Source organism: Alsobacter ponti (genome assembly GCF_024294805.1).
GTDB classification, from domain to species: domain Bacteria; phylum Pseudomonadota; class Alphaproteobacteria; order Rhizobiales; family Beijerinckiaceae; genus Alsobacter; species Alsobacter ponti.
In genome coordinates this window covers 56,288-103,943 of record NZ_JANCLU010000019.1, presented here as the reverse complement: position 1 = coordinate 103,943, position 47,656 = coordinate 56,288, and the positions used below count along the sequence as shown (strand labels likewise).

Here is a 47,656-nt window from a genome sequence, read left to right as displayed (position 1 = left end):
CAACGCCATGCTCCGAGACCAGAAGGACTACCGATCCGCTTGACCGAAAAATACAGTTGCCGGATCCGGTTCCGCTTCGCTGCACCGGTCCGGGGAAGTGCGGGCCGGAGGCCCGCAACCCCAAAAGCGAGCCCCGCCTCAGCCCCGACGCGTCCAGTTGGCGTAGCGGTCGTGGCCGGCGGCGATGGGGAGGCGGATGCGCTGGCCGGTGTCGGAGGAAGCGTAGAGCGCCGTGATCAGCTCCAGCGAGCGGCGCGCGTCGGCCAGGGTGACGGGGAAGTCGGTCCCCGCGTCCAGCGCGGCGTGGTAGCGCAGCATCTGTCCGGCGAAGCGGCGCGGCACGGGCTCGAACGACGCGAACGCCTCCTCGATGCGCGCCTTGGCTTCGTCGTTGGCCGGAATGAAGGTCCACGGCTCGTCGCCCGGCGAATAGGGCGCGTGAGAGCTCTCCATCGTCACGTTCTCGAAGGCGATGTGGAGCCGGCTCATCTCGCGCGAGGAGCCGAGCGTGACCGCCAGCGACGCCAGCGCGCCGTTGGTCATGCGCAGGGCGGCGACGGCGCAGTCCTCGACCTCGATCGTGTTGACGCGGGTGATGGCGTCGGCGGCGACCGACTCGATGTCGCCGATCAGGCCGCACAGCATGTCGTGGATGTGGATGGCGTGGGTGAGCAGCGCGCCGCCGAGCTCCGTGGCGACCTTGCCGCGCCAGGGCACCGAGTAATAGGCCGCCCCACGCGTCCAGAACGTCTCGGCCGTGGCGACGTAGGGCCGCCCGGCGATGCCGCTGTCGACCAGCAGCTTGGCCTTCTGGAAGCCGTTGCCGAAGCGGTACTGGAAGATCGGCATGACGCGCCCGCGCGACTGGCGCTCGACCGCCGCCACTTCGTCGATCTGCGCCAGCGAACCGACCAGCGGCTTCTCGCAGATGACGTGCTTGCCAGCCTTCAGCGAGGCGACGATCTGCTCGAAATGCAGTCCGGGCGGGGTGCAGACGTCGACGATGTCGATGTCTTGCATGGCCAGCACCTCGTCGAAGGAGGTCGTGCGGCGCGCGATGCCGTAGGCGTCGCCGATCTCTGCGAGCCGCGCCTCGTTGAGGTCGCAGATGGCGGCGACGCGAAACAGCTCCGGCTGCTTCGAATAGGCCTCTTCGATGTGCGACTTGCCGATGCCGAGCCCGACGATGGCGACGTTCTTGACGGACATGTGGGCCTCCTCAGCGGGCGGGGGTCAGCGGGCCGGCCTTCTCGGCCATCGCCTGGGCGGTGAGCGCCAGCTCCATCGCCTTGAAGCAGCGCGCCTGCGGCATCGCCGTCTCGGTGCGGTTCAGGATGTCGTTGGCGAGCTGGCGTCCGTAGGGAAGGTCCACCTGCGAGCAGTCGATGTGCTCGATGCCGTTGCGATCGACCACGAAAAGGTGGTCGCCGCCCGGACGGCCGGCGATGTCGACATATTTGCGCAGCTCGACATAGCCCTCGGTGCCCAGAATGGTCAGGCGGCCGTCGCCCCACACGGGCAGCCCGTCCGGCGTGTACCAGTCGACGCGGATGTAGCCGGTCATGTCGCCGGTGCGCAGGTGGACGTCGCCGAAGTCCTGCAGGCCGGGCTTGTCGGGGTTGGCGAGGTTGCCGACCGTCGCCGACAGGATCTGCGCGTCGGCCGCCCCGGTGAAGAACAGGAACTGCTCGAACTGGTGGGAGGCGATGTCGGTGAGGACGCCGCCATAGCGCTTGCGGTCGAAGAACCACTCGGGCCGCTGCGGCTTGCGGATGCGGTGCGGGCCGAGCCCGACCGTCTGCACGACGCGGCCGATGCGGCCGGAATGGACCAGCTCGCCGGCCTTCACGGTGGAGCGCTGCTCCAGATGCTCCGAGTAGCAGATCGAATAGATCCGCTTCGTCTCGGCCTGCACCTTGCGCACCTCGGCGAGCTGCTCCAGCGACACCATGCCGGGCTTGTCGGACATGAAGTCCTTGCCGTGGCGCATCACCTCGATGCCGAGCGGGGCGCGCTCGTCGAGGATGGAGGCGCTGACCACGAGCTGGATCGACTTGTCCTCCAGGATGCGGCGCTTGTCGGCGATGCGCGGCACGCCCGGGAAGCGCTCCGAGAACTGCGCCGCAAGTTCGTCCTCCGGCGCGTGGAAGCCGACGAACTCGGCCCCGGCGTCCAGCATGCACTTCGTCTGGCCGTTGATGTGATCGTGATTGATGCCGATGACGGCGAAGCGAAGCGCGCTCATGGGGTTCTTCCGGAAGTTGGCGTCGGCGGGAAAGGGAACGGCGGGCGTTGTGCGCCCGCCGTTTGTCATGCTCGGGCCGGGATCAGCCGCGCGACAGGATGTCGTCGGCCTCGGCGACCAGCTTCTTGGCGCCCTCGGCGATCTTGACCTTGCCGAAGGCGATCTCCTCGGAGACACGCCGCAGCACGGACTCGATCTCGCCCGCGCCCTTCGGCGGCGGCGGCGGCAGCGCGCCGACATGCTTGGACATCAGCGAGATGTAGTCGACCGTCTCCTTGCCCAGCGCGTCGAGCTCCGGCAGCAGGGCGGCGCGGATCTTGGCCGAGGCCGGGACGCCGCGCTCCAGGCCGATGGCGGCCGCGCCCTCGGGGCTGGCGACGAAGAAGTTGACGATCTTCACCGCTTCCTCGGGGTTCTTGGACTGCGCCGAGACGCTCCACAGCATCGAGGGCTTGAGGTACTGGCCGGGCTTGCCGCCCGCGCCGGCATTCGGCAGCGGGGCGATGCCGACCTTCTCCTTGTTGAGCGCCTGGAAGCCGACGAGCTGGTTGGAGTGTGCGAAGTCGATGGCCGACTTGCCGAGCGTCACCGGGCTGGTGTCGATGGAGTTCTTGTAGAGAGCCTGGACGTCCGGCGGCACGCAGGCCTTGGCCTGGCGCATCTTGTCCCACATGTCGAACCACGCGCCGGCATCCTCGGCGGTGAAGGCGAGCTTGCCGTCGGCGGTGTAGAGCGCCTTGCCGCGCTGGCGGCAGAACGCCTCGAACTCGGGCTCGTAGCCGCTCGCGTCGGAGACGCCGAAGAAGCCGGGGCGGTTGGCCTTCTTGGTGATCTCGGCCGCCATCTCGGCGAATTGCGCCCAGGTCGTCTCCGTTGTCGGCGCCTTGAAGCCCAGCTGGTCCAGCACGGAGCGGTTCACCAGCGTGACCATCGAGTTCATGCCGAGGTTGACGCCGAACAGCTTGTTGTCGACGCGGCCGGCGTCGGTCGCCTCCTTGCCGAAGTCTTCGATCTGCAGGACCTTGCCCATGTAGGGATCGAAGTTCAGCAGCGCGCCGCGGCGGGCGTACTCGAAGATGTAGCGGTAGTCCATCTGGATCAGGTCGGGCGCGTTGCGGCCGGAGACCTGCGTGGCGAGCTTGGTCCAGTAGTCGTTCCAGCCCAGCGTCTCGCCTTCGATGGAGACGTTCTTGTTCTTGTCGGTGTAGAGCTTGTTGGCGGCGAAGGTGCGGTCGGCGCGCTCCTTGGAGCCCCACCAGTACATGCGCAGCTTCGTCTCGGCCTGCGCGAAGGCGGACGGCGCGCCCATGGCGCCCAGCGCGGCCAGGCCCGCGCCGGCTTTCAGCAGTGAACGGCGGTCGATCGTGATATCCATGGTTTCCTCCCTACCCGCCCTCGGCGGTGTTGGCTTCGGACGGCCAGGCCCGGGCCCGGCCGCATGCTAGCGGAAAGCGCCGGTCAGCACAGCGACCGGCCCTCCGGTAAGAAGAGATGGCACTGCGCCGGATCGAAGCTCGCCTCCACGGTCTCGCCCGGGAGGACGCGCTTCTGGCCCTGCATCTGCAGCGTCAGAGGCTGGCCGTCGGCGAGCTCGGCGTAGATCAGCGTCTCGCCGCCGAGCTGCTCGACCACCTGCACGCGCGCCGGGCCCAGCGTCAGCCCCGCGCCGCCCAGCTCCATATGCTCGGGCCGGATGCCGAAGGTGACGGCGCCGCGGTGCTGCTCGACGAGCTGGCGCGGCACGTCGATGGGCTTGCCGGCGACGTTGACGAGCGCCCTGCCCGGCCCCGCGTCGGCCAGCTCGGCCTTCAGCAGGTTCATCTTCGGGTTGCCGATGAAGCCGGCGACGAACTGGTTGGCGGGCTCGTTGTAGAGCGCCAGCGGCGTGCCGACCTGCTCGATGCGCCCGGCGCGCAGCACGACGATCTTGTCGGCCATGGTCATCGCCTCGACCTGGTCGTGGGTGACGTAGATCATCGTCGTGCCGAGGTCGCGGTGCAGCTTGGCGATCTCGACGCGCATCTGCACGCGCAGCTCGGCGTCGAGGTTGGACAGCGGCTCGTCGAACAGGAAGATGCGCGGGTTGCGCACGATGGCGCGGCCGATGGCGACGCGCTGGCGCTGGCCGCCGGAGAGCTGCTTGGGCTTGCGCTGCAGCAGGTGCTCGATCTGCAGGATCTGCGCCGCCCGCCGCACGCGCTGCTCGATCTCCGCCTTCGGGAAGCGCGCCGTCTCCAGCGCGAAGGCCATGTTCTTGAACACGTTCATGTGCGGGTAGAGCGCGTAGGACTGGAACACCATGGCGATGCCGCGGCTGGCGGCGGCCACGTCGTTCATCAGCTGCCCGTCGATCTTCATGTCGCCGGCGGTGATCTCCTCCAGCCCCGCGATCATCCGCAGCAGCGTGGACTTGCCACAGCCCGAAGGGCCGACGAAGACGGTGAACTCCCCCGGCTCCACGCGCAAATCGAGGTTGTGGATGATCTCCACGTCACCGAAGCGCTTCTTGATGTTCCTGAGTTCGACTGAGGCCAAGGCGACGCTCCCGTTGCTTCGCGGCGCTGCGCGATCAGCGCTTCATGCCCGTCGTGGCGATGCCATCGATCAGCAGGCGCTGGAAGAAGATGAACATGACGAAGATCGGCACCAGCCCCACCACCGACATGGCGAACAGGCCGCTCCAGTCCGACTGGCCGCTGGAGTCCACGAAGGTCCGCAGGCCGACCTGGAAGGTGTAGGACTCCATGTCGTTCAGGTAGATCAGCGGCGCGAAGAAGTCGTCCCACGTCCAGATGAACGAGAACACCGCCGCGGTCGCCAGCGCCGGCACGGCCAGCGGCAGCATGATCTTCCAGTAGATCCGCCACGGCCCGCAGCCGTCCATGATCGCCGCCTCGTCCAGCTCGCGCGGGATGCCGCGGAAGAACTGCACCATCAGGAAGATGAAGAAGGCGTCGGCGGCGAGGAACTTCGGCACGACCAGCGGCAGGAAGGTGTCGACCCAGCCCAGGTTGAGGAACAGCACGTATTGGGGGATCAGCGTCACGTGGTACGGCAGCATCAGCGTGCCGAGCATGATCGCGAACCAGAAATTGCGCCCCCGGAAGCGCAGCCGCGCGAAGGCGTAGGCGGCCAGCGAGCACGACATCACGTTGCCGATCACCGCCAGCACGGCGATCACCGCCGAGTTGGTGAAGAACTTGCCGAAGCTCACCTTCAGCCCGTACCAGCCGCGCGCGTAGGCGCTGAGGTTGGGATGGGCGGGGAAGATCGAGGCGGAGTTGAAGATCTCGCTGTCGGGCTTGAGCGAGCTCGCGATCATCCACAGCAGCGGATAGACCATCACCAGCGACACGCCGATCAGCACGGCGTGGGTGGCGAGAGAGCCGAACGCGCCGCGCCGCGGCGTGCCCGGCACGTGGGCGGCGGCGTCACTCTTCATAGTGCACCCAGTAGCGCGCGGAGATGAACGACACCGCCGTGAAGCAGGCGATGATGACGAGCAGGATCCAGGCCAGCGCCGAGGCGTACCCCATGCGGAAATAGCTGAATGCCTCCTGGAAGAGGTAGAGCGTGTAGAACAGCGTCGAGTTCACCGGCCCGCCCGTGCCCTCGGAGATGATGAAGGCCGGCGTGAACGCCTTGAACGCCTCGATGGTCTGAATGATGGCGTTGAAGAAGATGATCGGCGTCAGCAAAGGCAGCGTGATCTTCCAGAACTGCCGGCGCTTGCTGGCGCCGTCGAGGCTGGCGGCCTCGTAGAGGTCCTGCGGGATCTGCCGCAGCCCGGCGAGGAAGATGATCATCGGCGAGCCGAACTGCCAGATGCTGAGCACGACGAGCGTGTAGAGCGCGTAGTCGGGGTCGCCGATCCAGCTCACGCCGTCGATGCCGAAGGTCGACAGCACGTCGTTGAACAGGCCATCCTTGGCGAAGATCTTGCGCCACAGCACCGCAATGGCGACGCTGCCGCCGAGCAGCGACGGCAGGTAGAACAGCGCGCGATAGACGGTGAGCCCGCGCAGCCCCTTGTTGAGCACGATCGCCACCGACAGCGCGAAGATCAGCTTCAGCGGCACGGCGAGCAGCACGTAGGTGAAGGTCACCTTCATCGCCGCCAGGAACTTGGCGTCGTTGGTGAAGATGCGCGTATAGTTGGCGAGGCCGACGAAGCGCGGCTCGGTGATGAGGTCGAACCGCGTGAAGGAGAGATAGAGCGAGCCGAGCGCCGGCCCGACGGTCAGCACGAAGATGCCGATCAGCCACGGGGCGAGGAAGAGATAGGCCCCGGCGTCATGCCCAAGCACCTTGCGGGCGATGCGGCGAGAGGTCGCCGGCGCGCTTTCGCGCACGGCCAAGGTCACGGCGCGACCCCCTCGCAACAAGGCGTCGACGGATGGACGGGGATGGCGAGGCCGCGCGGCAAGGGCTCGCGGATCGCATGGATTGCGCCTGTCATGGTCGCCTGCTCCCTTCGCTTCCCCCTCGACGCCGCGGGACTTGCCGTGCGGCGGCTTGTAACTGTATGGTTATGTCGTACAAGTGCTCGTTCGCGGAGTCAACCTGAAGGCTGGGAGGCCGCCGGATGGCGGCGGGAACGGCGGCGGGGCACGAGAGGAAACGAGAGGCCGCGACGCCCCGGCGAAGCGGTCAGGATTGGGCAAGCGCCGGCCCCCGCGGCGATAGAGACGCCGCCCGCGAAGGCGGCCACAGGAGCACAGGCGTGTCCGAGACGTCAGCACCGGGGACCCCGAGGATGCGGCCGGTGATCCGCCGGGAGAAAGGGGTGCGCGATCCCGAGCGCACCAGCGCGGCCATTCTGCAGGCCGCCACGCGCGAGTTCATGGACAAGGGCTTCGGCGGCGCGCGCGTCGACGCCATCGCCAAGCGGGCGGGCGCCAACAAGCGCATGCTCTACCACTATTTCGGGGACAAGGAGGCGCTGTACCTGGCGGTGCTGGAAAGCGCCTACGTGGCGATCCGCGCCGCCGAGGCGCGGCTGCGGCTCACCGAGAAGAGCCCGCGCGAGGGCATGCGCGAGCTGGCGCTGTTCACCTGGCGCTACTTCATCGACCACCCCGAATTCCTGAGCCTGCTCGGCACGGAGAACCTCAACAAAGCCAAGTTCCTGAAGCGCTCGGCGCGCATCTTCAACCTGCACTCGCCTCTGGTCGCGATGATCAAGGACCTGCTGGAGAAGGGCGCGAAGGACGGCGTGTTCCGCCGCGACGCGGAGCCGGTGAAGGTCTACATCACGATCGCAAGCCTGGGCTTTTTCTATCTCTCGAACCGCTATACGCTCTCCACCGTGTTCGGCCGCGACCTCGCCGCGCCGGCCGAGCTGGACGCCTGGGGCGAACACGTGGTCGACGTGGTTCTCTCCTACCTGCGGCCCTGAGACCGCCCGAAAGGCGGGCCCTCGAGGCGGGGTCCCAATCGGGCGTCCAGGTCGGGCGTCAATGCCGGCGAAACGCCCTTTCCGGACGGCTCTTGTAACCGTCCGGTTATGACAACTGCGCGTTTTTTAATGCGCCCGCCGCGCCCGCAACCCCAAAGGGCGGACGCCGGTCCCCCCCGGGAATCCGGGCCGGGAGCCCGCACTTCGAGGGAACCATCTCCCCCTCCGCGCGTTGGGATTATTCTGTTTCCGACGACCGGCGCCGCGATGTTTCAGCTTTTCCAGATGGCGCTAGAGCGGCCAGGTAGGGACCGGGCTGTTCCGCGGGCGGCCGAAGGCGCGCGCCGTTGACGCCCGTCGTGTCGCCGGGCCCGCCCAGCTCCGCCACGCGCGTGTTCCAGGTGGTGCTCGCCGCCGCACTGCTGGTTCCCGCCGTGGTGTTCGTCGGCGCGGCCTACTCGAACCGGCTCGAAACCTTGCGCGCCGGGCAGGAGGCCACCGTGCGTACCGCCGCCGCCATGCACGAGCATGCGGCCAAGGTGCTCGACACGATCGACCTCGTGCTGTCGCGGGTCGACGACCGCATCCGCGACCAGAGCTGGGACCAGATCTCGGCCCCCGAGACCAGCGACTTCCTGCGCGCATTGAAGCGGCCGCTCGCCCAGGCGGTGTCGATCTGGATCGCCGACAAGGATGGCGTCGTGCGGGCCGGCAGCCAGGACTGGGACCGCAAGGTCAACATCGCCGACCGCGACTTCTTCCGGGCGCAGGTCGAACGCAACGCCGGCACCTATATCAGCCTGCCGTTCACCGGCCGCGCCACCCGCACGCCGTCCTTCGCCATGAGCCGCCGGCGCTCGACGCCGGACGGCCGTTTCGACGGCACCATCCACGTGGCGCTGAGCCCCGACTACTTCGCGCGCTTCTACGAGGAGATGGCGCCGGCCGGCGGCCACGCCGCCACACTGGTGCGGCGCGACGGCACGGTGCTGGTGCGCGACCCGCCGCTGCCTTCAGGAGAGATGGCCAAGGTCAGCGCCTTCACCGACGCGCCGGACCGGCAGGAAGGGCGCGTCGTGTCGATGATCGACGGCGTCGACCGCCTGTTCGCCACCCGCCGCGTGGCCCCCTACCCCGTCTTTGTCGTGTTCGCTCGCGACGTGTCCAGCGTGCTGGACGCGTGGTGGAACAATCTCAAGCTCTACGGCCTTGTGGCGCTGGCCGCCTCGCTGACGCTGGTCGGCGTCTCCAGCATGGCGCTGCGCCGCTTCGGCGCGGAACAGCTCGCGCTGCGGCGGCTGCAAGAGGAAACCAGCCAGCGCCTCGCCGCCGAGCAGCGCCTTCTGCAATCGCAGAAGATGGAGAGCATCGGCCAGCTCACCGGCGGCATCGCGCACGACTTCAACAACCTGCTCGCCGTCATCATCGGCAACCTCGAGCTGGCGCGAAAGCGCATGCAGCCCGACGCACGCGTCTCGCGGCTGCTGGAAACGGCCCTGCAGGGCGCGCAGCGCGGCGCGTCCTTGACCCAGCGCCTGCTGGCCTTCGCGCGCAAGCAGGACCTCGCGCCCGACGTGGTCGACGTCGCGCAGCTCGTGCGCAGCATGGGCGATCTCATGCGCCGCTCCATCGGCCACGCCGTCCAGATCGACGCCGCCTTTCCGCCGGGCCTGCCGCCCGTGCGGGTCGACCCCCACCAGCTCGAGCTGACGCTGCTCAACCTCGCGGTGAACGCGCGCGACGCCATGCCGGAGGGCGGCCGCATCGGCATCTCGGCGCGCGAGGAAACCGTCGGCGCGTCCAACGCGCTGGCGCTCGCGCCGGGCTCCTATGTCTGCATCCGCGTCACCGATACCGGCGTGGGCATGGACGAGGCGACGCTGGCGCTCGCGGCGGAGCCGTTCTTCACCACCAAGGGCGTTGGCAAGGGCACCGGGCTCGGCCTGTCGATGGCGCACGGCTTCGCGGTGCAGTCGGGCGGCGCGATGCGCCTGCTCAGCCTCGCCGGCCACGGCACGACCGTGGAACTCTGGCTGCCGCGCGCCCAGGCCGAGCCGCGCTCCGCCGAGCCGCAGGCGGAACAGCCCCATGGCGCCGCGCGGGGCTACCGCGTGCTGCTGGTGGAGGACGATCCGCTGGTCATGCTCAGCACGGCGGCCATGCTGGAGGACCTGGAGCACCACGTCACCCAGGCGGAATCGGGCGCGCGCGCGCTGGAACTGCTGGGCGGCGACGAACCCTTCGATCTCGTGGTGTCCGACTTCTCGATGCCCGGCATGAACGGCCTGCAGCTCGCCGAGCGCATCCGCGCCTCGTGGCCGGACCTGCCCATCCTCATCACCAGCGGCCAGTCGGAGATCGGCGGAGCGGGCCGCCTCGACCTGCCGCGCCTCGCCAAGCCCTACCGCCAGGAAGACCTCGCCCGCGCCATCGACCGCCTGCTCGGCCCCCGCGCCGTCGCCGCCGCGCAGTAGCGCGGGCAGTGAGCCATCTTATAGGGACGCGCTGACGCGCGGCATATTGCGCGGGGTCCCGGCTCCGGTTCCGCTGGCGCTCCACCGGTCCGGGAACGGGCGGGCCGGAGGCCCGCGAGTCACACGGGCGGACGCCAGTCCGCCCGTCCCCGGAGCCCCGCAGCGAAGCGGAGGGGAATCCGGGGGCCAGCGCATGGATGATGCCGCGAAGCGGCGCTCAATGGGAAACCGATAAGGACGCGCTGACGCGCGACAAATTGCGCTGGGCCCCGTATCCGGTTCCGCTCCGCTGCGCCGGTCCGGGGACGTGCGGAGCCTTATAGGCCAATAACTTGTGGAGACCTTCTCAACTCTATTCCAAAGTTCGCCGCCGTGGAGATAAGCCCGCGGGCTGCGCGCCCGCGGGCCGGTCGGCTTACCGGCGGGAGCCGAGGAAGACGCCGATGGCGAAGGCCGCGCCGATCGCCAGGAGCGGGTTGGCGCGCACATACTCGGACACCGTGCCCGTCGCCGTGTCGAGGTGCTGGCGCGCCCCGTCCACATAGTCGCCCATGTACTCGCCCACGTACTCGTTGGCGTGGTCGGCGTAGTAGGAGGCGGTGTCGCGCACGTCGTCCATGGCGCGGCCCACGGCGCGCTGCGCCTGGCCGGCCAGTTCGTCGATGCGCCCGCCGATCTCGGCGCCGGTGTCGCCCATGATGCTGCCGGCCGCCTGCCGCACGACGCCCGCGCCCTCTCGCGCGGCGCCCTCGATCCTGTTCTGGTCCATGGTCCACTCCCTCTGTTGGTTCGGAAGTGGAAACCCCGCGCGCGGCGTGACGTTCCACGCGCCGGAGCGGACCGTGACCTTCGCTACGCGGCGGCGCGCGAGGACGTCGCGCCGCCGATCAGCCCGAACAGGTCGCGCGGGTCGTCGGAGCGGGCGATGAGGTCCAGCTTGCGGCCGAGGCCGAGTTCACGCGCCGCGTCCTGCATCACGTGCAGCGCCGAGAAATCCTCCAGCGCGAAGCCGACCGAGTCGAAGATCGTCACCTGCGCGGGATCGCGCCGCCCTTCCGCCTCGCCGAGGATGACGCGCCACAATTCGGTGCAGGCGAAGCTCTCCGGCATCTGCTGGATCTCGCCCTCGATGCGCGACTGCGGCTCGAACTCGACGAACACCGGCCCGGCGCGCAGCACGTCGGCGTGCAGCTCCGTCTTGCCGGGGCAGTCGCCGCCCACCGCGTTGAGGTGCATGCCGGGCGCGATCATGTCCGGCGTCACCACCGTGGCGTTGGCCTTGTCGGCCGTCACCGTCGTCACGATGTCGGCCCCGCGCACGGCCTCGGCGACGCTGGAGCAGACCTCGAGGGTCATCCCCGGCACGTTTGCGAGGTTGCGCACGAGCTTGGCGGTGGCCTGCGGCTCGGTGTCGAACAGCCGCAGCCGATCGACGCCAAGAAGGTGGTGGAAGGCCAGCGCCTGGAACTCGCTCTGCGCGCCGTTGCCGATCAGCGCCATGGTGCGGCTGTCGGGCCGGGCGAGGAATCGCGCCGCCATGGCCGAGGTGGCGGCCGTGCGCAGCGCCGTGGTCAGCGTCAGCTCGCTGAGCAGCACCGGCTGGCCGGTCTCCATGTCGGCGAGCACGCCGAAGGCCATCACCGTCGGCAGCCCGTGGCGCGGGTTGCCGGGGTGGCCGTTGACGTACTTGAAGGAATAGGCGCGCGCGTCGGAGATCGGCATCAGCTCGATGACGCCCGTGTCGCTGTGATGCCCCACGCGGGCCTGCTTGGTGAACTCCGGCCAGCGGCGGAAATCCGCCTCGATGCGCCGCGCCATGCGGTCGAGACACGCGGCGACGCCGAGCCGCCGGACGATGGCGATCACGTCGGCGGTGCTGAGAAACATCGTGTCCCGGGGGTGGCGCATGTCGTCGTCCTCTCCTGCTGGCAATGGATGCTGGCGATGGGCGAAGCATGGCGGGGAACGGCGTCAGTGAAAATCGGCAGAAGTCTCGCGAATCCGGGCATTTTCTGTCATTCTGCAATGGAGAATTGCCGGATCGGCAACGGGAGCCGCCCATGGACGACACCGACGCCCGACTCATCGCGCTGCTGCGCCACAACGCCCGCGCCAGCGTCGCCGAGCTCGCCGCCACGCTCGGCGTGTCGCGCGGGACCGTCACCAACCGCATGCGCAAGCTGGAGAAGGACCACGTCATCCGCGGCTACCAGGCCCTCGTCGGCCCCGAGGCCGAGCCCAACGTGATCCGCGCCTGGATGAGCATCCAGATCGAGGGCAACCAGTCGCGCGCCGTGGTGCGTCGCCTGCTCGGCGAACCGGGCGTCGAGGCGCTGCACGACACCAACGGCCGCTGGGACCTGCTGGCCGAGCTGCGGGCCGCCTCGATGGCGGAGCTCTCGGCCGTGCTGGAGCGCATTCGGTTGATCAAGGGCATCCACGCCACCGAGACGAGCATCCACCTCTCCACCTTCCGCTGAACGCCGCGAAACAAACCGTCGCCTGGGGCCACGGTCGCGCTCGCGCGCGGCGTCGGGAGGGTCTAGGCTCGCGCCCGCGTCAACGGTTCCGGAGGCTCCCATGCGGCCCGCCGACCTCTCCCGCTTCGTGCAGGCCCAGGACCCCGTGATCGGCCGGGTGAACCAGGAATTGGCGGCCGGCCGCAAGCAGACCCACTGGATGTGGTTCATCTTCCCCCAGCTGCGCGGGCTCGGGGCGAGCGACTTCGCCCAGTTCTACGGCATCGCCGACCTCGCCGAGGCGCGCGCCTACCTCGCCCACGCGGTGCTGGGCGAGCGGCTGCGGCACTCCGTGCAACTCGTCCTCGCCCACGCCCCAAGCAGCGCCACCGACATCCTCGGTCGCCCCGACGACATGAAGCTGCGCTCCTGCCTCACCCTCTTCCGTGAGGCCGCCGAGGGCGAGGAGAAAGGGCTCTTCCAGCAAGGGCTCGAGACGTTCTACGGCGGCGCGGCGGACGGCCGCACGCTGGACCTCCTGGCCGCCGCGCGGGCCGCCGGGTAGGCGGCCCGGGCATTGCGGCAGGAGCCCCGCCGCTCTACATCCTGGCTTCCCAGGAGACCCGCCCATGACCGCGCTGTCCGTGCTCGACCTCGCCCCGGTGCCCCAGGGCGCGACCCCCGGCGACGCGCTGCGCAACACCATCGACCTCGCCCGCCACGTCGACGGCATGGGCTATGTCCGCTACTGGCTGGCGGAGCACCACAACATGGCGGGGATCGCCAGCGCGGCGACAGCCGTCGTCGTCGGCCAGGTCGCCGCCGCGACGCGCCGCATCCGCGTCGGGTCCGGCGGCGTCATGCTGCCCAACCACGCGCCCCTCGTCATCGCCGAGCAGTTCGGCACGCTGGAGGCGCTGTTTCCGGGCCGCATCGACCTCGGCCTCGGCCGCGCCCCCGGCACCGATCAGCGGACCCTGCGCGCGCTGCGCGTCGCGCCCGAGGAAGCCGACAATTTCCCCAACGATGTCCTGGAGTTGCAGGCGCTGCTGGGACCGGCCGATCCGCAGCAGGCGGTGCGGGCGGTGCCCGGGGAAGGCTCCAACGTGCCGCTGTGGATCCTCGGCTCGAGCCTGTTCGGGTCGCAGCTCGCCGCCATGCTGGGCCTGCCCTACGCCTTCGCGTCGCACTTCGCGCCGGACGCGCTGCTGCCGGCGCTGCAGGTCTATCGCGAGCGCTTCCAGCCCTCGGAGCAGGCCCAAGCCCCCTACGCCATCGCCTGCGTCAACGCCATCGTCGCGGACACCGACGCCGAGGCGCGGCGGCTGTTCACCTCGGCCCAGCAGCGAGCCGTCCACATGGTGCGCGGCACGCGCGGAACGCTGCCGCCGCCCATCGACGACATCGAGGCGTTCTGGACGCCGATGGAGAAGATGCAGGTGGGGCGGATGCTGGCGCGCTCCTTCGTCGGAGCGCCGCAGACCGTGCGCGACGGGCTCGCCCGCTTCATCGCGGAGACGGGCGTCGACGAGGTGATGATCGCCGCGGCCATCTACGACCACGGCGCGCGCGTTCGCTCCTACGCCCTCCTCGACGAGGTCGCGAAGGGCCTGTGATCAGCGGGCCGCCTCGGCGCGCGGGGTCGGACGCGGCAGGATCGCGAGCTCCGCGCCGCAGCCCGAGCAGTGGACCGCCTGGGGCGACATCACCATGCGCTGCGTGCCGCAGCCGCGGCAGCCGCGCAGCGCCGGGATCAGCGAGCCGAGCCGCGTGTGGCGCATCGCGTCGCTGGCCATAACCGCTTGTTCGAACATGGGACGTCTCCGGCTTGGGGCCGCCCTTCCGCGGAGCGGTCCAAGAGCGCGCGGCCGCCCACGGGGCGGCGGTGCGTCGGAGGTCATGGTGGCCTGAGAGCGGTCCCGTCGCGGTGTGGACTCGCACGTCACCGCAACGCGCAAACCCCTTCCGCGTTCCGCCGCGTCGAAACGCTTCGCTTCCTCCCCGATCCGGGCCACCATGGATGAAACGGGGCGCGAACCGGCGGCCCGATGCAGGGAGGGAGAACGCATGGCCAAGGTCGCCATTGTCGGGTCGGGGTTCATCGGACGCGCCTGGGCCATCAGTTTCGCGCGAGCGGGGCACGAGGCGGCGCTGTGGGACGCCGCGCCGGGGGCCGCCGACGCCGCGCTCGCCTATATCGAGGACCTGCTGCCGGACCTCGCCGCGCACGATCTGCTCGGCGGCGCGACGCCGGCCGAGATCCGCGCGCGGATGCGCCCCGTCGCCACGCTGCCCGAGGCGGTGGAGGGCGCGGTCCATGTGCAGGAGAACACGCCGGAGCGGGTCGAGCTGAAGCAGGCCGTCTTCGCCGAACTCGACCGCCTCGCCGCGCCGGAGGCCGTGCTGGCGAGCTCGACCTCGGCCATCCTGCCGTCGCGCTTCACCGAGGGACTGGCCGGGCGGGGCCGCTGCCTCGTCGCCCACCCGATCAACCCGCCCTACCTCATCCCGGCCGCCGAGGTCGTGCCCGCGCCTTGGACCGACCCCGCCGCTGTAACGCGCACGGCCGACTTCCTGCGCGCCGCCGGCCACCGGCCCATCGTCATGAAACGCGAGCTGGACGGCTTCGTCATGAACCGGCTGCAGGGCGCGCTGCTGGAGGAGGCGTTCCGCCTCGTGGCGGAGGGCTATGCCAGCGTCGAGGACGTCGACGCCGGGATCAGTGATGGATTGGCCCTGCGCTGGTCGTTCATGGGACCGTTCGAGACCATCGACCTCAACGCGCCGGGCGGCGTGCGCGACTACGTGGAGCGCTACGAGTCGATCTACTCGAGCATCTTCCCGACCGTGCAATGGCGCGCCGACTGGAGCGGCGACGTGCTCGACGTCATCGAGCGCGAGCGCCGGGAGCGCCTGCCGGCGGAGCAGTTGCGCGAGCGCCAGGCGTGGCGCGACCGCCGCCTGATGGCCCTCGCCGCCCACAAGGCGCGGGCGGCGAGGGAGATCGGGGACTGAGCCCGAGACGACGCGATCAGGGCGTGATGGCGACCTTGAGCACGCCGTCGCGCTGGTGCGAGAAGAGGTCGTAGGCGGCCTCGATGTCGTCCAGTTTGTAGCGGTGGGTGACGAGCGCCCCGAGGTCGGCGCGCCCCGAGGCGACGACCTCCATCAGCCGGCGCATGCGCTCCTTGCCGCCAGGGCACAGCGTGGTGACGATGGTGTTGTCGCCCAGCCCCGCCGAGAAGGCGGAGAGCGGGATCGTCAGGTCCGTCGAATACACGCCCAGGCTGGAGAGCGTGCCGCCCGGCCGCAGGCTGCGCAGCGCCGATTCGAAGGTCTGCTGCGTGCCGAGCGCCTCGATGGCGACGTCGACGCCGCGCCCGTCGGTGAGCCGCATCACCTCCTCCACCGGGTCGACCGCCTTGAAGTCGATGACGTGGTCGCAGCCGAGCCGGCGCGCCGTCTCCAGCCGCTTCGGCACGGTGTCGACGCCGATGATGGTGGTGGCCCCCATCAGCTTCGCGCCCGCCACCGCGCACAGGCCGATGGGCCCGAGCGCGAACACCACGACCGTGTCGCCGATGCGGATGCGGCCGCTCTCCGCGCCCGAGAAGCCCGTCGACATGATGTCGGGGCACATCAGCACCTGCTCGTCGGTCAGTCCGTCCGGAATGGGGCTCAGGTTGACCATGGCGTCGGGCACCCTGACGAACTCGGCCTGGCAGCCGTCGATCGTGTTGCCGAAGCGCCAGCCGCCCATCGCCTTGAAGCCGTGTCGCGTCCCCGCCCCGTCCTGCGAGTGGCAGCCGCACAGGCAGGCATAGGAATGGCCGCTGGGCGTGATCGCCCCGGCGATGACGCGCTGGCCTTCGCGGTAGCCGGTGACGGCGGAGCCGAGCTTCTCGATGACCCCGACGGGCTCGTGGCCGATGGTCAGTCCCCTCTCGACCGGGTACTCGCCCTTGAGGATATGGACGTCGGTGCCGCAGATGGTGGTGGTGGTGATGCGGACCAGCGCGTCGTTGGGTCCGATGTCCGGGACCGGCTTCTCGTCCAGGACGATCCGGCCGGGCTCCACGAAAATGGCGGCTTTCATCCGGGCCATGGCGAACACTCCTTGTTGGCGCGACGAAGTTCGATGATGCCGCGCGATCGGGGCGATGTTGCAGCGGTTCGGCCGCCGCCACGTTGCGGTGTGTCAAGCCATGCGTTCCCCGCCGGCCGCCTCCGCCGGCCCGGAGCGCGGGGGCGGCAGGCGCGGCGCAAATGCCACGCCGCCCCGGATTGTCCCCCTGCCCCGCCTCCGTTAAGCCTTCGCTAAGTCCTATGATTGTTCGATGGCGGGCATCGTCTTTTCGATGTCGTACCCAGCCGAGTTGTGTTCAGCGTACCCGCATGGTGAACGACGCCCTCTTTCACGCAGATCCGACCGTCGGCGGGAGGCTCGCATGAGCGCGCTCCTGCGCGGCACGGCGGCGTTTTTGCTCGGGCTGACGCTGAGCGTGTGCGCCATCATCCTCGGACAGAACATGGTGCTGCGCGCCCCGGCCGAACCGCCGACCGCCAGCGCCTCTCCCCCGCCCGCCACGGCGAAGCTGGAGCTGCGGCGGTAGACGGTCGACTCGTCAATTCGCGTCTAAGCCTTGCCGCCGGCAAACATCGCGCCTCAAAGGGCGGACGCAAGTCCGCCCGTTCCCGGAGCCCCGCAGCGCACAGGGCGGACGCCAGTCCGCCCCCGTCCCCGGAACGGTGAAGCGCCAGCGGAACCGTGTCCGGGGCCCAGCGCAATATGTCGCGCGTCAGCGCGTCTTGATGAAAAAGGCTGATGAAGCGCCGCTTCGCGGCATCATCCATGCGCTGGCCCCCGGATATGCCTCCGCCAAGGCTCCGGCATTCCGGGGACGGGCGGACTGGCGTCCGCCCTGTGCGCCAAGGCTCCGGAATTCCGGGGACGGGCGGACTGGCGTCCGCCCTTTGGGGCTGCGGGCCTACAGGCTCGGCCGTCCCTGGAACGTTGCACCGAAAGCCCACCGGGCGGACGCCAGTCCGCCCCCTCGTCCCCGGAACGGTGAAGCGCCAGCGGAACCGTGTCCGGGGCCTAGCGAAATATGTCGCGCGTCAGCGCGTCCCGATGAAAGGGCCTATGAAGCGCCGCTGCGCGGCAACATCCATGCGCTGGCCCCCGGACATGCCTCCGCCAAGGCTACGGCATTCCGGGGACGGGCGGACGCCAGTCCGCCCTATGCGCCAAGGCTCCGGCATTCCGGGGACGGGCCGCCGGGAGCCCGCCCGATGCGCTTCGCTGCACCGGAAACGGCGACGTGGGGCGGGCGGAGCCCGCCGCCTCGGCGCGATCAGGCGGCGGTGACGGTGACCACCTTGAAGGTGTGCATCTCGCCTTCGTCGTCGCGGACGGAGACGTATTCCCCGGGACGGAAGACGTGCTGGGCGAGGCGGTAGCCGGCTTCGTCGTCGTCGGACTGGGTGGCGTCGTAGTCGAACAGCCAGGTCGCCCCGCCAGCCCCGCCGGCGCGGTGGACGAGGTGGCCCATCATGTCGGGCTCGCCCGCCCAGAAACGACGCACGCGGCAGAGCGCCTTGGCGTCGTGCCAGGCCGACGGATCGAGACGCCCCTCCGCGTCGAGCGGCGCGACGAGGTCGTAACCGTGCCGGGCCGACCCGTCCGGGTGCTGCTTGGAGCGGGCCAGGTTCAGCAGGATGCGTTTCAACGAATGGGCATGGGCCATGATGGTCTCCGGAGGATGAGCAGGACGAGTGTGGCCGCGCGGGGTCGTCCGCGTCGTTGACATTGCGCAATGCGGGGCGGGTTCGAGCGAGGCCCGCCCTGCCCTCTGGCCACGCGGGGCCGGCGCAGGCTACGCTCGCGCCATGCCGATCGATTTCCTCGCCTCCGCCCTCGTCACCCTGCTCGTGACGGTCGATCCGCCCGGCCTGGCGCCGCTGTTCCTCGGCATCACGCCGGGCATGAGCACGGCGGAACGCCGCCAGGTCGCGATTCGCGCCTGCATCATCGCCGCGCTGATCATGGCGGCGTCCGGCTTCGTCGGCGCGCAACTGCTCTCCGCGCTCGGCATCACCCTGCCGGCGTTCCGCATCGCCGGCGGCCTGCTGCTGTTCTGGATCGCCTTCGAGATGGTGTTCGCCAACCGGCAGGACCGCAAGGGCGAGCACGCCGAGAAGGCGATCACGCTCGACCATATCCGCAACGTCGCCGCCTTCCCCCTCGCCATTCCGCTGATGGCCGGCCCAGGAGCGATCACCGCGACGATCCTGCTGGCCGGGCGGGCCCAGGGCGACCCGGTGAAGCTGGCGCTGCTGATGGCGGTGATCGCCGGCGTGACGTTGTCGTGCCTCGTCACCTTCCTCGCCGCGACGCGCATCTCGAAGGCGCTCGGCGTGACGGGCAACGTCGTGCTGACGCGGCTGCTGGGAGTGATCCTCGCGGCGCTGGCGGTGCAGTTCGTCGCCGACGGCGTGCGCGCCATCGTGACGGCGGGCTGAACGCCTCAGCCCAGCGTGCGCAGCAGGCCCTCCATCAGCCGCATGCGCGGCAGGATGGAGGAGATCAGCCCGTATTCCTGCAGCGTGTGCGCCCCGTCGCCGTCGATGCCGAGCCCGTCCAGCGTCGGCACGCCGAGCGCGGCGGTGAAGTTGCCGTCGCTGCCGCCACCGGTGAGCGGGACGTCGAGCAGCTCGACGCCGTCCGCCCTGGCGAGCGCGTGGGCGACGGCGAACAAGGCCTCGACCTTGTCGTCCTTCTCGTAGGGCGGGCGGTTCATGCCGCCCGTCACCGCGATGCGCACGTCGGGGTCGTGCGGGCGCAGGCCGAGGATGCGCGCCGCGTAGTCCTCGCCGTCCTTCGCCGTGACGACGCGCAGGTCGACGCAGAAGCCCGCATGCTGCGGCACCACGTTGGCCGCCGTGCCGCCCTGCATCATGCCGACCGTGGTGGTGACGCCGTGGCCGTAGTCGGTCATCGCCTCGATGTCGAGGATCTGGCGCGCCGCCTCGCGGATGGCGCTGCGCCCGTCCTGGTGGCGCGAGCCGGCGTGCGAGGGCCGCCCTTCCAGCCGGACGTCGAAACGCCCCACGCCCTTGCGGCCGGTGACGACCTTGCCGCCGTCGCGCCCGGGCTCGGTGACGAGCGCGTAGGCGGAACGGCGCGCGAAATCCTCGATGACCGGCCGGCTGATCGGCGAGCCGATCTCCTCGTCGGGCGTGAACAGGAAGGTCAGCGGCAGGCGCGCCGAGCCCTCGGCCGCGACACTGAGGAAGGCGCGCAGCGCCAGATAGGCGCCGCCCTTCATGTCGTAGACGCCGGGCCCGTAGAGCCGGTCGCCCTCGACGCGCACCGGCAGGTCGCGGGCCAGCGTGCCGACCGGATGCACCGTGTCGAGGTGGGACATCACCAGCACGCCCGGCGCTTCGGTGCGGGGGCCGGCGCGCAGCACCAGCATGTCGCCGAGGCCGTCGCGCCCGGGAAGGCGCTCCAGCGCCACGGGCGCGCCGGCGACCTCCCGCTCGACCGCGTCGAGGCAGGCGTTGACCGCCGCCGCGTCATGCGTGGGGCTCTCGATCTCCGCCCAGCGCGAGATGCCCTCCACGAGGCGCGGCAGGGGGAGCGGGGTCGGGTCGGTCGGCATGGCGGTCTCCACGGAACCCGCCGGGCGAGTCGGGCGGCGGGGTGCGTTGGAAGCTAGTGGATCGCCCCGCGCCCCGCCACCTCAGGCGGGGCCGTCGGCCGGCACGGGCGCGACGAGCCGCCGGTACAAATGCCACGTGGTGTGGCCCAGGATGGGCAGCACCACGAACAGCCCGGCGAACAGCGGCAGCGACGCGGCGATCAGCAGCAGCACGACGGCCGCCGCCCAGGCGACCATCGGCCCCGGGTTGGCGATCACCGAGCGCACGCTGGTGATCATGGCGGTGATGAAATCGACCTCGCGGTCGAGCAGCAGCGGGAACGACACCACGGTCAGCGAGAACAGGATCAGCGACAGCACCGCGCCGTCGAGGTGGCCGATGGCGAGGAACAGCAGCCCCTCGGGCGTGGTCAGCACGGTGGAGAGGAACTCCTCCGGCGAGAACGAGCGGAAGCCGAAGAACAGCGCCAGCAGCAGCCGCACCTGGTACATCCACATCATGAACATGAAGATGGTGACGAAGGCCATCCAGCCGAACTCGCGCCCGCTCTGCGCGAACACCACGCGCATCACCTCGCCCCAGCCCGGCCGCCGCCCCTGCTCGCGGATGCGCGACACCTCGTAGAGCCCGACCGCCACGAACGGCCCGATCAGCGCGAAGCCGGCCGCCAGCGGATAGACGAGGTAGAGCAGGCCGCCCGCCCAGGCCGACCACGTGATCGCCATGCCGCCCAGCGCGTAGATGCCGCCGAAGAAGAAGCCGAACAAAGGCGCGGCCTGGAAGTCCCGCAGGCCCGCGCCGAGCGCCTCGCCGAGATCGTTGAAGCCGATCTTGCGGATCACCGGATCCGGCCGGCGCGCCGGGGCCGCGTCCGCCGCCGGCCCGCCGCCTTCCGTCGCGACCGAAACGGCGTCGCTCCCGAGCCCCTGCCCGCTCATGCGCTCCCTCCATGTCCGCCGGCCGGGGGGCGCCAGCTTGTTGGCCCCACTGTGAAGCCCATGCTGGGCGTCGGCAAGAGGCGGGCCGCGTCGCATGGAAATCGTACTTGATTTGTTCGCGCCTCGAATGCACTCTGTTCCACTCGACACCCAGCGGATCGACCCAACGGATTCCCGCCATGACGACCTTCGCCGGCCTCCCTTTGCCCGAGCTCGGAACCGACGAGCTCGACGCGTTCATGACCTGGCTCGTGGCGGTGAACCGCCATCTGCGCAAGCGGCGCGGCGTCAGCATCAGGCGGGCCGGGCTGCGGCCGGACGAGGTGATGCGCGCCTTCCACGAGGCCCCCTCGCCGCTCGCCGGCGCGGAGCGGCTGGCCGCCCGGCTCGACGGAAGCGACTCGGCCGCGGGCGAGTCGCTGAGCAAGCGGCCATCGCGCCGCCGTGTTTGCGGCGTTGATGACGACGCCCCCGCTTGCGCCGCCTCGGCGGCGTGAGGCCGGCCCGCGTATCCCCTTCGTTCGCGCGGGGAGGGCTGGCGCGCGGCGGCGTGGCATATTAAGCGGAAGCGAATCAATCGAGGGCGGCCGGGATACATGGCGGATTCAGGGGATCTCTTCGGCGGCGCGGCGGCGCGCAAGCTGCCGCCGGCCGAGGCGGCGGGCGGAAAGGCGTCGAAGGCCGCGGGCAAGCGCCCGCCTCTGGCGGCGGTGCCGTCCGGCACGCCGGGCGAGAGCGGCTACACCGCGTCCGACATCGAGGTGCTGGAGGGGCTGGAGCCCGTCCGCCGCCGCCCCGGCATGTATATCGGCGGCACCGACGAGAAGGCGCTGCACCACCTCTTCGCCGAGGTGATCGACAACGCCATGGACGAGGCGGTGGCCGGCCACGCCAGCTTCATCGACGTGGCGCTGGAGGAAGGCGGCTTCGTCACCGTCACCGACAACGGGCGCGGCATCCCGGTCGACTCGCACCCCAAGTTCCCCGACAAGTCGGCGCTCGAGGTCATCATGACCACGCTGCATGCCGGCGGTAAGTTCGACTCCAAGGTCTACGAGACCTCAGGCGGCCTGCACGGCGTCGGCGTCTCGGTCGTCAACGCCCTGTCGGACGTGCTCGACGTCGAGGTGGCGCGCGGCCAGCAGCTTTACCGCCAGAGCTTCTCGCGCGGCCACCCGCAGGGGCCGGTGACGGCGCTCGGCAAGGTGCAGAACCGGCGCGGCACGCGCGTGCGCTTCCACCCGGACCCGCTGATCTTCGGGGCGGACGCCAAGTTCTCGCCCAAGCGCCTGTTCAAGATGGCGCGCTCCAAGGCCTATCTGTTCGGCGGCGTCGAGATCCGCTGGTCGTGCGCGCCGTCGCTGCTGGAGGGCGTCGCCGGCGTGCCGGAGGAGGCCACGTTCCGCTTCCCGGCGGGCCTGCGCGACTACCTGGCGCGCGAGATCGAGGGGCGCGAGCTGGTCGCCGACCAGATCTTCGCCGGCAAGATCGAGAAGCCGGGCGGGCACGGCTCGCTGGAATGGGCCATCGCGTGGCTCGGCGGCGGCGAGGACGGCTTCGTCAACTCCTACTGCAACACCATTCCGACGCCCGAGGGCGGCACCCACGAATCGGGCCTGCGCATCGCGCTGCTGCGCGCGCTGAAGGACCACGCCGAGCGCGTCGGCCAGGGCAAGCGCGCGGCCGCCGTCACCACCGACGACGTCATGGCGACCTGCGCGGCGATGCTGTCGGTGTTCATCCGCGAGCCCGAGTTCCAGGGCCAGACCAAGGACAAGCTGGCGACGCTGGAGGCCTCGCGCATCGTCGAGACGGCCGTGCGCGACGCCTTCGACCACTGGCTGGCCGCCTCGCCCTCCCAGGCCAACAAGCTGCTCGACTGGAGCATCGACCGCGCCGAGGAGCGACTGCGCCGCCGCCAGGAGAAGGAGGTCGCGCGCAAGACGGCCGTGCGCAAGCTGCGCCTGCCCGGCAAGCTCGCCGACTGCACGGCCGCCGGCGCGGCCGGGTCGGAGCTGTTCATCGTGGAAGGCGATTCGGCCGGCGGCTCCGCCAAGCAGGCCCGCGACCGCGCCACCCAGGCGGTGCTGCCGCTGCGCGGCAAGATCCTCAACGTCGCCAACGCGACGCGCGACAAGCTCGCCGCCAACCAGCAGCTCGGCGACCTCATGCAGGCGCTGGGCTGCGGGGGCGGGAGCCACTACCGCGACGAGGACCTGCGCTACGACAAGGTCGTCATCATGACGGACGCCGACGTGGACGGCGCCCACATCGCCTCGCTGCTCATCACCTTCTTCTACCGCCAGACGCCGCGCCTCATCGACAACGGCCACCTCTACCTCGCCGTGCCGCCGCTTTACCGCCTGTCGCACGGCGGCACGACGGTCTACGCCCGCGACGACGCGCACCGGGCCGAGCTGCTGCGCACCGTGTTCAAGGGCAAGTCGAACGTCGAGATCGGCCGATTCAAGGGCCTCGGCGAGATGATGCCGGCGCAGCTCAAGGAAACCACGATGGACCCGCGCAAGCGCACGCTGCTGCGGGTGCGCATCGTCTCCGACGAGCGCGAGGACACCGCGGACTCGGTGGAGCGGCTGATGGGCAACAAGCCGGAGGCGCGGTTCTCCTTCATCCAGGAGCGGGCCGCCTTCGCCACGGAGCTCGTCGACATCTGAGGCGGCGGCGCGACGCCTCGCCTGCGTGAAATCCCGCGCGGCCGTCAGCCTCGCGTCAGCATCGGCCATTAGGGTCGCACCCATCCCCCGGGAACGAAGATCGCCGAAAGGAAGGGTCGCATGGCCGCCGAGCAGGGTTTGCATCATTACGACAGCGTGTCGCGCACGTTCCACTGGACGATGGCGGCGCTGGTTCTCGGCCTGATGGCGCTCGGGCTCGCCGTCGACGCCTTCCCGCGCGACTGGGAACGCGGCGTCGTGCAGGTGCACGTCGCCTTCGGGGCGATCACGCTGCTGCTCCTCGTGCTGCGTGTGGCCTGGCGACTCACCCACGCGGCCCCGCCGGTCTCCGAGGCAGGCGGCGCGCTGATGGCGCTGCTGGCCAAGGTCGGGCACCTGGGGCTCTACGTGGTCGTCGCCGCGGTGCTGGTGGCCGGGCTGGCCACGGCGTTCTCGCGCGGCCTGCCCATCGATTTCGGAATCTTTTCGATCCCGTCCCCGATCGCCGCGGACCGCGCGCTGGCGCGCCCGACGAAGGAGGTCCACGAACTGCTCTCCTGGGCGCTGATGGCCATGGTGGCCGTGCATGCCGCCGCCGCGGTGTGGCACGAGCGCGTGCTGCGCGACGGCACCATGCAGCGCATGCTCGGCCCGCGCACGCCCTGAGTGTCCGCAAGTCTCCGTTAACCTTGCGCGCGCATGATCCTCGACATGGGGGCGCGCGGCGTGGAGCGCGGACGATGGACGGTATCGCCGGTCGGAGCCTGCTGTTGGGGTCCTTGTTCGCGGGGGCGGCGCTGTGCGTCGGCTCGGCGGCCGTGGCCCACTACCTCACCTCGACGCGGCCGGCGGTCTCGGCCGAATTGCCGACCGCCAGCCCCAGTCGCTACCCCGCCTCGCCCGCGTTTCCACGCGAGCCCGAGCTGACGACCAGCTCGATCGGGCGGGTCGAGCGGCCCCTCTCCCTCACGCCGCCGGCCGTTCCAGCCATGCCGCAAGCGCGGCGGTGACCTCGCCGGGCCGCTCCAGTGCGGTGAGGTGACCGGCCTCCTCGATCACCGCGAGGCTAGCGCCGGGGATCGCCTGCTTCATTTCGATGGCGTGGTCGGGCGGCGTCAGCACGTCGTGCTCGCCCACCAGAACCAGCGTCGGCACGGCGATGGACGCGAGGAAGGGCCGCGAGTCCATCCGCCCGATGATCGCCCGCTCCTGCCGCACGAAGGCCTCCGGCCCGGTCTCGTCGGCCATCGCGCGCACCTTTGCGTCGAGTTCCGCGTCATTGCGACGGGCGGGAGCGACGAGGATGGGCCACAGCTCCCCGTGGACGGCGGGAAAGTCGCGGCCGGCGATCTCCATCAGCCGCCCGCGGCGCGCGGTTGCCTCCAGCGTGTCGGGCCGCGCCGAAGTATCGAGCAGCGCCAGGCGGGTCACGCGCGCCGGCGCCATCCGCACGATCTCGAGCGCGACGTAGCCGCCCATCGACAGGCCGGCGAGCGCGAAGCGCTCGGGCGCGGCGGCGAGCGCGCGCGCCGCGATGGCGGCGATGCTCTCGTCCTGCCGATGATCGGCGACGCTGACCGCCCTGCCCCGGCCGAGTTCCGCGACCTGATCGGCGAACAGCGCATCGGTGCAATTGAGGCCGGGAATGAGGACGAGCGGTTCTGTCATGATGTCCTGTCTTCGGGGGTGTTCGGGACGCCCGTAAATGTGCGAATTGACTTGCGGGCAAATTTCCCTATGTTCCCGGCATCCTCATAAGGTTTGGCCGAGGATCATCTGCGACGCGCTTTCCGGCCAACCGAGATTCCACGCCACCGAGCGTCGATCGCCGCGATACGAGGCGGCAGCGAAACATGAATTTCTCTGATCTTGGACTGAGCCAGAAAGTTCTCGAGGCCGTCACCGCCTCCGGATACACGCAGCCGACTCCCATCCAGGAGCAGGCCATTCCCGAAGTGCTGGCCCGGCGCGACGTGCTGGGCATCGCGCAGACGGGCACCGGCAAGACGGCGGCGTTCACGCTGCCGATGCTGACGCTGCTCGAACAGGGGCGCGCCCGCGCGCGCATGCCGCGCACGCTCATCCTCGAGCCGACGCGCGAACTGGCCGCGCAGGTCGAGGAAAGCTTCAACAAATACGGCGCGCAGCAGAAGCTGAACGTCGCGCTGCTCATCGGCGGCGTGTCGTTCGGCGACCAGGACATGAAGATCACGCGCGGCGTGGATGTGCTGATCGCGACGCCGGGGCGGCTGCTCGACCATTTCGAGCGCGGCAAGCTGCTGCTGACGGGCATCGAGATCCTGGTCATCGACGAAGCCGACCGGATGCTCGACATGGGCTTCATCCCGGACATCGAGCGCATCTGCCGCATGGTGCCTTTCACGAGGCAAACCCTGTTCTTCTCCGCGACCATGCCGCCGGAAATCCAGCGGCTGACCGAGACGTTCCTTCACAACCCGGTACGATTGGAAGTTGCGCGTCAGGCAACCACAGCCTCGACGATCACGCAACGCCTGATAGCGGCCCGGCACGACCCCGCCGGAAAGCGCGAAGTGCTGCGCAACCTCGTGCGCAACCAGCCGGACTTCAAGAACGCCATCATCTTCTGCAATCGCAAGCGCGACGTGCAGGTGGTTCACAAGTCGCTCGAACGCCACGGCTTCAACGTCGCGGCGTTGCACGGCGACATGGACCAGCGCGCCCGCATGGCGGCGCTGGAAGGCTTCCGCAGCGGCGCGACGCAGCTTCTCGTCGCCAGCGACGTGGCGGCGCGCGGCCTCGACATCCCCGATGTCAGCCACGTGTTCAACTTCGACGTGCCCCATCACGCCGAGGACTATGTCCACCGCATCGGCCGCACCGGCCGCGCGGGCCGCAAGGGCACCGCCTACACCATCGTCACCTCGGAGGACGGCAAGTCGCTCGCCGCCATCGAGCACATGATCGGCAACGCCATCGAGTGGGACGGGCCGACCACCGCTGCCGACGATGACGGCGCGCCGCGCGAGCGCCGCGCCCGCACGGGCGAGCGCCGGGGCCGCACCGGAGGCCGCGAGGGCCGCGGCCGCGAGGACCGCGCCCGTGAGGACCGCGCCCCGAGGGGCGATCGTCCCCGCGAGGATCGTCCGCGCGAGGAGCGTTCCCGCGAAGAGCGTCCCCGGGAGGAGCGCCCCCGCGAGGAGCGCGCCGCCGCGCCCGCGCCCCGCGAACCCCGTCCCGAGCGGTCCCCTGCCCCGGCTCGTGCGCCTCGCGGCGACCAGGCCCGGGATCGCAAGCGCCCCGCGCGCGAGGATCGCGACGAGGCGCCGGTCATCGGACTCGGCGATCATGTGCCGCCGTTCCTGTTGCGAAGCGTCAGGACGCGGTAATACGTTCTGGTCTTTGCCGAATGATGGTTGTTAGGCCCGCTTTAACAGTGGCGATGCTAAAGCGTCACCACTATCGCGGGAGACGGCAACAGACATGTCGGACGTGGCCAGCAGCCTGAGGACGGCCGAACAGGCCATCCAACTGATGCGCGCCCATGGCGCATCGGGCGACCCTCGCGCCTATCATGTCTTCTACGCCCACTGCGAGGGCCAGCGGCCCGCGCTAAGCACGGCGCTCACCCGCCTGATGGCCGCCGGGACGCCCATCTCGCCCGCCCAGACGGACGCCCTTTACGAGGAACACCTCTCCGACAGCCGATTCGCCGCCGTCGCCGAGTCCACCGGCGGCGCCGTGCTCACCGAGGTCGGCGCGCTGATCATGCTGATCCAGTCCGCCATCGGCTCCAACGACGAATTCACCCGCTCGCTGGCCGCGCTGACGACGGACCTCGACGAGGCCAGCGACGGCGACCGCGTGCGGGCGACCGTCCGCCGCCTGCTCGTCGCCACCCAGCAGACCATCGCCGCCAACCGGTCGCTGGAGGCGAGCCTGCGCCAGAAGCGCGACGAGGTGCAGGAGCTGCGCGAGACGCTGGAGGCGATCCGCACCGAATCGCTCACCGACCCGCTGACGATGCTGGCCAACCGCAAGCACCTCGACAACATGATCGACCGCTGCAGCAACCACGCCGCCCTCTCGGGCGAGCCGCTGAGCCTGCTGATGGTCGACGTCGACAGGTTCAAGCAGTTCAACGACACCTGGGGTCACCTGACCGGCGACCAGGTGCTGCGGCTCGTGGCGCTGTCGATCCGCGCCGAAGTGCGCAGCATCGACACCGCCGCGCGGTTCGGCGGCGAGGAGTTTGCCGTGCTGCTGCCGCAAACGAAGCTGTCCGGCGCGCTCGAGGTGGCGGAGCGCATCCGAAAGACGGTGATGGGCCGCGAACTGGTGAAGCGCTCGACGGGCGAGGCGCTGGGGCGGCTGACGGTCTCCATCGGCGTCGCCACGTTCGGCATCGGCGACACCGCCGCCATGCTGCTCGACCGCGCCGACAAGTGCCTGCTGGAGGCCAAGCGCCGAGGCCGCAACCGCACGGTGTGCGAGACGCCGAACATGCCGGCGATGGAGCCTTTCTCCCTGCCGCACGACGACGATGTGACGTCCGACGTCGCCTGACGGCGGGCGTCCCGCAAGTCCCGCTTATTCGTCGATATCGCCGCGCCGGCGGCTGGACGGGCGGCGGGCCGAGGCGGCGCGCATGGCGGCGTCGCGTGCCATCGCGAACCAGCGCCGCATCTCGTCGGGATCCTCGAACGCCGCCTCCGGCAGCCGCCAGTACGGCAGCGACATCGGCTTGCGGCCGCTGCGCTCGTAGACGAAGGGCTCCGACTGCTCGGCCGCGAAGGCCGCGCGGCTCAGCGCGTCGACGCGCAGATAGACGACGCCGCGCGACTCCAGCGCCACCATCACCGGGCCGGCATAGACGCCGTGGCCGCCGAACAGGCGGCGGACCGCCACCTTGCCGCAGGGTTCGAAGAGGTCGGCGAGGTCGGCGGCGTCCATGCGCCGTTCAGGCCCGCTGCGCCAGCGCGTCGGGGCTGGCGGCGCTGAGCGACACGGACTCGCCGCAGCCGCAGGCCGCCGTCTGGTTGGGGTTGTTGAACACGAACTGCGAGGCGAGCTTGGTGGTGACGAAGTCCATCTCCGTGCCGAGCAGGAACAGCACGGCCTTCGGGTCCACCAGCACGGTGACGCCCTTGTCCCGCACCACCTCGTCGCCCGGCGCGATGCTCTCGGCGGCGTCGAGCGTGTACGACATGCCCGCGCAGCCGCCGTTGCGCACCCCCACGCGCACTCCGACCAGCGGCCGGTCCGAGTTCGTGACGATGGCCCGCACGCGCTCGGCGGCGGCGTCGGTCAGCGACATCACTTTGAAGTCGGCAAGCGATCCCATTCGGCTCTCTCCATGCGGCCGGGTTCAAGGCCCGGGCTGGAACACGCTGATTATCTAACAACGCGATTCGGAATGAAAAGACGTGAACGCGCCCTCACCACATGTCGAGCGCCACGCGGGCCTCGTCCGACATGCGGCTCTGGTCCCACGGCGGATCGAACACCATCGTCACCTTGACCGAGTTGACGCCGGGCACCGACGCCACGGCGTTCTCGACCCAGCCGGGCATCTCGCCCGCCACCGGGCAGCCCGGCGCGGTCAGCGTCATGTCGATGGCCACGTTGCGCTCGCCGTCGACGTCGACGCGGTAGACGAGGCCGAGCTCGTAGATGTCGGCGGGGATCTCGGGGTCGTAGACGGTCTTGAGCGCGGCGACGATGTCGTCGGTCAGCCGGTCGATCTCCTCCGGCGGCAGCGCCGAGGGAACGCCGATGTCCGGCTTGTTGGGAGTGAAATCGGTTACGTCATTCATGGCATTCGTCCGGGGGACGGCGCGCGGCGCCTAGGTGAACAGAGCTTCGGCCTTTTGCAGGGCCTCGGCAAGGCGGTCGACCTCGTCCAGCGTATTGTAGAACGCGAACGAGGCGCGGCAGGTGGAGGTGACGCCGTAGGTGGCGAGCAGCGGCTGCGCGCAATGGGTGCCGGCGCGCACCGCCACGCCGGCCCGGTCGATCACCGTGGCGACGTCGTGGGCGTGGGCCCCGCGCATCTCGAAGGAGACGATGGCGCCCTTGTCGCGCGCCCGGCCGAAGATGCGCAGCGAGTTCATCTCGCCGAGGCGCTGCATGGCGTAGTCGCGCAGCTTGGTCTCCTGCGCCAGGATCGCGTCGCGGCCGATGGAGGTCATGTAGTCGAGCGCCGCGCCGAGCCCGATGGCCTGGACGATGGGCGGCGTGCCGGCCTCGAAGCGGTGCGGCGGCGCGCCGTAGGTGACGTCGTCGAGCGTGACGTCGCGGATCATCTCGCCGCCGCCGGCGAAGGGCGGCATCTGCTCCAGCCACTTGCGCTTGCCGTACAGCACGCCGATGCCGGTGGGCCCGTACACCTTGTGGCCGGTGAAGACGTAAAAGTCGGCGTCGAGGTCGCGCACGTCGACGGGCAGGTGGACCGCGCCCTGGCTGCCGTCGACCATCACCGGGATGCCGCGCGCGTGGGCGATGCGGATGATCTCCTTCACCGGCGTCACCGTGCCGAGCACGTTCGACATGTGGGTGATGGCGACGATCTTGGTGTTCTCGTTGAGCAGCTTCTCGAAGGCGTCGAGCTGGAATTCGCCCGCCTCGTCGACCGGCGCCCAGCGGATGATCGCCCCCTCGCGCTCGCGGTGGAAATGCCACGGCACGATGTTGGAGTGATGCTCCATGATCGACAGCACGATCTCGTCGCCCTCGCGGATGGCCATGCGGCCGAAACTCGCGGCGACGAGGTTGATCGACTCGGTGGCCGAGCGGGTGAACACGATCTCCTCGGCCGACTCGGCGTTGAGGAAGGCGCGCACCTTCTCGCGCGCGTCCTCGAACGCCTCGGTGGCGGCGTTGGCGAGGTAGTGCAGGCCGCGATGCACGTTGGCGTATTCGTGCTCGTAGGCGTGGACCATGCGCTCGATCACCTGGCGCGGCTTCTGGGCCGAGGCGGCGTTGTCGAGATAGACGAGCGGCTTGCCGTAGACCTTCTCCGACAGGATCGGGAAATCGGCCCGGATCGCGTCGAGGTCGAAGGGGCGGGTCGGCTGCGCGGTGACGGACATCTGAGCCTCGTGGGCCTTTCGTTCGGGATCGGGAGGGGCGCGCCGGTCGCGCGCCCGCCCCATGAACAGGCCGGGCTCAGGCCCGCGCCGCGAGCCAGGCGGCGACCATGCCGTCGAGGCGTTCGCGCGCCGCCTCGTCGTCGACGAGCTCCAGCGCCTCGCCGACGAAGGCGCGCAGCATCAGCGCCTCGGCCTCGGGCTTCGGCAGGCCGCGCGCGCGCAGGTAGAACAGCAGGTCGTCGTCGAGCGCGCCGCAGGTCGCGCCATGGGCGCACTGCACGTCGTCGGCGAAGATCTCCAGCTCCGGCTTGTTGTTCATCGTCGGGCCGTCGGCGAGCAGCACGGCCTGGCTCATCATCTTGCCGTCGGTCTTCTGCGCCGGCTGCTGGACGATGATCTTGCCCTGGAACACGCCAGTGGCCTCGTCGTCGAGCACCGTCTTGTACAGCTCCCGGCTGACGCAGTCCGGCACGGCGTGGTCGACGACCAGCGTGGTGTCGGCGTGCTGGCGGTTCTTCAGAAGCGCCCCGCCGCCCAGCGTCACCGTGGAGTGTTCGCCCGTGCAGCGCACGAAGATCTGGTGCCGCGACAGGCTCGGCGCGGTGACCATCGCCACCGAGGTGAAGGCGCAGCGCCCGCCGACGTCGACGCCCAGCGTCGACAGGTCGACGCCCGCCTGCCCGGAGGCGTTGGCGCGCAAATGGTGCACGATGGCGTCGTCGCCGCAGGAGATCTCGACCGCCGTGTTGGCGTGGTGGGCGACGCCCGCGCCTTCGTGGCTCTCGATCAGAGTCGCGCGGGCGCCGTCCTCGACCACCAGCAGGATGCGCGTCACGATCAGCGACGGCGCGCCCGAGGCGGCGAGGAAGCGCACCAGGATCGGGCGGTCGAGCGCCACGTCCTTGCGCACGCGCACCACCAGCCCGTCGGTCATCAGCGCGGCGTTGAGCGCCAGCACCGGGTCGGACTTAGCCGGCGCGACGCGGCCCATCAGGCCGCTGGCGACGGGCCCGGCGGAGAGCGCGGCGGCGAGCGGCCACGCCTCGACGCCGTCGGGCAGCAGCTTGAAGTCCGACAGGCCCGCCACGACGTGGCCGTCGACGATCGTGAAGCGCAGCGCGTCGACGCCGGCGAACGGGTCGGCCCACTGCCGCGCGGCCTCGACGGCGTCGGCCGAGGGCTCGGTCGCGAGCGGCGGCACGTCGCGCAGCAGGGCGCGCAGGTCGGTGTACTTGTAGGCCTCGATGCGCCGGTGCGGCAGGCCCGCGTCGACGAAGCTCTTGAACGCCTCGGCGCGCTGCCCGGCGATGGTGGCGTCGCCCGGCAGGCGGCCCTTCACGGCGGGGAACAGCTCGGCCAGCGCCGTCTCGGCGGCGGTGCGGATGGGGGTTACGTCAGCCATGGCGTCCTCACGCCGCCTGCGTGCGGTAATCGGCGTAGCCGTTGGCTTCGAGCTCGAGCGCCAGCTCCTTGCCGCCCGACTTCACCACCCGGCCGTTCGCCATCACGTGCACCGTGTCCGGCACGATGTAGTTGAGCAGACGCTGGTAGTGGGTGATGACGAGGAAGGAGCGCTTGTCGCCGCGCAGCGCGTTGACGCCGTCGGAGACGATCTTCAGCGCGTCGATGTCGAGGCCGGAATCGGTCTCATCGAGGATGCAGAACTTCGGCTCCAGCAGCGCCATCTGCAAGATTTCCATGCGCTTCTTCTCGCCGCCGGAGAAGCCGACATTGAGGGCGCGCTTGAGCATGTCCTGCGGGATCTGCAGGCGCTCGGCGGCGCCGCGCACGCGCTTCATCAGCTCGGGCGTCGACAGCTCGTCCTCGCCGCGCGCCTTGCGCTGGGAGTTCAGCGCCGCCTTGAGGAAGCTCATCGTGGCCACGCCGGGGATTTCCAGCGGGTACTGGAAGGCCAGGAACACGCCGGCGGCGGCGCGCTCGTTGGGGTCCATCTCCAGCAGGTTGCGGCCGTCCAGCAGCACCTCGCCGTCGAGGACCTCGTAATCCTCCTTGCCGGCGATGACGTAGCTGAGCGTCGACTTGCCGGAGCCGTTCGGCCCCATGATGGCGGCCACCTCGCCGTCGTTCACGGTGAGGGTGAGGCCGTTGAGGATCTTCTTGTCCTCGATCTGGACGTGCAGGTTGCGGATTTCGAGCATGGGTCAATCCTGACAATAGAGCTGCCGGGCGGCCCAGGCGGGCGTGCCGGCGATGGCTTGCGGAACGGAGTGCTGCGTTGCGGGCAGCGGCGCGCGCGCCGCCCCCGAGGTCGTCACCCCACGCTTCCTTCCAGCGAGATCGAGATGAGCTTCTGCGCCTCCACGGCGAACTCCATGGGGAGCTGCTGCAGCACGTCCTTGACGAAGCCGTTGACGATGAGCGCCGTCGCCTCCTCGGCCGAGAGCCCGCGCTGCATGCAGTAGAACAGCTGGTCCTCGGAAATCTTGGAGGTGGTCGCCTCGTGCTCGAACACCGCGCTCGCGGTCTTCGCCTCGATATAGGGCACGGTGTGCGCGCCGCACTGGTCGCCGATCAGCAGCGAGTCGCAGTTGGTGAAGTTGCGCGCGTTGGCGGCCTTGCGGTGCGCCGAGACGAGGCCACGATAGGTGTTCTGCGAGCGGCCCGCCGAGATGCCCTTCGAGATGATCCGGCTCGTCGTGTTGCGGCCGAGGTGGATCATCTTGGTGCCGCTGTCGACCTGCTGGTAGCCGTTCGACACGGCGATCGAGTAGAACTCGCCGCGCGAATTGTCGCCGCGCAGGATGCAGGACGGGTACTTCCAGGTGATGGCCGAGCCGGTCTCCACCTGGGTCCACGAGATCTTCGAGTTGCGGCCCCGGCAGTCGCCGCGCTTGGTCACGAAGTTGTAGACGCCGCCCCTGCCCTCGGCGTCGCCGGGGTACCAGTTCTGGACGGTCGAGTACTTGATCTCCGCGTCGTCGAGCGCGATCAGCTCGACCACCGCCGCGTGCAGCTGGTTCTCGTCGCGCTGCGGCGCGGTGCAGCCTTCCAGGTAGCTCACATAGGAGCCCTTGTCGGCGATGATCAGCGTGCGCTCGAACTGGCCGGTGTTCTTCTCGTTGATGCGGAAATAAGTCGACAGCTCCATCGGGCAGCGGACGCCCTCCGGCACGTAGACGAACGAGCCGTCCGTGAACACGGCGGAGTTCAGCGTCGCGTAGAAATTGTCGGTGACCGGCACGACCGAGCCGAGATATTTGCGCACCAGTTCGGGATGCTCGCGGATCGCCTCGGAGATCGAGCAGAAGATGACGCCCGCCTTCTTCAGCTCCTCCTTGAAGGTGGTGACCACGGAGACGCTGTCGAACACCGCGTCGACCGCCACGCGGGAGGTCTGCACGCCGGCCAGGATCTCCTGCTCCCGCAGCGGGATGCCGAGCTTCTTGTAGGTCTCGAGAATGGCCGGGTCGATCTCGTCGAGCGACTTCGGGCCGGCCTGCTTCTTGGGCGCGGCGTAGTAGTACTGGTCCTGGAAGTCGATGGGCGGATAGGAGACGCGCGCCCAGGTCGGCTCGCGCATGGTGAGCCAGCGGCGATAGGCCTCCAGCCGCCACTCCGTCATCCACTCCGGGTCGCCCTTCTTGGCCGAGATGAAGCGGACGATGTCCTCGTTCAGGCCCTTGGGCGCCTTGTCGACCTCGATGTCGGTGACGAAGCCGTACTTGTACTGGTCGACATCGATCGCGCGGACCTGTTCGACGGTTTCCTGCACTGCAGGCATCGGACTATCTCCTTCCTCTTCGGCTTCAAGGGCCGAGGGCTGGCGCGGGGCAGGACGGTCAGGCCGCCCGACCCCGCCGATTACGTAGGGCGCCGACGGTCTTTTCGAAGACCTCGAGGCAGTTTTCAATATGGTTTCGCGTCGTCGTCCACCCGAGGCTGACCCGGATGGCGGCCGCCGCGCGCTCGCGCGGCACGCCCATGGCGAGCAGCACGTGCGAGGCGCGCACCTTGCCCGACGAGCACGCCGCGCCCGACGACACCGCCACGCCGGCGAGATCGAAGGCGATCAGCGCCGTCTCGGCCGTGCCCTCGGGCATGGCGAACAAGGTGGTGTTGGGCAGCCGCCCGACACGAGCCCCGAACACGTCGATATCCGGCGCGACCGCGCGCAGCCCCGCCTCGAAGACGTCGCGCAGCGCGGCGAGGCGGGCAGCCTCCTCGGCGCGCCCCTCGCGGGCGCAGGAAGCCGCCGCGCCGAAGCCGGCGATGCCGGCGACGTTCTCGGTGCCGGCGCGGGCGCCGCGCTCCTGGCCGCCGCCGCGCAGCACCCTGTCGGCGATCGTCACGGCGGGCGAGAGCACCAGCGCGCCGACGCCCTGCGGGCCGCCAATCTTGTGCGCGGAGAGCGTCACCAGGTCGGCCCCGCTCGCCATCGCGAAATCCGTCCGGCCCGCCGCCTGCACGGCGTCGCAATGCAGCAGCCCGCCATGGTCGTGGACCAGCCCGGCGATGGCGGCGATGGGCTGCAGCACGCCGGTCTCGTTGTTGGCGGCCTGCACGCTGACGAGCGCGCGCTCGCCGGCCTTGGCGAGCACCGCGAGGCGGGCGCTGAGCGCGTCGAGGTCCAGCACGCCGTCGCCGTCGACCGGCAGGCGCTCGACGCGGTCGGCCGGGAAGCGCGCGCCGTCCAGCACGCTCGGATGCTCGACCGCGCTGGTGAGCAGGCGGTCCAGCGGCCGCTTGTCGCCGCAGGCCTCGAGCCCCGGCGTAAGCGCCAGCACGTTCGCCTCGGTGCCGCCGCTGGTGAAGACGACGTTGCGGGCCTGACCGCCGACCAGCGCCGCCACCTCCTCGCGGGCCCGCTCAATGAGAGCGCGCGCGGCGCGGCCCTCGGCGTGGACCGAGGACGCGTTGCCCGCATGCTCCAGCGCTGCGAGCATGGCGTCGCGCGCGTCGGGCCGCAGGGCCGAGGTCGCGTTGTGGTCCAGATAGGTGCGCGAGGCGGCGTTCATCGCTCGACGTCCGGGGGATCCTGATCGCGGGGTGGCGGAAAGCGCCGGAGCAGCAAAAGCTTGCAACGAACCCCGGCGCTTGTGCTACAAGCGGCGCTCCGCAGCCCGCCGCCGGTTCCGCAGACGCGGGCCCGGCTGTGTGGGCTGTTAGAATAATTCTAAGAGATTGTGGCGGTCGGCACGTCCGGTGTCAAGGTGTGAAGGCCTCGTTCACCCTGTCCGCGCGGGCCGGATCGCCGCGAGAAAAGGTCACACCAGTATGCCTGAGGTCATCTTCAACGGCCCCGCCGGCCGCATCGAAGGCCGGTACCACGCGTCGAAGACCAAGGGCGCGCCGATCGCCATCGTGCTGCACCCGCATCCGCAGTTCGGCGGGACGATGAACAACCAGATCGTCTACGCCATGTACTACGGCTTCGTGGAGCGCGGCTTCTCCGCCCTGCGCTTCAACTTCCGCGGCGTCGGCCGCAGCCAGGGCAATTTCGACCACGGCCAGGGCGAGCTCTCGGACGCGGCGGCGGCGCTCGACTGGGCGCAGGCCATCAACCCCGAGGCGCGGGCCTGCTGGATCGCCGGTATCTCGTTCGGCGCGTGGATCGGCATGCAGCTTTTGATGCGCCGTCCGGAGATCGAGGGCTTCATCTCGGTCGCCGCCCCGGCCAACCGCTTCGACTTCTCCTTCCTCGCCCCCTGCCCGTCGTCCGGCCTGTTCGTGCACGGCTCGCAGGACCGCGTCGCGCCGATCAAGGACGTCATGAGCGTCATCGAGAAGGTGAAGACGCAGAAGGGCATCCAGATCGAGCACCAGACCGTCGAGGGTGCCAACCACTTCTTCGAGAACAAGACCGAAGAGCTGATGGAGATCGTCGGCGGCTATCTCGACCGCCGCCTCGGCCCGATGGAAGGCTGAGCCCTTCCCGCCCCGCGCTCCTTCCGCAGTTCCCGACCGCAAGGCCGATCGCCATGTCCGCGCCCGCCGATTTCCGCCCGAAGTCCGACTTTCTCCGCGCCATGCTGGAGCGCGGCTATGTCCACCAGTGCTCGGACCTGGCCGGGCTCGACGAGCTGGCGGCCAGGGGCGAGGTGGTCGCCTATGTCGGCTATGACTGCACGGCGCCCTCGCTGCATGTCGGCAGCCTGATCTCGATCATGATGCTGCACTGGCTGCAGCAGACCGGCAACAAGCCGCTGCCGCTGATGGGCGGCGGCACCACCCGCGTCGGCGACCCCTCGGGCCGCGACGAGTCGCGCCGCCTGCTCTCGGTGGAGGACATCGAGGCCAACAAGGACGGCATCAGGCGGGTGTTCTCGAACTTCCTGCGCTTCGGCGAGGGCCGCACCGACGCGCTGATGGTCGACAACGCCGAGTGGCTGACCAGGCTCAACTACATCGACTTCCTGCGCGATGTCGGCCGGCACTTCTCGGTCAACCGCATGCTGTCGATGGACTCGGTCAAGCTGCGGCTGGAGCGCGACCAGGAACTCTCCTTCATCGAGTTCAACTACATGTGCCTGCAGGGCTACGACTTCGTCGAGCTGAGCCGGCGCTACGGCACCAATTTGCAGATGGGCGGCTCCGACCAGTGGGGCAACATCGTCACCGGCATCGACCTCGGCCGGCGCATGGGCACGCCCCAGCTCTACGCCCTCACCTGCCCGCTGCTGACCACGGCCTCCGGCGCCAAGATGGGCAAGACCGCGTCGGGCGCGGTGTGGCTCAACGCCGAGCAGCTCTCGCCCTACGACTACTGGCAGTTCTGGCGCAACACCGAGGACGCCGACGTCGTGCGCTTCCTCAAGCTCTACACCCTGCTGCCGCTGGACGAGATCGCCCGGCTCGGGGCGCTGGCCGGCGGCGAGATCAACGAGGCCAAGAAGGTGCTGGCGACCGAGGCCACCGCGCTGCTGCACGGCCGCGAGCAGGCCGAGCGCGCCGCCGAGACGGCGCGCAAGACCTTCGAGGAAGGCGTCGCCGCCGACACGCTGCCGACCGTCGAGGTCCCCGGGTCCGAGCTGATCGGCATGGGCGTCCTCACCGCTTTCGTCCGCGCCGGGCTGGTCGCCTCGACCGGCGAGGCGCGCCGCCAGATCAAGGGCGGCGGGCTGCGCCTCAACGACGCCCCGGTGGCCGACGAGCGCGCCACGCTGACGGCCTCCGACCTCACGGCCGGCGGCGCGGCGAAGCTGTCGCTCGGCCGCAAGAAGCACGTGCTGCTGAAGCCGAACTGAGCGGAATTCGGCCCGAACACGGCTTATCAGGCGAACGGGCGACCCGAATTGCGCATCGAGGCGGTGTTCGGCGCGGAATTCGCGCCTGACGAAGGCGTTCTCGGGTGTTCTTTCGAAGCCGCGTTTGGCGGGTCTAGCGGATCGCGCTCGGCAGGTTGGCGGAGCCGGTCGGCGCGGCCGGATTGGTCGCCGCCCCCGTCGCCGACACCTCGCCGGGGCCGATCACCCCGAAGAACTTGCGCAGGAACCCCGGCGCCACCGCCGAGAGCGGGTTGATCGACAGCACCGGCTGGGTCACCCGCCCGGTGATGCGGAAATTGACCCCGAACAGCCCCTCGTTCTTGCCCCCGCCCAGGATCGGCCCCACCAACGGCACCTGGCTGACGATGTTGTTAAGCCCATAGGCCGGCACGAAAGTTCCGCTGAGATCGACCCGGTCCTTGGTGAAGTCCAGCATGCCCTCCAGCGTGCCGCCGACGGAGGGGCCGAACATCGTGCTCTCGCGCAGATCGAGCCGGCCCTTCTCCGCGACGAAGCCGGCGCGCAGCTTGGAAAACGCAACGTTCACAGGACGTTGGTCCCCATTCCCCTGCCCCGCGACGCGCGCCAGGGCCGGCTCGTTGGAGAGGTGGAAATTGTTGGCGCTGAGGGTGCCGGCGAGCTGCTGGGTCGAGCCGGTCAGCTGCAGCAGCAGCGTCCCGCCCAGCATGCGCTTGTAGATGTCGGCGAAGCGCAGGAAGCTGCCGGCGTCGCCGCTCTCCACCACGATCCCCGGCAGGTTGCCCTCGGTGCGCGCCATCTGGCCGGATACCGGCGCGTTGTCGAACCGGCCGGACAGGCGGAAGTCGCGGAACTCGCCCGATTTCAGCACCAGCCGCATCTCCGCCCCGGAGAGCTTCTCGCCGTTCTCGCCGACGATGGTCTGCGCCTTGAGGTCGAGGTCGAGGTCGCCCAGCGCCGGCAGCGAGCTCGGGCGCGGCGACATCAGCGACCGCAGCACCGGCCTGGCGTCCGCCATCCCGGCCCGCAGCACCGCCTTGAGAACCCCGCCCTGACGGTCGAGGTCGACGCGGATGTCCTCCCCTGGGGTCAGCCGCAGCCCGGTGAGGTGGGCCCCCAGCAGCGAGCCGTCGGCGCCCAGCCTGACGGAGCCGCGCGCCGACACGCCGCCGGCGGCGTCGAGCACGAGGTCCTCGAGAGAGAGCGTGTCCGCGTCGCCTTCGAGCCGGAAGCTTGCCTTGCCCGGCTTGCCGGCGGGCTTGTCCCACCCGGGGATGAGGTCGTTGACGGTGGCCTTGGCGAGGTCGGCCTCTACCCGGGTCGCGGGCTTCGCCCCGAAGGCGTCATGGACGGCGACCTTGATGTCGACGGGACCGGCAAGCTGTGCGCCCAGCTTGATGCCGCGGCGCGCCCGCGCGGCCTCGTCCATGGTCATCGCCACGGTGAGGTCGGCGGCCGCGGTTCCGCGCGGCTGCCGCAGGTCGAACGTCGCCGGCGCGCCACTGAGCCTGCCTTCGCCCTTGATGGCGAGCCCGGCGGCGTCCTGGGTGAAGGTGAAGGCGCCGTTCTCCACCCGGTCCCGGCCCGGGAGATCGGCGGAGACGCCCGTGGCGGAGCCGGCGATCTGCACGGCGACGTCCTGGGGCGTCAGGCCCGGTTTCAGCGGCAGGCCTATGCGCACGTGCGAGTCCACCGTCCCCTTGACCGCTGCGGGATCGAGCCGCAGCCCCACGAAGGGCTTCAGCGGCTCCGCCCTGAGCGCGTCGACGGTGGCGTCGAAGCCGCCGCTGACGTCGAACTCGACCCGCGCAAGCGGCGGCTTGGCAGCGAGGTCGTCAATGGCGTAGACGCCGTTGGAGAACACCAGCGGGCGCGCGCCGAAGGCGGGGCCGTTGGCGCGCGGAATGTCCACCCGCACGGCATGCCCCGTCGTCAACGACGTGGCGGAAATTCCGGTGAGAACCGGCAATCCGGGCGCTGGCCTGAGCGAGCCGCCCGACACGGCGACGTCGATGCGCACTGCGCTCTCCGGGATGGGGCGGTGCGCGATGGCGTCGGCCAGCGTCTGGGGCGTGAACGAATTGACGAGTTCGAAGCGCTCGATCCGGCCGCCGAGGACGGCGTCCTGGAGGTATTTCCGCGCGTCCGCGGCAATGAAGGCCGGCCAGAAGGCGAGCGCCGCGCGAGCGGGCATCGGCCGCGCGGTCATATCCAGCCGCAAGCCCTCGAAGTCGTCCGCCCGCCCCACCGCGAACGAGCCGGCAATGCCGAGGTCGGGCCCGGCCACCTCGAAGCGGTCGATCAGCAGGCCACCGAGGCCGATCGGCATCCGCCCGGTCAGCGAGATCGTATCGATGCGAACCGTCGGATCCTGCGGGGTTTCGCCGGCCAGAGTGGCGTTGGAGCCGGACAGGGCGAGCCGCCAGGTCTCGCCGGCGGCGCGCGGCGGCGACACCGAGCCGGTCAGCGATACCCGCGTCTCGCCCGCCTTCATCGCGAGGCTGCGAACGGCAAGCGCCTGGTCGGCGGCGTTCCAGCCGAGATCGGCCGATAGCCGGTCGACGAACACTGGTCGCGCGTCCGGATCGTCGATCAGCACGACCGCCGCGCCGCCATCGACCCGGGCCTCGAGGTCGGAGACCGCGCCGGCGCCGTCGAGGCGAAGCCGCAGCGAACCGCTGACCGGCATGTCCGTGTAAACCGGCAGGGCGCCGGGCTGAGCGATGCCCAACAGATCGGAGAGCGGGAGGTTGCGGGTCTCGACGGTCACGGACCGTCCCTCGGCAGCGGCGTCGTCGATGGTGGCGGAGAGCCCCCACGCGCCGCTCGATCCCTGCGCCGCGAGGCGCGCCGCGACCTGCGATCCGGCCACCTTCTCGAAGGCGAGCGACATGCGGTCGTAGGTGACGTTGCGGTTTCGGCGGCGATCGTTGATGCGCAGCCGCCCGTCGCGGATGCCCGCCTGTTCGAGAACGGCCATCGGGCCGCTGTGCGAGGCGATGGCGGCGAGCACCGCGCCGGGGCCGAAAGAGGTGTCCGTCGGCTGCGTCGCCGGCCCGCCGTGCGGCGGGGCGGGCTCGTCGCCCGAGGCCGAGATCGAGACGGCGCCGTCCGGCGCGACAGTGAGCGTCACGGCGAGGCCGACGAAGGAAATGTTGCGCGGGACGAGGTTGCCCGTCGCCAGGGCCAGGCTTGAAAAACCGATTTCGGCCTGCGGAGCGGCGACCACGAGGTTGCCCGCCATGTCGCGGACGGTGACGCCCGTGACCCCCAGCACGGGACCTCCGGACGTCCAGTCGATCTCGGCGTGGCGGACGTCGACGTCGTAGCCGTCGCCGAACTGCGCTTCCAGCGCCTGCGCGACGCGCTCGGCCATGCTGTCGAACGCCAGCGGCCCGAGCGACAGACGCCACGCCATGGCCCCGACGGCGAGCGCAATGAGCGCCGCGGGAACGAGAACCGTCAGAAGCGCGCGGCTCCAGGCAGAGCGACGCTTGCGCCGAGGCCGCGTCTGCCGGACCTTCGTTGGTGGGTGCGGCTGGTGGGCGACCTTCTCCGGCGGACTGACGGCGGCCTGGGCCGCCTCGGCTCCCCCGGCCGGCGGCGACGCCGAAGCGGGCCGCCCGCGACGTCGCAGGCGACACAGGCGGGCGGGCGAGGCCGGACCGGAATGAGGATGCTCGTTTTGCAACAGTCCGTGTTCCGCGATCCTGGTTTCAGGGCCGATCCTCCAGCCCCCTCTCGACCGGCGCCGGCCGAACCCCGTACCCTTGCGCGGCCGATCCATGGCCAGGCCGCCTGCGTATCGTAATGGGCATGGCGATTCGACGAAAGGAAGGCAAAATGTCGGAAAAACTCGCGGTTGGCAGCCCCGCACCCCAGTTCACGCTGCCGGCGGACGGAAACGCATCCGTCTCTCTGGCCCAGTATCGAGGGAAGAAACTCGTCCTGTATTTCTACCCCAAGGACGACACCTCGGGCTGCACGCAGGAAGCCATCGAATTCAACCGGCTGCGCGGGGACTTCGCCAAGGCGGGCGCGGACATCCTCGGCATCTCGGCTGACAGCCCGGAGAGCCACGACAAGTTCAAGAGCAAGTACGACTTGGCCTTCCCGCTCGCCTCCGACGAGAAGAAGGAGATGCTCGACGCCTATGGAGTGTGGGTGGAGCGCAGCATGTATGGCCGCAAGTTCATGGGCATCCAGCGCACCACCGTCCTGATCGACGGCCAGGGACGGATCGCGAAGATCTGGCCCAAGGTGAAGGTGCCCGGACACGCCGCCGAGGTGCTGGAAGCGGCGCGCGCGCTCTGAAGCGAGGCGAGGTCGGGAACGCCCGACCTTTGCGATTGCTTAACCTTAACAAGCGCCAAATGCCTCGCATTACGCCGCGAGGCTTCGATGCCGATACCCAGGACTTCTTTTCCCCAGCTGAGCTTGCCCGTCACCATCGTCGTCGAAGGTGGCGGCACGGCGCGCCGCTGGACCGCGCCGGCCGGCTTGTGGGCGCTAGCCGCGGCCCTGGTCGTGGTCGCCGGCCTGTTCGGCGTCTCGACGGTGTCGCGGACCCTCGCCGGAGCGGGGGCCGCGCTCGCCGAGGGTGACGAAGGCCAGCGCCAGCGCGAGCAGATTTCGACTCTCCGCGCCGCTCTCGACGACCTGTCGAGCCGGCGCATCGTCGATCGCGGCCGCTGGGACGCGGCGCTCGACGAGCTGCGGGAACGGCAGATCCGCCTGGAGAACCGCCAGACGCAGCTCTCCGAGCTGCTCGACCCTACGGGAAAGCAGGCCTCCGCCCGCCCCGCCCCGCCCTCGCCGTCCGAGTCCGCCTCCCCGGCGCCGGAGGCGGCGTCATCGTTCCTTCCGCTCGGCGAGCCGATCCCCCTGCCCGCCTGGGGGCGCATCAAGCCGCAGCCGCGCGCGTCGCTCGACGCGCATCCCTCGCGCAGCGACGGGCAGCCTCACGACGGGCAGCGCGATCTGGCGGCGCTCGCCGACGCCGTTTCCAGCCTCGACACGGGCCTCCTGTCGCTGCTGTCGGCCGCGGACCGCCGGGCCCGGGAGCGCGCGCTTCAGCTCGGCGACGCTCTGCGCCCCCTCGGGCTCGATCCGGCGCGCGTGGCCGCGCTCGATCGCGCCCTGCCGATGGGCGGCCCGCTCGTCCCCGTCGCCATCGCGTCGGAAGGCGGGGCGTTCGAGACGGCCCTGGCGCAGGCGCGGCGCGTCAGCGCCGAGGCGGAGGCCTGGCGGCGACGCATCGCCGCCCTGCCGCTGCGCCGTCCGCTGGCGGGCGCGCCGGACTGGACGTCGGGCTTCGGCACGCGCATCGACCCGTTCACCCGGGGCCTGGCGATGCACACCGGCCTCGATCTGCGCGACGACTGGGGCGCGCCGGTTCGCGCCACCGCCCCCGGCCGCGTCACCGCGGCCGAGTGGTCCGGCGCTTACGGCCTGATGGTCGAAGTGGAGCACGCCGGCGGCGTCGCCACGCGCTACGGGCACCTGTCGTCCGCGTCGGTGCGCGTCGGGGACGAGGTGGCCGCCGGCGCGTTGCTCGGGCGCGTCGGGTCGACCGGCCGCTCGACCGGCCCCCATCTGCACTATGAAATCCGGCTCGACGGAGATCCCGTCGATCCGCAGCGCTGGTTGCGCGTCGCCGCGAACCTCAACCCCGACTGAGCTCAGTCGACGTCCTCGACCTCGACCGTGCCGCCATAGACGCGCTGCGCCAGGGCCGCCTCCATGAACGGGTCGACCTCTCCGTCCAGCACGTCATCCGGGCTCGTCGAGGTGACGCCGGTCCGCAGGTCCTTCACCAGCTGGTAGGGCTGGAGGACGTAGGAGCGTATCTGGTGGCCCCAGCCGATATCCGTCTTCGAGGCGTTCTCGGCGTTGGCCTTCTCCTCGCGGATCATCAGCTCGCGCTCGTAGAGCCTCGCGCGCAGCATGTCCCACGCCTTGGCGCGGTTCTTGTGCTGCGAGCGCTCCTGCTGGCAGGCCACGACGATACCGGTTGGGATGTGGGTGATGCGCACCGCCGAGTCGGTGGTGTTGACGTGCTGCCCGCCCGCGCCCGAGGACCGGTAGGTGTCGATGCGGCAGTCGGACTCGTTGACGTCGATCTGGATCCTGTCGTCGATGACCGGATAGACCCACACCGACGCGAAGCTGGTGTGACGCCGCGCGTTGGAGTCGAACGGCGAGATGCGCACCAGACGGTGGACGCCGCTCTCCGTCTTCAGCCAGCCATAGGCGTTGTGGCCCTTGATCTGGAGCGTCGCGCCCTTGATGCCGGCTTCTTCGCCGTCGGCGACGTCCATCACCTCGACCTTGTATTTCCGCTTCTCGGCCCAGCGGACGTACATGCGCATCAGCATGTTGGTCCAGTCCTGGCTCTCGGTGCCGCCGGCCCCGGAATGGACTTCCAGAAACGCGTCGTTGCCGTCGGCTTCGCCGGACAGCAGGGTTTCGACCTGCCTGCGCGCGGCCTCCGTCTGCACGGCGCGGATGCCCGCCTCGCCTTCCGAAATGGCCGTTTCGTCGCCCTCGGCCTCGCCCAGCTCGATCAGCGTGACGGCATCCTCGAGGTCGCCCTCGAGACGCCCGATCGAGGTGAGGCTTTCCTCGAGGTCCGTGCGCTCGCGCATCACCTTCTGCGCGGCGTCGGGATCGTTCCACAAATTCGGGTCTTCGGCGCGGGCGTTCAGCTCCGCGAGACGACGGGTGGCGGTGTCGACGTCAAAGATGCCTCCTCAGCAGTCCCACGGACTGCTTGGCGGCATCGAGAAGCGCTTCGATTTCGGCGCGCATCGCTGGGTTCCGTTGAAAAAAGAAGAACCGGCCCGCGCTTTCGCGCCGCCGGTGGCGGAGAGTTAGTCACGCGCGCCCCTTGTGTAAAGGGCCCGCCCGGCGCGCCCTCGGCGGGACCCGCGGCGGATGTGAGGGGTGCAGGCGTGGGATACACAACTACCGGTTGCATATTCCACGCCGTGCCCAAGTTATAAGTTGGCACGAAACCGCGCTCAAGCAAGACAATTACCGTTCATACGCAATCCCCGCCGAGGAGCGCCGACCTGGAACAACTCTAAACCGGCTGGCGAGGCGTGACTGGGGTCGAGCTGCGAAAAACAATATTGCTTATTATTTCAAATCGGGCATGATGTAGCAGTTTTTCACTGCAATTTTTCCTACAAAGCGATTCTTCACAGATGTCTTCAGAGTCATTCGCCGCCAAATTGGCTCGCCTGCGGGACTGGGAAAACCGCAACCTTCCGACCGCCGGCACGATCCTCGGGTACGACGTGGTCGTGTTCCTCGCCGCGACCATCGATTCGGGTTCCAGGACTCCCGCGCGCAGCCTCTACGAAACGCTTGGATACTCCGAGGCCGCGCTCCGGCTGCATATCCAGCGCCTGCAGCGAAGCGGCTACCTGGTCCGCGCGCGGGACGGCGAGGATGGCCGCAACCAGTCAATCCTGCTCACCGAGAAATTCATCCAGGCCTGGCGCGCCTACGAGGCCGCCTTCGCCGACGTGTTCGGGGGGGCCTCCGCAGTCCGGGAACCGGCGCTCCACGTGTGAGACGCGCGGGAGTGGCCGCGCACGCAGCGCGACCGCTCAGTGGTGCGACAGCGAAATCCCGTCGATGAGGTGGTCAGGCTGAGCCAGAATGGCCAGCCGGGCGGGATCGAATACCTTGATCTCCGCGCCATCGAGCGTCGCCCCGTGCTGCTCGAGCTGGCCGCAGCACCGCGACAGGCTTTCGGGCGTGAGCCCGAGCAGCGAGGCCAGCACCTGCTTCTTGATGGGACGGCGGAACGCCTCGACCTTGCCGGCCTCGATCCACTTCACCAGCACCCAGCTCGCCAGGCGCTCGACGCCGGTTCGCAGCTTATGGTTGTAGAGAGAACGGATCCGCCGCCTTCCCTGCGTCGCCAGCAATCGGGCGATCGCCGCCCCGAACGCGGCGTCCTCGCCGAGCCGCGTCCTGACGGCATTGGCGTTAATGGCGAGCAGGCGGCACTTGGTCAGCGTCACGTAGGACGCGAGCACCGGCTCGCTGGCCACCACGGCGGCGAGCGCGATGGCGTCAGGCGCCGCGATCAGTTCCACGGTCGAGGTGCGCCCGACCGCGCGGGCGTACATCTGCACGTCGCCCTCGAGCAGGAACTGCAGCGTTTCGGGATGTTGCCCCTGCTCCTCGATCACCACTCCCGAAGGAAGCATCCGTTCGATGGGCGTCGGGCGTATCGCGCTGAGCAAGTCGTGGTCAAAGCCAGGAAGCAAAGACGCATTCGCGCTGTCTAAGATCGGCAATTTCATGATGTCGCAGAATGTCCGTCGCCGGCCAGAATGCCCCGCGGGGAACGATGTCGTACAATTCAAGAGTTTATGTCAATGTAGAAACAAGGAGATTTCAGAAAAGACACCTTCCAAGCAATTCAATTCATCTGTCCGGATACCATTGATTAGTTCACGGTTCCAAAATTCGGAACTTTGTACGAAAGCGCGCGGATCGGCCGCCGGAAAGAGCCGGCGGCCAGGCGCGCGGCGCCTCAGGTTCCCACGGAATCGCTGACGCACTTCTTGGTGAAGCTCGTCTTCGCCGCGCCGGAGAGCTTCTTGTCGGCGGCGGCCTTCTCGCAGGAGGCCGTGGCGTCGGTCGTGCATTTCTTCGTGAAGCTGGTCAGCGCCGCGCCGGCCAGCTTCTTGTCCGCCGCCTGGCTCTTGCATGTCGCCTCGGCTGCGAACGCGCTTCCGGAGACGAGGCAGCACACCACCGCGATCACCATCCGTTTCATGACCTACGCTCCTCTCGAGAGATGACAATCATCAACGATAGCCCCGCCTCGATCTGCACGCAAAGCGTGTATTTCCGCGCTGGCTCGCGCCGCTTCCACCCTGCGCCGGACGACGGCTCGGCAGGAATACCGAGGCTCGGCGCGCTGGACCGGACGACCGACCCGGCCCGCCGCCAGCGGCCGGCCAACGTCGCGCCCGCGCGCGGGTTCCCGTTCGACCTGCGGCCGGCGGGCAGGAACAACGTCGCCGCCGAACCGTTCAAACCCCAGTCGATCTTGGAAAACGCTGGGCAGAGGCCCGGGAGTTGTGCCCCATGGACTCCAATTCGCAGGACGTCATGACCCAGTCCGCCGTGTTCGCCACGAAGCTGATGACCGGGTTCACCCTTTTCTCGATGGCGATCACCGCAGGCATGTTCGGGCTCGCGCGGCCGACGCCCGCGCTGCGTCCGGTGCCGGTCCGCAGGCCGGCGCGACGCCGCTGATTGTGATCCGGTCGGCAAACGCGGGCGCGTGGCGAGGGGCCGTCGGGTAGGCTAGACTTCCGGCCGGCCGAGAGGCGGCCGCCGGAGGGCCGCGATGACCCAGTTCAACGATCCGCGGGTGACGCCCCGCCGAACCCAACCCGTCGATCGAGACGGTGATCGTGCCCCGCGCCCGCGACCTCGGCGGGTTTTCCGTTCGGCGCGCCCTCCCCTCCGCCCAGCGCCAGATGATCGGACCCTTC

General features: G+C 69.8%; 47 protein-coding genes (1 of these 47 only partly in view). 21 read left to right on the top strand and 26 right to left on the bottom strand.

What is annotated here, in order from left to right; genetic code table 11:
* Positions 1 to 138: 138 nt before the first annotated feature.
* The 6 genes from NK718_RS17475 to NK718_RS17450 form a co-directional block, all read right to left on the bottom strand.
* Positions 139 to 1,209, bottom strand: a complete 1,071-nt coding sequence (locus NK718_RS17475) for a Gfo/Idh/MocA family protein (protein ID WP_254744884.1) — start codon at positions 1,207 to 1,209, stop codon at positions 139 to 141.
* A gap of 10 nt (positions 1,210 to 1,219) precedes the next feature.
* Complete coding sequence (locus tag NK718_RS17470; protein ID WP_254744882.1) at positions 1,220 to 2,245, bottom strand: Gfo/Idh/MocA family protein; 1,026 nt, start codon at positions 2,243 to 2,245, stop codon at positions 1,220 to 1,222.
* 82 nt (positions 2,246 to 2,327) lie between these two features.
* Entirely contained in the window at positions 2,328 to 3,620 is a 1,293-nt protein-coding gene (locus NK718_RS17465; RefSeq protein WP_254744880.1) for an ABC transporter substrate-binding protein, read from the bottom strand.
* Between the two features lie 83 nt (positions 3,621 to 3,703).
* Positions 3,704 to 4,780: an ABC transporter ATP-binding protein gene (locus NK718_RS17460; RefSeq protein ID WP_254744878.1), complete on the bottom strand. Its 1,077-nt coding sequence runs from the start codon at positions 4,778 to 4,780 to the stop codon at positions 3,704 to 3,706.
* A 34-nt stretch (positions 4,781 to 4,814) separates the two neighbouring features.
* Positions 4,815 to 5,687, bottom strand: a complete 873-nt coding sequence (locus tag NK718_RS17455) for a carbohydrate ABC transporter permease (protein WP_254744876.1) — start codon at positions 5,685 to 5,687, stop codon at positions 4,815 to 4,817.
* On the bottom strand, positions 5,677 to 6,564 hold the full coding sequence (locus tag NK718_RS17450) for a carbohydrate ABC transporter permease (protein ID WP_254744907.1): 888 nt from the start codon (positions 6,562 to 6,564) through the stop codon (positions 5,677 to 5,679). The genes NK718_RS17455 and NK718_RS17450 overlap by 11 nt, the downstream gene beginning before the upstream one ends.
* Before the next feature lie 437 nt (positions 6,565 to 7,001).
* On the opposite strand from NK718_RS17450, the gene NK718_RS17445 reads away from it, so the two are divergent.
* Positions 7,002 to 7,643, top strand: coding sequence for a TetR/AcrR family transcriptional regulator (locus tag NK718_RS17445; RefSeq protein ID WP_254744874.1), 642 nt, complete (start codon positions 7,002 to 7,004; stop codon positions 7,641 to 7,643).
* Between the two features lie 347 nt (positions 7,644 to 7,990).
* Complete coding sequence (locus NK718_RS17440; RefSeq protein ID WP_254744872.1) at positions 7,991 to 10,117, top strand: hybrid sensor histidine kinase/response regulator family protein; 2,127 nt, start codon at positions 7,991 to 7,993, stop codon at positions 10,115 to 10,117.
* 415 nt (positions 10,118 to 10,532) lie between these two features.
* Here the strand turns inward: NK718_RS17440 and NK718_RS17435 are convergent, their stop codons facing one another.
* Both NK718_RS17435 and ocd read right to left on the bottom strand, forming a co-directional pair.
* Entirely contained in the window at positions 10,533 to 10,886 is a 354-nt protein-coding gene (locus NK718_RS17435; protein ID WP_254744870.1) for a CsbD family protein, read from the bottom strand.
* 83 nt (positions 10,887 to 10,969) lie between these two features.
* Entirely contained in the window at positions 10,970 to 12,025 is a 1,056-nt protein-coding gene (gene ocd / locus NK718_RS17430) for an ornithine cyclodeaminase (RefSeq protein WP_254744868.1), read from the bottom strand.
* Positions 12,026 to 12,177: 152 nt separating this feature from the next.
* Here ocd and NK718_RS17425 point away from each other — a divergent pair, with 152 nt between their 5' ends.
* The 3 genes from NK718_RS17425 (at position 12,178) to NK718_RS17415 (ending at position 14,192) form a co-directional block, all read left to right on the top strand.
* The gene (locus NK718_RS17425) at positions 12,178 to 12,597 is read left to right on the top strand and encodes an Lrp/AsnC family transcriptional regulator (protein ID WP_254744867.1); all 420 of its coding nucleotides are present in this window, start codon (positions 12,178 to 12,180) and stop codon (positions 12,595 to 12,597) included.
* A 100-nt stretch (positions 12,598 to 12,697) separates the two neighbouring features.
* On the top strand, positions 12,698 to 13,141 hold the full coding sequence (locus NK718_RS17420) for a DUF1810 domain-containing protein (protein ID WP_254744865.1): 444 nt from the start codon (positions 12,698 to 12,700) through the stop codon (positions 13,139 to 13,141).
* Between the two features lie 64 nt (positions 13,142 to 13,205).
* Positions 13,206 to 14,192 carry an LLM class flavin-dependent oxidoreductase gene (locus NK718_RS17415; RefSeq protein WP_254744863.1) on the top strand — a complete coding sequence of 329 codons (987 nt, stop codon included), beginning with the start codon at positions 13,206 to 13,208 and terminating at the stop codon, positions 14,190 to 14,192.
* Here the strand turns inward: NK718_RS17415 and NK718_RS17410 are convergent, their stop codons facing one another.
* Positions 14,193 to 14,390: a hypothetical protein gene (locus NK718_RS17410; protein WP_254744861.1), complete on the bottom strand. Its 198-nt coding sequence runs from the start codon at positions 14,388 to 14,390 to the stop codon at positions 14,193 to 14,195.
* Positions 14,391 to 14,643: 253 nt separating this feature from the next.
* Between NK718_RS17410 and NK718_RS17405 the strand changes: the two genes are divergently transcribed.
* On the top strand, positions 14,644 to 15,591 hold the full coding sequence (locus NK718_RS17405; RefSeq protein WP_254744859.1) for a 3-hydroxyacyl-CoA dehydrogenase: 948 nt from the start codon (positions 14,644 to 14,646) through the stop codon (positions 15,589 to 15,591).
* 16 nt (positions 15,592 to 15,607) lie between these two features.
* Here the strand turns inward: NK718_RS17405 and NK718_RS17400 are convergent, their stop codons facing one another.
* A complete protein-coding gene (locus NK718_RS17400) occupies positions 15,608 to 16,681 on the bottom strand; it encodes an NAD(P)-dependent alcohol dehydrogenase (RefSeq protein WP_254744857.1) in 1,074 nt (357 codons plus the stop codon).
* Positions 16,682 to 17,024: 343 nt separating this feature from the next.
* Here NK718_RS17400 and NK718_RS17395 point away from each other — a divergent pair, with 343 nt between their 5' ends.
* A complete protein-coding gene (locus NK718_RS17395; protein ID WP_254744855.1) occupies positions 17,025 to 17,189 on the top strand; it encodes a hypothetical protein in 165 nt (54 codons plus the stop codon).
* A 741-nt stretch (positions 17,190 to 17,930) separates the two neighbouring features.
* On the opposite strand, the gene NK718_RS17390 is transcribed toward NK718_RS17395, so the two are convergent.
* Positions 17,931 to 18,323: a hypothetical protein gene (locus NK718_RS17390; protein WP_254744853.1), complete on the bottom strand. Its 393-nt coding sequence runs from the start codon at positions 18,321 to 18,323 to the stop codon at positions 17,931 to 17,933.
* Positions 18,324 to 18,465: 142 nt separating this feature from the next.
* Here NK718_RS17390 and NK718_RS17385 point away from each other — a divergent pair, with 142 nt between their 5' ends.
* Positions 18,466 to 19,098 carry a MarC family protein gene (locus NK718_RS17385; RefSeq protein WP_254744851.1) on the top strand — a complete coding sequence of 211 codons (633 nt, stop codon included), beginning with the start codon at positions 18,466 to 18,468 and terminating at the stop codon, positions 19,096 to 19,098.
* A gap of 5 nt (positions 19,099 to 19,103) precedes the next feature.
* Here NK718_RS17385 and NK718_RS17380 read toward each other — a convergent pair whose 3' ends face one another.
* Positions 19,104 to 20,240: a M20 family metallopeptidase gene (locus NK718_RS17380; protein WP_254744849.1), complete on the bottom strand. Its 1,137-nt coding sequence runs from the start codon at positions 20,238 to 20,240 to the stop codon at positions 19,104 to 19,106.
* Between the two features lie 81 nt (positions 20,241 to 20,321).
* The gene (locus NK718_RS17375; protein ID WP_254744847.1) at positions 20,322 to 21,179 is read right to left on the bottom strand and encodes a DUF2189 domain-containing protein; all 858 of its coding nucleotides are present in this window, start codon (positions 21,177 to 21,179) and stop codon (positions 20,322 to 20,324) included.
* 179 nt (positions 21,180 to 21,358) lie between these two features.
* Here NK718_RS17375 and NK718_RS17370 point away from each other — a divergent pair, with 179 nt between their 5' ends.
* The 4 genes from NK718_RS17370 (at position 21,359) to NK718_RS17355 (ending at position 24,864) form a co-directional block, all read left to right on the top strand.
* A complete protein-coding gene (locus NK718_RS17370; protein WP_254744845.1) occupies positions 21,359 to 21,676 on the top strand; it encodes a hypothetical protein in 318 nt (105 codons plus the stop codon).
* Positions 21,677 to 21,775: 99 nt separating this feature from the next.
* The gene (parE, locus tag NK718_RS17365; protein ID WP_254744843.1) at positions 21,776 to 23,854 is read left to right on the top strand and encodes a DNA topoisomerase IV subunit B; all 2,079 of its coding nucleotides are present in this window, start codon (positions 21,776 to 21,778) and stop codon (positions 23,852 to 23,854) included.
* Between the two features lie 120 nt (positions 23,855 to 23,974).
* Positions 23,975 to 24,520 carry a cytochrome b gene (locus NK718_RS17360; RefSeq protein ID WP_254744841.1) on the top strand — a complete coding sequence of 182 codons (546 nt, stop codon included), beginning with the start codon at positions 23,975 to 23,977 and terminating at the stop codon, positions 24,518 to 24,520.
* Positions 24,521 to 24,624: 104 nt separating this feature from the next.
* Positions 24,625 to 24,864 carry a hypothetical protein gene (locus NK718_RS17355; protein WP_254744839.1) on the top strand — a complete coding sequence of 80 codons (240 nt, stop codon included), beginning with the start codon at positions 24,625 to 24,627 and terminating at the stop codon, positions 24,862 to 24,864.
* On the opposite strand, the gene NK718_RS17350 is transcribed toward NK718_RS17355, so the two are convergent.
* The gene (locus tag NK718_RS17350; RefSeq protein ID WP_254744837.1) at positions 24,821 to 25,522 is read right to left on the bottom strand and encodes an alpha/beta fold hydrolase; all 702 of its coding nucleotides are present in this window, start codon (positions 25,520 to 25,522) and stop codon (positions 24,821 to 24,823) included. The genes NK718_RS17355 and NK718_RS17350 overlap by 44 nt on opposite strands.
* A 185-nt stretch (positions 25,523 to 25,707) precedes the next feature.
* On the opposite strand from NK718_RS17350, the gene NK718_RS17345 reads away from it, so the two are divergent.
* Both NK718_RS17345 and NK718_RS17340 read left to right on the top strand, forming a co-directional pair.
* A complete protein-coding gene (locus tag NK718_RS17345; RefSeq protein ID WP_254744835.1) occupies positions 25,708 to 27,222 on the top strand; it encodes a DEAD/DEAH box helicase in 1,515 nt (504 codons plus the stop codon).
* 94 nt (positions 27,223 to 27,316) lie between these two features.
* On the top strand, positions 27,317 to 28,399 hold the full coding sequence (locus NK718_RS17340; protein WP_254744833.1) for a GGDEF domain-containing protein: 1,083 nt from the start codon (positions 27,317 to 27,319) through the stop codon (positions 28,397 to 28,399).
* Between the two features lie 24 nt (positions 28,400 to 28,423).
* Here NK718_RS17340 and NK718_RS17335 read toward each other — a convergent pair whose 3' ends face one another.
* The 8 genes from NK718_RS17335 to NK718_RS17300 form a co-directional block, all read right to left on the bottom strand.
* Positions 28,424 to 28,786 (bottom strand): TfoX/Sxy family protein, encoded by a 363-nt coding sequence (locus tag NK718_RS17335; RefSeq protein ID WP_254744831.1) that lies wholly within the window; start codon positions 28,784 to 28,786, stop codon positions 28,424 to 28,426.
* 7 nt (positions 28,787 to 28,793) lie between these two features.
* Positions 28,794 to 29,177 (bottom strand): HesB/IscA family protein, encoded by a 384-nt coding sequence (locus NK718_RS17330; protein ID WP_254744829.1) that lies wholly within the window; start codon positions 29,175 to 29,177, stop codon positions 28,794 to 28,796.
* A gap of 94 nt (positions 29,178 to 29,271) precedes the next feature.
* On the bottom strand, positions 29,272 to 29,649 hold the full coding sequence (locus NK718_RS17325; protein WP_254744827.1) for an SUF system Fe-S cluster assembly protein: 378 nt from the start codon (positions 29,647 to 29,649) through the stop codon (positions 29,272 to 29,274).
* A gap of 30 nt (positions 29,650 to 29,679) precedes the next feature.
* On the bottom strand, positions 29,680 to 30,924 hold the full coding sequence (locus NK718_RS17320) for a cysteine desulfurase (protein ID WP_254744825.1): 1,245 nt from the start codon (positions 30,922 to 30,924) through the stop codon (positions 29,680 to 29,682).
* A gap of 76 nt (positions 30,925 to 31,000) precedes the next feature.
* Positions 31,001 to 32,326 (bottom strand): Fe-S cluster assembly protein SufD, encoded by a 1,326-nt coding sequence (gene sufD, locus NK718_RS17315; RefSeq protein WP_254744824.1) that lies wholly within the window; start codon positions 32,324 to 32,326, stop codon positions 31,001 to 31,003.
* 7 nt (positions 32,327 to 32,333) lie between these two features.
* On the bottom strand, positions 32,334 to 33,083 hold the full coding sequence (sufC, locus tag NK718_RS17310) for a Fe-S cluster assembly ATPase SufC (RefSeq protein WP_254744822.1): 750 nt from the start codon (positions 33,081 to 33,083) through the stop codon (positions 32,334 to 32,336).
* A gap of 113 nt (positions 33,084 to 33,196) precedes the next feature.
* Complete coding sequence (gene sufB, locus NK718_RS17305; RefSeq protein ID WP_254744820.1) at positions 33,197 to 34,666, bottom strand: Fe-S cluster assembly protein SufB; 1,470 nt, start codon at positions 34,664 to 34,666, stop codon at positions 33,197 to 33,199.
* Positions 34,667 to 34,724: 58 nt separating this feature from the next.
* Positions 34,725 to 35,900 (bottom strand): cysteine desulfurase family protein, encoded by a 1,176-nt coding sequence (locus NK718_RS17300; RefSeq protein WP_254744818.1) that lies wholly within the window; start codon positions 35,898 to 35,900, stop codon positions 34,725 to 34,727.
* Between the two features lie 259 nt (positions 35,901 to 36,159).
* Between NK718_RS17300 and NK718_RS17295 the strand changes: the two genes are divergently transcribed.
* Entirely contained in the window at positions 36,160 to 36,810 is a 651-nt protein-coding gene (locus tag NK718_RS17295) for an alpha/beta hydrolase (protein ID WP_254744816.1), read from the top strand.
* Between the two features lie 53 nt (positions 36,811 to 36,863).
* Positions 36,864 to 38,129: a tyrosine--tRNA ligase gene (tyrS, locus tag NK718_RS17290; protein WP_254744814.1), complete on the top strand. Its 1,266-nt coding sequence runs from the start codon at positions 36,864 to 36,866 to the stop codon at positions 38,127 to 38,129.
* Between the two features lie 133 nt (positions 38,130 to 38,262).
* Here tyrS and NK718_RS17285 read toward each other — a convergent pair whose 3' ends face one another.
* Complete coding sequence (locus tag NK718_RS17285) at positions 38,263 to 41,547, bottom strand: YhdP family protein (protein WP_254744812.1); 3,285 nt, start codon at positions 41,545 to 41,547, stop codon at positions 38,263 to 38,265.
* A 425-nt stretch (positions 41,548 to 41,972) separates the two neighbouring features.
* Here NK718_RS17285 and NK718_RS17280 point away from each other — a divergent pair, with 425 nt between their 5' ends.
* Positions 41,973 to 42,443: a peroxiredoxin gene (locus tag NK718_RS17280; RefSeq protein WP_254744810.1), complete on the top strand. Its 471-nt coding sequence runs from the start codon at positions 41,973 to 41,975 to the stop codon at positions 42,441 to 42,443.
* 87 nt (positions 42,444 to 42,530) lie between these two features.
* Complete coding sequence (locus NK718_RS17275; protein ID WP_254744808.1) at positions 42,531 to 43,808, top strand: M23 family metallopeptidase; 1,278 nt, start codon at positions 42,531 to 42,533, stop codon at positions 43,806 to 43,808.
* 2 nt (positions 43,809 to 43,810) lie between these two features.
* On the opposite strand, the gene prfB is transcribed toward NK718_RS17275, so the two are convergent.
* A protein-coding gene (gene prfB, locus NK718_RS17270; RefSeq protein ID WP_254744806.1) for a peptide chain release factor 2 occupies positions 43,811 to 44,939 on the bottom strand; the annotation gives its coding sequence in 2 pieces (ribosomal slippage) (positions 43,811 to 44,869 and positions 44,871 to 44,939; 1,128 coding nt in all).
* A 398-nt stretch (positions 44,940 to 45,337) separates the two neighbouring features.
* On the opposite strand from prfB, the gene NK718_RS17265 reads away from it, so the two are divergent.
* Positions 45,338 to 45,709 carry a winged helix DNA-binding protein gene (locus NK718_RS17265; RefSeq protein ID WP_254744804.1) on the top strand — a complete coding sequence of 124 codons (372 nt, stop codon included), beginning with the start codon at positions 45,338 to 45,340 and terminating at the stop codon, positions 45,707 to 45,709.
* Positions 45,710 to 45,745: 36 nt separating this feature from the next.
* Here the strand turns inward: NK718_RS17265 and NK718_RS17260 are convergent, their stop codons facing one another.
* On the bottom strand, positions 45,746 to 46,354 hold the full coding sequence (locus NK718_RS17260; protein ID WP_254744802.1) for a helix-turn-helix domain-containing protein: 609 nt from the start codon (positions 46,352 to 46,354) through the stop codon (positions 45,746 to 45,748).
* A 329-nt stretch (positions 46,355 to 46,683) separates the two neighbouring features.
* On the bottom strand, positions 46,684 to 46,929 hold the full coding sequence (locus NK718_RS17255) for a hypothetical protein (RefSeq protein WP_254744800.1): 246 nt from the start codon (positions 46,927 to 46,929) through the stop codon (positions 46,684 to 46,686).
* A 314-nt stretch (positions 46,930 to 47,243) separates the two neighbouring features.
* Here NK718_RS17255 and NK718_RS17250 point away from each other — a divergent pair, with 314 nt between their 5' ends.
* Positions 47,244 to 47,414: a hypothetical protein gene (locus NK718_RS17250; RefSeq protein ID WP_254744798.1), complete on the top strand. Its 171-nt coding sequence runs from the start codon at positions 47,244 to 47,246 to the stop codon at positions 47,412 to 47,414.
* Between the two features lie 155 nt (positions 47,415 to 47,569).
* Positions 47,570 to 47,656: the start of a pirin family protein gene (locus NK718_RS17245; protein WP_254744796.1), read on the top strand. The gene runs 762 nt beyond the window's last position; only the first 87 of its 849 coding nucleotides appear in the window; it begins with the start codon at positions 47,570 to 47,572; its stop codon lies off the right edge, out of view.

What these genes read in the sequence shown, in the direction of transcription:
- NK718_RS17360 (WP_254744841.1), top strand. Translation starts at nt 23,975, where the DNA reads ATGGCCGCCGAGCAGGGTTTGCATCATTACGACAGCGTGTCGCGCACG.
- NK718_RS17280 (WP_254744810.1), top strand. Translation starts at nt 41,973, where the DNA reads ATGTCGGAAAAACTCGCGGTTGGCAGCCCCGCACCCCAGTTCACGCTG.
- sufC (WP_254744822.1), bottom strand. Translation starts at nt 33,083, where the DNA reads ATGCTCGAAATCCGCAACCTGCACGTCCAGATCGAGGACAAGAAGATC.
- NK718_RS17340 (WP_254744833.1), top strand. Translation starts at nt 27,317, where the DNA reads ATGTCGGACGTGGCCAGCAGCCTGAGGACGGCCGAACAGGCCATCCAA.
- NK718_RS17265 (WP_254744804.1), top strand. Translation starts at nt 45,338, where the DNA reads ATGTCTTCAGAGTCATTCGCCGCCAAATTGGCTCGCCTGCGGGACTGG.
- NK718_RS17255 (WP_254744800.1), bottom strand. Translation starts at nt 46,929, where the DNA reads ATGAAACGGATGGTGATCGCGGTGGTGTGCTGCCTCGTCTCCGGAAGC.
- parE (WP_254744843.1), top strand. Translation starts at nt 21,776, where the DNA reads ATGGCGGATTCAGGGGATCTCTTCGGCGGCGCGGCGGCGCGCAAGCTG.
- NK718_RS17345 (WP_254744835.1), top strand. Translation starts at nt 25,708, where the DNA reads ATGAATTTCTCTGATCTTGGACTGAGCCAGAAAGTTCTCGAGGCCGTC.
- NK718_RS17320 (WP_254744825.1), bottom strand. Translation starts at nt 30,924, where the DNA reads ATGTCCGTCACCGCGCAGCCGACCCGCCCCTTCGACCTCGACGCGATC.
- NK718_RS17435 (WP_254744870.1), bottom strand. Translation starts at nt 10,886, where the DNA reads ATGGACCAGAACAGGATCGAGGGCGCCGCGCGAGAGGGCGCGGGCGTC.
- NK718_RS17465 (WP_254744880.1), bottom strand. Translation starts at nt 3,620, where the DNA reads ATGGATATCACGATCGACCGCCGTTCACTGCTGAAAGCCGGCGCGGGC.
- ocd (WP_254744868.1), bottom strand. Translation starts at nt 12,025, where the DNA reads ATGCGCCACCCCCGGGACACGATGTTTCTCAGCACCGCCGACGTGATC.
- NK718_RS17405 (WP_254744859.1), top strand. Translation starts at nt 14,644, where the DNA reads ATGGCCAAGGTCGCCATTGTCGGGTCGGGGTTCATCGGACGCGCCTGG.
- NK718_RS17300 (WP_254744818.1), bottom strand. Translation starts at nt 35,900, where the DNA reads ATGAACGCCGCCTCGCGCACCTATCTGGACCACAACGCGACCTCGGCC.
- NK718_RS17420 (WP_254744865.1), top strand. Translation starts at nt 12,698, where the DNA reads ATGCGGCCCGCCGACCTCTCCCGCTTCGTGCAGGCCCAGGACCCCGTG.
- NK718_RS17285 (WP_254744812.1), bottom strand. Translation starts at nt 41,547, where the DNA reads ATGGCGTGGCGTCTGTCGCTCGGGCCGCTGGCGTTCGACAGCATGGCC.
- sufB (WP_254744820.1), bottom strand. Translation starts at nt 34,666, where the DNA reads ATGCCTGCAGTGCAGGAAACCGTCGAACAGGTCCGCGCGATCGATGTC.
- NK718_RS17330 (WP_254744829.1), bottom strand. Translation starts at nt 29,177, where the DNA reads ATGGGATCGCTTGCCGACTTCAAAGTGATGTCGCTGACCGACGCCGCC.
- NK718_RS17380 (WP_254744849.1), bottom strand. Translation starts at nt 20,240, where the DNA reads ATGCCGACCGACCCGACCCCGCTCCCCCTGCCGCGCCTCGTGGAGGGC.
- NK718_RS17275 (WP_254744808.1), top strand. Translation starts at nt 42,531, where the DNA reads ATGCCGATACCCAGGACTTCTTTTCCCCAGCTGAGCTTGCCCGTCACC.
- tyrS (WP_254744814.1), top strand. Translation starts at nt 36,864, where the DNA reads ATGTCCGCGCCCGCCGATTTCCGCCCGAAGTCCGACTTTCTCCGCGCC.
- NK718_RS17295 (WP_254744816.1), top strand. Translation starts at nt 36,160, where the DNA reads ATGCCTGAGGTCATCTTCAACGGCCCCGCCGGCCGCATCGAAGGCCGG.
- NK718_RS17415 (WP_254744863.1), top strand. Translation starts at nt 13,206, where the DNA reads ATGACCGCGCTGTCCGTGCTCGACCTCGCCCCGGTGCCCCAGGGCGCG.
- NK718_RS17385 (WP_254744851.1), top strand. Translation starts at nt 18,466, where the DNA reads ATGCCGATCGATTTCCTCGCCTCCGCCCTCGTCACCCTGCTCGTGACG.
- NK718_RS17470 (WP_254744882.1), bottom strand. Translation starts at nt 2,245, where the DNA reads ATGAGCGCGCTTCGCTTCGCCGTCATCGGCATCAATCACGATCACATC.
- NK718_RS17445 (WP_254744874.1), top strand. Translation starts at nt 7,002, where the DNA reads ATGCGGCCGGTGATCCGCCGGGAGAAAGGGGTGCGCGATCCCGAGCGC.
- NK718_RS17370 (WP_254744845.1), top strand. Translation starts at nt 21,359, where the DNA reads ATGACGACCTTCGCCGGCCTCCCTTTGCCCGAGCTCGGAACCGACGAG.
- NK718_RS17375 (WP_254744847.1), bottom strand. Translation starts at nt 21,179, where the DNA reads ATGAGCGGGCAGGGGCTCGGGAGCGACGCCGTTTCGGTCGCGACGGAA.
- NK718_RS17395 (WP_254744855.1), top strand. Translation starts at nt 17,025, where the DNA reads ATGAGCGCGCTCCTGCGCGGCACGGCGGCGTTTTTGCTCGGGCTGACG.
- NK718_RS17425 (WP_254744867.1), top strand. Translation starts at nt 12,178, where the DNA reads ATGGACGACACCGACGCCCGACTCATCGCGCTGCTGCGCCACAACGCC.
- sufD (WP_254744824.1), bottom strand. Translation starts at nt 32,326, where the DNA reads ATGGCTGACGTAACCCCCATCCGCACCGCCGCCGAGACGGCGCTGGCC.
- NK718_RS17390 (WP_254744853.1), bottom strand. Translation starts at nt 18,323, where the DNA reads ATGGCCCATGCCCATTCGTTGAAACGCATCCTGCTGAACCTGGCCCGC.
- NK718_RS17260 (WP_254744802.1), bottom strand. Translation starts at nt 46,354, where the DNA reads ATGCTTCCTTCGGGAGTGGTGATCGAGGAGCAGGGGCAACATCCCGAA.
- NK718_RS17400 (WP_254744857.1), bottom strand. Translation starts at nt 16,681, where the DNA reads ATGGCCCGGATGAAAGCCGCCATTTTCGTGGAGCCCGGCCGGATCGTC.
- NK718_RS17475 (WP_254744884.1), bottom strand. Translation starts at nt 1,209, where the DNA reads ATGTCCGTCAAGAACGTCGCCATCGTCGGGCTCGGCATCGGCAAGTCG.
- NK718_RS17455 (WP_254744876.1), bottom strand. Translation starts at nt 5,687, where the DNA reads ATGAAGAGTGACGCCGCCGCCCACGTGCCGGGCACGCCGCGGCGCGGC.
- NK718_RS17350 (WP_254744837.1), bottom strand. Translation starts at nt 25,522, where the DNA reads ATGACAGAACCGCTCGTCCTCATTCCCGGCCTCAATTGCACCGATGCG.
- NK718_RS17250 (WP_254744798.1), top strand. Translation starts at nt 47,244, where the DNA reads ATGGACTCCAATTCGCAGGACGTCATGACCCAGTCCGCCGTGTTCGCC.
- NK718_RS17410 (WP_254744861.1), bottom strand. Translation starts at nt 14,390, where the DNA reads ATGTTCGAACAAGCGGTTATGGCCAGCGACGCGATGCGCCACACGCGG.
- NK718_RS17335 (WP_254744831.1), bottom strand. Translation starts at nt 28,786, where the DNA reads ATGGACGCCGCCGACCTCGCCGACCTCTTCGAACCCTGCGGCAAGGTG.
- NK718_RS17325 (WP_254744827.1), bottom strand. Translation starts at nt 29,649, where the DNA reads ATGAATGACGTAACCGATTTCACTCCCAACAAGCCGGACATCGGCGTT.